Below are 57671 nucleotides of genomic sequence, written 5' to 3' on the forward strand. Positions count from 1 at the left end.
TGGAACAGGCAATAGGTGTGGCGTCCCCGGTTCTTGGCATTGTAAAGCGCGATGTCGGCATTGGAGATCAGCTGATCCTCGTCGTCCTGTCCGCTTACCAGGGCAATGCCGATGCTCGCCCCCGGCTTCAGCACCAGGCCGTTGCCGCAATCCAAAGGCTCGGACAGGGTCTGCACCAGCCGAAGAGCCATGTCCTCGGCCTGGTTGGCGAACTGGATGCCGTTCTGGATGATCGCGAATTCGTCGCCGCCGAGCCGCGACACCGTATCGCCCGGGCGGCTGGCCTGACGCAAACGCTCGGCCGTCACCCGGATGACCGTGTCGCCGACCGGATGGCCATGCAGGTCGTTGATGTCCTTGAAGCGGTCGAGGTCGATCAACAAAAGCGCCGCGAACCGGCCATGCTGCCGGCAGCGGTCGATGGCCTGTTTCAGTTCGGCATTGAACACCGCGCGGTTGGGCAGGTCGGTCAGCGGATCGTGCTGCGCCAGATGCAGGATCTGCGCTTCCGCCTTTTTCCGTTCCCTGAGATCGACAAGTGCCGATACCCGGGTCGGAATGCCCCGGTAGGAAATGACGCGGGTGCGGATTTCGACCGGCACACGCTCGCCCGAACGGCTGATCAGCGTAACCTCGCGCGGTTCCTTTTCCGCCTTGATCAAGTGTTCCTCGAGCGTGCCGGCCAGTTCATTGTCGACAAATTCATAAAGGCCACGCATTTCAAGCTCTTCGATGCCGTAGCCGATCAGATCCTCAAAGGTCCGGTTGCCATCAAGGATACGGCCGTCGACAGAGATCACGATGGCGTCGAACGTGGCATTTGCGAGCGCGGACAGGCGCTCGGCCTCCTCGCGGGTGCGCTTGGCGTCTGCAGCCCTGTTGTGGGCCAGCTCCTCGCTCTGCACCGTGTCCATCAGGGCGTTGAACAGCCGTGTCAGGCGTTCCGAGTCATCGCCCTTCGACACATTGAGACGCATGGACAGATCCGCCTTGCCGGCGATCAGACGGTCGAGTGCGTCCTCGACATGACCAATGCCGAGCCGTGTGCCGTGCTCGGCCTCGTTGAGGCCAAGATCCTCGCTGGCCGCGTCGAGGCGCAGAGGCTGGATCCGGTTCAGCACGGCCAGAAGAACCCAGCCGCCTCCGAAACACCAGACGAAGCAGGCCAGGACACCGGAAAGCTGAACCAGGACCTGCGGCAGGCGCGCACCAAGCGGAAGGTTTTCGACCGGCGCCAGCAGCGCCAGGCCGAGCGTGCCGACAACGCCGGCAAAACCGTGCACGCTGATGGCTCCAACCGGATCGTCGATCTTCAGTATCCGTTCCAGAAAGACGGCCCCGCCGATCGCCGCCGCACCGCCGAGACCACCAACCGCCAGCGCGCCCATGGGCGTGAGCACATGACATCCCGCCGTCACCGCGACCAGGCCGCCCAACAGGCCGGAAATCGAATTTTCCGGCAAGATCACCTTGTCCTTGTAGCGACCGAACACATAACCGACACCCGTGCCCGAGGCCGCGGCCAGAACGGTGTTCGCCAGGATCATCGGCACGTCCCATGACGCCGACAAGGTGGAACCGCCGTTGAAGCCAAGCCAGCCGACAAACAGGATCAACGCGCCGGAGGTCGCAAGGACCGAACTGTGCCCCTGAATGCGAAAAGCGCTGCCATCCGAACCAAACCGGCCCGAACGCGCACCGAGGATGGTGCAGGCAGCAAGCGCGATCCAGGCCCCGGTGCTGTGCACCACCGTTGATCCGGCGAAATCCACGAAACCCGCATCCGCCAGAAACGCCGTTGCCTCGCCAAACAGCGCCTCGCCCCAGGCCCAATGGGCAACAACCGGGTAGATCAGACCGGCGGTCAGGATGGAGCACCAGATATAGGCGGTCAGGCGCATGCGCTCAGCCACCGCGCCAGAGATGATGGTGGCGGCCGTGCCGCAGAACATCACCTGGAAAGCAAAAACGGTCAGTCCCCAGGCATCGAGTTCGGCCAGGCCGAACAGGCGCCAGTCAAAGCCGGCGAACCAGTTACCTCCCGCGCCGAAGGCAAGGGAAAATCCGAAGGTCGCGAAGATCAGGACGGAGACCGCGAGATCGAGCAGGTTTTTCTGGGCGACATTGATGGAGTTCTTCGACCGAACCAGACCGGCCTCCAGCAACATGAAGCCGACCTGCATCAGCAACACGAGACCGGCCGCAAGCAGGACCCAGACCATGTCGAGGCTCTTTTGCAGTTGCGCCACATCGGCGGCATGAACCGGTTCTGCCGAAATCAATCCAGCAACACACAGAACGGTTGCTGCACCAAGCGTCCGCTTGATCATGGATCTGCCTCATCTTTCGAAAACAGAGCCATGATTTCGCTGAACTTCTTAATTCTTACTTGCTAAATATGCCAGTGCTTTTACTAAAGACAGGCTGCACAATTCTTCGGCACGCACCTCGAAAACCTACCAATTGGTACTGTAAATTCAAGGCGTTGAATTTGCAGCTTTAATTTCAACACCCAAATTTATTTAACTCACTCCGTGCCACGGTTACCCTGGCGGAGGCTGCTCACAATTCGTGCATTGTTTACCGGCCTGAACGGCTCGAATTGGCCCGCTAATGCGCCTTCTGCAGGCGGAAACCGCTCAAAACGACAATTGCTTAGCCGGAAACACGCTGCAGCTGGGTACAGCCTGCGATCCTGATCGTTTCTGTGTCCCGCGAGAGCCCGGCTTCCGCGGCGCGTTGACCTGCCTTGCCCTGCAATCTTGTCAGCAACCAGTCGAGATCCCCCTCTTCCACCCGCGCCAGATCCGCGAACCGCTCCGGGCCGACAGGCCTGATACCTGCTTCCTCCTGTTCAGCGATCACGAACCGGAAGGCGTAGCCGGGCGTCAGCCCCATGCGCAGATCGGACATGACAACCTCGTCCCCCACAAGGTCCGCCCGATAGTAGCCACGGCTGAACCAGTCGAGTTTCTGAAACGCTGGCGTCTCCTCCAGACAGGCGATAAGTTCAGGATTACGTGGATGGGTGTAGATCTCGGCTGGTCCTTCCCCGTCCAGAAGCGACAGATAGAGATTGTCATAGCTGTCTTCGCGCAGGCCGATCACCTTCCAGAACAGGATGTTGAACGGCGTCGCGATGGCGTAGATCCGATCCGGCGCGCCGCCGTTTTCCTGAAAGAGTTCCAGCGCGTGCGTCTCCACATGGCGCTGAATGAGCGCGCTCAACCCGAGATACCCGGTCGAGACAATCAGCGCTGCGGCAAGCCCGTTTCGAAGGCGGGTCGTCCAGGTTTTCCTGCACAGCGCCCAGATCACCACCGCCAGCAGCGGCAACGTATAGAGCGGATCGATGATGAAGACGGACCCAACCCCAACCGGATCGGGGTACAGCGGCCAGAGAATCCTGGTGCCGTAAACCGTCATCGCGTCGATTGCAGCGTGGGTGGACAGGCACAGAAACACGGCCGCCCAGACCCGCCAACGGTGCTCTCGAAGCCCCTTGAACAACCGCACAAGCCCTTCACCCAGAATTGGGGTCGCGAGTGCGTGCACCAGCACCGAATGGGTCCAGCCGCGATGGTAGACGAAACTGTCGACCGGATCGTCGAACGGAATGAAGACATCCAGATCCGGCATGGTGCCGAGCGCGCCGCCGATCAGGGCGGCCTTGCGGGGACCGATCTTGTTGCCAAGGAGCGCGGTGGAGACGGCGGCGCCGAGAACGAATTGCGTGAGGGAATCCATCAAAGACCCTTGGGCAGGAGAAATTGTTTGCCGGGTATGTGAAACAAGAACCCCTGCTTGGCAATTCTTGAAACTGAAAAAGGCGGACCTAAGGCCCGCCTTTTCTTGCAGAGAAAGTTGCGTTTTGCCGATCAGTCGACTTCGCGGACAGCTCCCTTGGACGCGCTGGTGGTCATCTTGGCATAGGCTCTGAGTGCCTTGGAGACCTTGCGCTTGCGCTGCTCGAGCGGCTTCCAGGCTGCTTCGCCCTTGGCCTCCATGGCCGCGCGGCGCGTTGCCAGTTCCTCGTCCGACAGATCGACTTTCAGCACCCGGTTCGGAATGTCGATCACGATGATATCGCCTTCCTCCACCAGGCCGACGGCGCCGCCCTCGGCGGCTTCCGGCGAGATATGGCCGATGGAAAGGCCCGAGGAACCGCCGGAGAAACGGCCGTCGGTGACCAGTGCACAGGCCTTGCCGAGACCCTTCGATTTCAGATAGCTGGTCGGATAGAGCATTTCCTGCATGCCCGGACCGCCGCGCGGACCTTCATAGCGGATCAGCACGACGTCGCCTTCCTTGACCTTTCCGGTCAGGATCGCGGAGACCGCGCTGTCCTGGCTCTCGAAGATCCGGGCCGGGCCGGAGAATGTCAGGATGCTTTCATCAACCCCGGCGGTTTTGACCACGCAGCCGTCCTCGGCGATGTTGCCGTAAAGAACCGCGAGGCCACCGTCCTTGCTGTAGGCGTGGTCCAGTTCGCGGATGACGCCGGACTTGCGGTCGAGATCGAGATCGTCCCAGCGGCGTTCCTGGCTGAAGGCGACCTGGGTCGGAACCCCGCCCGGAGCCGCCATGAAGAACTTGTGCACGCTTTCGGAATTGGTCTGGCGGATGTCCCAGCGTGCCAGCGCTTCCTTCATGGTGGCGGAATGCACGGTCGGCACATCCGAATGCAGCAGGCCGGCCCGGTCGAGTTCACCGAGAATGCCCATGATGCCGCCGGCGCGGTGCACGTCTTCCATGTGGATGTTTTCAACCGCCGGCGCGACCTTGCACAGAACCGGAACGCTCTTGGAGAGACGGTCGATGTCATCGATTGTGAAGCCGATCTCACCTTCGTGGGAGGCCGCCAGAAGGTGCAGGATCGTGTTGGTCGAGCCGCCCATGGATATGTCCAGGCTCATGGCGTTCTCGAACGCCTTGAAGCTGGCGATGTTGCGCGGCAGGACGCTCTCGTCATCCTGCTCATAGTAGCGCTTGGCGAGGTCGACGATAAGGTGACCGGCCTCGACGAACAGGCGTTCGCGGTCCGCATGGGTTGCCAGGGTCGAGCCGTTGCCCGGCAGCGACAGGCCGAGCGCTTCCGTCAGGCAGTTCATGGAATTGGCCGTGAACATGCCCGAGCACGAGCCGCAGGTCGGACACGCATTCTGCTCCAAGGCAAGCACGTCTGCGTCGGACATGCGGTCGTCGGCAGCGGCAACCATGGCGTCGACAAGATCGACGGCCTTTTCGACGCCGTTTTCCAAAACCACCTTGCCGGCTTCCATCGGACCGCCGGAGACGAAGACTACGGGAATGTTCAGCCGCATGGCCGCGTTCAGCATGCCCGGGGTGATCTTGTCGCAGTTGGAAATGCAGACGATCGCATCGGCGCAGTGACCATTGACCATGTATTCGACCGCGTCGGAAATGACCTCGCGCGAGGGCAGCGAATAGAGCATGCCGTCATGCCCCATGGCGATGCCGTCGTCGACCGCGATGGTGTTGAATTCCTTGGCGACGCCACCGGCCTTTTCCACTTCGCGGGCGACCAGCTGGCCAAGGTCTTTCAGGTGCACATGGCCGGGTACGAACTGGGTGAAGGAGTTGGCAATCGCGATGATCGGCTTGCCGAAATCATTGTCCTTCATGCCGGTCGCGCGCCACAGGCCACGCGCGCCTGCCATGTTGCGTCCATGGGTCGACGTTCTGGAACGATACGGGGGCATTGTTTCTCTCCCTCTGCGGGCCGATTGCGCGTGTCCCAGCCTGACAGCATCGGCTGAAACCCGGAATCTAGGGCCCAAATCTGTCTCTGACACAGGGTTTGACAGGTTTTCCGACGGAGTGAAAGGGCGGATTGGCAAAAAAGTGTACGCTCCGGTACGGTTATCCGCGCCGCACGGATCCGGGCGTCCGGCCCGTGAGCTTTTTGAAGGCCCGGGAGAAGGCAGCTTCCGATTCATACCCCGCCCGCGCGGCGATCTCGGCCAGGGACAGTTCTCCCTGCCGCAGGTCGGCGCGTGCCAGCTGCATCCGCCAATGGCTGACATATTCCATGGTGCCCTCGCCCGTCAGGCTCTTGAAACGGGCAGCAAAGGCGGAGCGCGACATGCCCGCGGCGGAAGCGAGACCGGCGACGGTCCATCCGGTTTCAGGAGATTGGTGAAAAGCTTGCAGGGCGCGGCCGATCTTGGGATCGCGCAAGGCAGCCAGCCAGCCGGTTGCCAGATTATCGGCATTTTCGAGCCAGCCACGAATGGCCTGCACCACAAGGATGTCGGTCAGGCGGGTCAGGACCGTCTCGCCGCCCGGCCTCGGATTGCGCGCTTCCTCGGCCAGATAGGTGAGCGTGGTCTTGACCCAAGCCCCGGCCCGGGGTTCGTAACTGTCCAGAAAGATTGCCCTTGGCAACAGGCTGACCAGCCGGTCCGCCGCCGCGTGGTCCACTTTCAGAACCCCGCAGGTCATACGGGTGACCGCGCCGCCACCGCCGTGCACCATGGTCTCGAATTGCGGGCTGTGACGGGTTGCTGGAATGTTAAACAGCGGTGTCAGCGAACTGCCCGGCTTGTCTCTTATGTCAACGGGACGGCCGTGCGGCAGCAGCACAAGCTGCCCCGCCGACAACGGCAGGTCTTTACCGTCTTCGAATTCGACAAGGCAAGCTCCCTCGGTGACGGCAATCAGAACAAGTTGCCTGTCGAGGTCCGGAACCGCGATGCCCCAGGGAGCCGACAGTTCCGGCACGCAATAGAATGTGCCGGTGAGTTGCAGAAGATGCAGCACATCGCCAAGGGGATCCCTCCTCGCGGCAAGATCCTCAGCTGATGCGGTAGAAGGCAGCGGCGCGTGTGACAAGAAAGATTACCCGGAGAGCCCGTTTGGACGATCTGCAATAAAACTAGCACATCCAGGCATGGATCATCCAGACCCGTTCGATCATCTTGGGGTCAGTGCCCCGCAAATCTGGAGTTCCCCCATGCGCACCCTTCCCAGGAAAGTCGCCTTGGGCCTGACGGCCCTCACCTCTTTTGTCATTGGCAGCCTGCTTGTTTTCGCCCCCGGCGTCCTTTTCGGCCTGAACGGGATCGTCCTCGATCCGTCGGCCGCAATGATGAGCGAGATCCGTTCCCCCGGGGTGCTGATCCTGCACGTCGGGGTCGTCGCCACTGCGGGACTAATGAACCAGGGTTTCGATCGTCCGGCCCTGCTGGTTTCAGCAGGGTTGCTGCTGGCCTATGGCGTTGGACGCCTGATCAGCTTGCCGCTTGACGGAATGCCGCCCATGTCGCTGCAAGTGGCGGCGGCCGTGGAGCTCAGTCTCGGGGCTTGGTGCGCAATGCTTGCGCTGCCTCGGAGCGAACGGCAAGCAGCGTCGGCATAAAAAGAAAGCCGGTGCGGGCAAAGCCACGCACCGGCTGTCCTTCAGACTGCCCCAGAAGGGGGTGGATGTCGGGCAGCCTGAAACTCCTGTCTGTTATTCGGCGGCGACAGAGGCTTCCGCCAAAGTCGGATAGTCCGTGTAGCCCTTCTCGGTGCCGCCATAGAGCGTGTCGGTATCGAGCGCGTTCAGCGGGGCATCCCTTTCAAGGCGTTGGACCAGATCCGGATTGGAAATGAACGGTCGGCCGAAGGCGACGAGATCGATGTCTCGGTTCTCGACTGCTTCGATTGCGGATGTGCGGTCGTAGCCGTTGTTGCCCATGCGGGCCCCGTCGAAGAGCGCGTAAAGTGCCGCCAGATCGCCGCCTTCCGGGATGTCGCGCGGGCCGCCGGTCTGGCCTTCGACCAGATGCAGATAGGCAAGGCCATAACCGTTGATCAGCTTGATCGCGTGCGAGAAGGTCGCCTGCGGGTTGCTGTCGGCAATGTCGTTGGCATTGGAGAACGGGCTCAGGCGGATGCCGACCCGGTCGCCGCCCCAGACACCGGTCACCGCGTCGAGCACTTCCTTCAGGATTCGAGCCCGGTTTTCGATGGACCCGCCATAGGCATCGTCGCGTTTGTTGGAGCCGTCACGCAGGAACTGGTCGATCAGGTAGCCGTTGGCGGCATGAATTTCGACGCCATCGAATCCTGCTTTCTTCGCATTCTCGGCGGCCTTGCGATAATCCTCGACAATGCCCGGGATCTCGCTGATGTCGAGCGCACGCGGCTGCGGCGTGTCGACAAATTGCGTGCCGTCGAAGGTTTTCGACTTGGCGGCGATGGCGGACGGAGCCACAGGGTCAGCGCCTCCCGGCTGCAGCACCGGGTGGGAGATCCGACCCACATGCCAGAGCTGGATGACGATCTTGCCGCCCTTGGCGTGAACGGCATCGGTGACCTTTTTCCAACCGGCGACCTGGGCCTGCGAATAGATGCCCGGTGTCCAGGCATAGCCCTTGCCCTGGGGCGAGACCTGAGAGGCTTCGGTGATGATGAGCCCTGCCCCCGCGCGCTGCTCATAGTATTTCGCGGTCAGCTCGTGCGGAGCGTCGTCCTCGGCTCGTGCCCGGTTCCGGGTCAACGGAGCCATCACGATGCGGTTCGCCAGTTCGATGGCTCCGGCCTTGGCAGGGGTAAACAGTTTTGCATCCGACATGGTCAGCTTCCTTGTGATGGTTATGTTCCGGTTTCGTTATTTTTGGACTAATCAGTCCATAATTAGCCGCATGCCCTTTCTGGCTGGGCATTGTCTTTGCCGATCCGCGTTTCCTAGTCCGGAAGCACGGAACGGGCCTGTTGGAGGGTTCTGGCGATCCGCTCCGGCGCGATGCCGGCCTTGCGAAGCGCCAGGGTTCCGATGGCGAGCGAATAATAGGCACTCGCCTTGTCGCGGGCCGTATCCGGATGTGCCGGATCAATGGCCTTGGCGAAGATCTCCTCGATATGATCGATGTGACGGCGGCCGAGTTCGGCCACCTTCTCGTCATGAGGGGCAAGTTCGGTGATGCAGTTGATCAGCAGACACCCCCTGTTGCCGCCTTCCGGATTGGCCAGGGCCTGCAGGATTGCGTCGACCGCCTCGTCGCCCGCCTCGTCGGCGACCTCCTTGAGGGTCTGGATCCCTTTCCGGGAATAGTGCTCCACCGCCCGCAGAAACAGGGTCTGCTTGCAGCCGAACGCGGCGTAGAAACTCGAGCGGCTGAGGCCCATCGCCTTGGTCAGATCGTCCAGGGAGGTGGCTTCGAACCCCTTCTCCCAGAACACCCGCATGGCCGCATCGAGCGCCGCCGCTTCATCGAAACTGCGCGGGCGTCCCGGTCCGGCCTGGCGCTTGTCGGCGCTGGCAATATGGCTGTCTGCTTGGCTCATGATCCTGATATGGACCACACAGTCCAGAATGCAAGAGGTCTGGAAACGGTTTTTGGACTGAGCGTTTCAAAAACTTGATCGACGGGCGAACGCCGCTTAGACCTCACATCCGGCACGAACCGGAATAGGCATCGCCAACATCATCGAAGATCCGGGCGACCGCTTCCATCTCATACAGGCGGCTGGTACGGCGAACGCCTTCGACGAGGTAGAAATCCTGGATCGGAAACTGATTGGAATTGAAACGGAAGTCCCCGCGCACGCTTTCAAAAGGCGCCGCGCTGATCGCCGACAGCATGGCTTCCTGGTCCTTGATGCCGCCGGTCAGCTCCAGGGCAAAATGGATCAGCTTGGCGGCATCGTAGCCTTGCGCCGCATAGATCGACGGTGCGTATTTGTAGGTCCGTCCGAATTCACGCACGAAACGCTTGTTCGCCGGGTTGTCCAGATTTGGCGCCCATTGGGACGCCGAAAACAGGCCTTCGGCCATCTCGCCCGTAAAGGGCAGCGTCAGCGCGTTCACCGTATTGGCGGACAGGAACGGAATGATACCCTTCAGACCGGACGTGTGGAACTGCTTGACGAATTCAACGCCCATGCCGCCCGGCATGAAGACATAGATGGCGTCCGGTTCGAGTTCACCGACCTGCTTGAACTCCTCGGCGAAATCGGTCTGGCCGAGCTTCGGGAACAGTTCACGGGCGATCTGGCCCTTGAAGTGGCGCCGGAAAGCGGCCACGGCATCACGCGCCGCCTCATAGTCGGGCGCAATCGTCACCACCTGCTGGTAGCCTTTCAGGCTGGCGTATCGTCCCATGGTCTCGTGGACCTGGTCGTCCTGAAACGCTGTGGAGAAGAAATACCGGCTGCATTTGCGCCCGGCGATCGGCGCGGGTCCGGAATGGGTTCCAATAAACAGCGTTTTCGAGCGCACGATCGGATCATGCACGGCAAACATGATCTTAGAGAAATTCACACCGACAATGATGTCGACGCCGTTCTGTTCGATCAGTTTGGTGGCCTGTTCCAGCGCGTAGTCCGGGTCGAGCTTGTCATCGACCTCGATCACATTTGTCGGCAGACCGCCGAGCGCGCCATTGGATTGCTGCACCGCCAGCATGAAGCCGTCGCGCATGTGTTTGCCGTAGATCGCGGCCGGGCCGGACAAGGTCCCCATCAGTCCGATTTTCAGATCCTGCACCTCCTGGGCGGCGGCTACCTGGACGGCCAGGGCAAGCCCCGCAGCCAATCCGGCAAGTGGTCTGGCCGTGCGCGTGAAGAGATGTGAAAACCAGCGTTTCATGATCATGTGCCTGTCTGCTTCGTGGTCCAGTTGCCTGCTGGACGGTGCGGCGCGGGCCGATCCCGCACTCCGGCGGGCAGCTTTGCGGCAGTTTGGCAAAGACAAGTTAGGCTTTTGCAAACAGACCGGCGTTCCAGGCAGGAAAACACAGCCTCGTCACAATTACCGAAAAATTCCTCAGAGCCGCCGCAATCCGGCCTGTCTGACGACGCATTAACAAATGTTAATAGCCCTTGGGCACTGTCCCTTGTTCCGTACCGGCGAGCTCCCTTTCAATGGGTAAGCCGCACTCTCCAGGAGGGCCACATGTATTTTGTACCCGCGCCAGCCGCTGCTTGCGATGACTTTGCAGGCACCACTCCTGACAATGCACCAAAACAAAAATCAAGAACCGAACTGAAACTCGTTCCGAACGCGTCGCCCGAGCAGATCGGGCCACCAAACGATCCGGAACTTGACGCCGGAATCCTGGCAGCCAGGATCCTGCAAATGCACGCCGCCTCCGATCCGCTCGGACAACCGGGGTGCCGGCCGCCGAAACTCGTCGACGCGCAGGAAGATCCGGCCCTCGAACTTCCGGGAATTCTCAAACGCCAGGACCGGCCAGGCGCTGCCCCCCGACTTGCGCCGCAGCCGGTTCCACAACCCGCTCAGTGGGCGGGCTGCTCGGGAAAAGCGCGCACCGCGCCTGGGTTTCAAGCCCTTTTGGCCAGCACCGTGCTGATCGCCGCGCTGACGGCCGGTGGCCTCTATTTCGCCTCGGGTCATTTCCTTGATGGCCAGCAGACACGCACGGTCGCAACTCAGAGCATCGCGGCAGTGCCAACGATTGAAAGCCTGATTGCGGAGGACGCCGCAGCGCAGGAACCGTATTCCGATGCGGCTAATCCTAATCCCAGCCCACAACAGATCGCCCAGGCCAAAGCCCGCATTCGAAGCGCCTTCCACGCCGCCAGCGCCGCCGCTCACACCTCGGACGATTTCTCCCGCCCGCTGAGCAATCGGAATGTGCCGGCCACCGAAGACAGCGCGAAGGACCAGGGACGTCTGGTCGCGACCACGTCCATCACCGAAGCGACGCCGTCGCCGCAAGCAACCGGGGGCCCACCGTCAGAGGCAGGCAATGTCTCCGAAACCACTATCGCCGCTGTCCGTGCGGCTCCTGTGGACAAGGACACACCGATCACTGCCGATCCCAAGACTTCCTCTTCAGAAGGTCCCTCGGTGGCCATCGCAACGGCCGCTGCCGGAACCGGCGCTCCTGCAGAGGCGGCAACTGTTGCCGAAGCGAATGCCGGCGGCTATCCCAATACCGGCACAGTTACGGCCTCGGTGAATTTCCGGCAGTCGCAAGACAAGGACGCCACCGTCCTCGGTGTGATCCCGGCGGGAACACAAGTTCAATATGACAATTGCGGCCTCTGGTGGTGCGGCATTGTTCATCAGGGACAAGCGGGTTTTGTCGGCCAGAAATTTCTGGAACGGTCACAGTAGAGCCTTGTTAAGAGCCATAGGATAGGCTGATGACAGTGTGCGTCTCCCGTCGCAACCGCCGCGGGAGACGCTTCCGGCTTCGGCCTTGCCGACAGGAGACGGACCATGGCTCACCCTTCCCTCAAGTGCCCCCTTCTGGCCTTCGGGCTCCTCCTTTCCACCGGAGTACCGCCTGTTCTGGCGGACGGCACGGACTGCGTCGTCTACGCCACGGATTATGCCAACGCTCATATGGGCAGCGGCGACGCGGTGGGAGACGCGGTCTCGGGCGGCATGGCCGGCGCGGTTGTCGGAGGTGAATGGCAAGGCGCGTCCGGAGCCTATCGCGGCGCACGGGCCGGCGCTGCCCTTGGCGTTCTGAACAATCTCGGTTCCATGCCCGGCGGCTGGCAGGCGCTTTATGACACCGCCTATCAGATGTGCGAGCAACAGGCCTCGGGTGTGAACGCCCCCTATTACACCGCGCCAACCCTCGGCACGTCCGATCCGGATTGCCGCTCTTCGGCGAGCGTCAATGCTCCGCTCAAACGCTCACCGAACGGCGCCATCATCGCCGGATCGGGTCTCAGCGGCTGCCAGTAAGCCACAGCCTCACCTGCCGACATCGTGGAAGACGCGGGAATGCGTCCCAAGGGCGGTTGACCTTGCGTGCGAAGCACAGTCAACTATGGCCGATTTTTGAACGCTCCGGCCCGCCATCGCGCCCAGACCGACAGGATTATTGCATGACCCGCCGTCTCCGCTCTTTCCCCACCTTCGCAAAAGCAGCCCTGACCGGCCTCCTGATTTCGACAGCGCCTACCACGGCGCAGCAATGCGGCGGCGACTTCAGGCAGTTCCTCGCTGGGGTCAAGCAGGAAGCGGTTTCCAAGGGGTTGTCGCCGCAGGCCGCCGACCGGACGCTCGCCGGCGCCCAGATCGACCGCAAGGTGCTGTCGCGCGACAGGGCCCAGGGCGTCTTCAAGATGACCTTTCTGGACTTTTCCAAACGTGTGATTTCCGGTTATCGGATGAAGAACGGCGCCGCCAACATGAAGAAATACGCCGGCGTGTTTCAGCGCGAGGAAGCGCAATATGGCGTTCCAGCGCCGGTGATCACCGCTTTTTGGGCGCTGGAGACCGATTTCGGCGCAGTCCAGGGTGATTTCAACACCGTCAATGCGCTGGCGACACTGGCCCATGACTGCCGCCGCCCGGAACTGTTCCGCCCGCAGCTGATCGCGGCCATCGAGATGGTTCAGCATGGCGACCTTGATCCGGGCTCCACGACCGGCGCCTGGGCCGGTGAAATCGGCATGGTTCAGATGCTGCCGGAAGACATCATCAAGTTCGGCAAGGACGGCAATGGCGACGGCCACGTGAAACTGAAGGAAAGCGCGGAAGACGCGATCATGACCGCCGGCGCGTTCATCGAGCATCTTGGCTGGCGCCGCGGCGAACCCTGGCTGCAGGAAGTGGCCGTGCCGCAAAACCTCAACTGGATTGAAACAGGCCTCGGCAAGACCAAGACCGGCGGGCAATGGGCCGCTCTCGGCGTTCAGCCGCGCTGGGGCCAGATTTCCTCCAACCTGCCCGCGTCGCTGCTTCTGCCGCAGGGCCGCAAGGGACCGGCTTTCCTCGCGTATTCCAACTACAACATCTATCTGGAATGGAACCAGTCCTTCGTCTACACGACGACGGCGGCCTATTTCGCCACCCGCCTTGCCGGTGCCCCGGTCTACACCCAGGGCAATCCGGATCCGGGCCTGAACGACGCCCAGATGAAGCAGCTGCAGACCAAGCTTTCGCAGATGGGCTACGACGTCGGCAAGATCGACGGCATTCTGGGCTCCGGCACCCGCGATGCCGTGCAGCAAGTGCAGCAGAAGCTTGGCATGCCTGCCGATGCGTGGCCGACGCCCGAGCTTCTGAACAGGCTTTAGGGCCCGCTCAGGACGTTGGCCTTCCGCCGGTCGTCTTGCGGCAAGACCGGCCGTCTCCTCCTGGCGGCGAAGCTGACCGCGCTGATTGCGGGGCCTACCACCTTTATGCCCGCCCGTAGCAGTCGCACTGGAACACAGTATGTCCGGCAACTCGGTTGCACACGAGGGCACTACCGTATGCCTTTTCCAGGTCCGGTCTCACACGCCATGGCAACCGTTTGCGGAAAAGGCCGGTCGACCCGTTGCAGTCAGGCAGGCAGCGCGCCGGCCCGCTTCATCCCGCTATTGCACCTTGGCCTTGTCCGAGCCTGGCGCGGGTTCCTCGACGACCGCCTTGCCGTCATCGCCCAGCAGGAAAACCGCCAGGATCCTGGCCGGCCCGTCGCCCGTGTTTTCACCGCGATGGGTCACATCCATGGCTTCGAGAAGGCCGTCGCCTTGCCGGTAGACCTTCTTGCCGATCTCCTCATAGGTGACCGTGATTTCCCCTTCCAGCATATAGGCAAAGAGAGGGGCATGATGCTGATGCCAGCCGGTCACCTCACCGGGCGCCATGGTGATTTCAATGGCCCGGACGGACGGGTTTTGCTGCGGAAAGGAAACCTTTTCACCGGCAACGGTCAGGTCGCCAGTGAAGACGTCCCGCACCGTTTCATAAGGCGTTTTGGCCGCCGCGGCCTCGTCCTCAGCTGCCTTTGAGCCTGGTTTGGCATGGGGCTGCGACGGCGCAGGCTTGCCGTCCGGCGTGATCGACTTGTCCGCCGACAGAACAGGGGCCGCCAGGAGCGTGCCGCTGAGTACGATGATGCCTGCGAGAATTGGCAGCTTCATTTCTTCGTCCCTGGTGATTGCAGTTAGTGAATGTCCGGCTCGCCGTATGCGGCGCACCTAACATCCGATTGCGCCGACATTGTGCCCGAGCTTTTACGCCACAACAACATTCTCTCTTTTAGTTGAACAGCTTATCCAAGCAGCGAGCGCAGTTTCGGCGATATCTCGACCTCGATCACCGAAGTGCCCTCATGCGCCAGGGCTTCCTTGAGCGCCGCAGTCAGGTCATCGGCCGTCTTGACCTTTGTCGATCTGGCTCCGTAGCCGCGGCCCAGCGCCTCGATATCCAGCCCCGGCAGGTCGAGACCTGGCACATTCGGGGTTTCCTCCAGGATCGCGAATTCCTTCAGGATCGCATACTCGCTGTTGCGCATGGCCACGAAGATGACATGTGCTTTCTCTTGAACGCCAGTATAGATGCTTTGGACCGAGTACTGAAAGGATCCGTCGCCAATGACCGCGATCACGGGCCGGTTGCGGCCGCTTTCCCCCTCGGCCAGTGCCAAGCCGACCGCCGCGGGCATGTCCCATCCAAGGCCGCCAGAGGCAAAGGTGTAGAACATGTCGGGCTTGTCGATCGGGATCTGCCGCTCCAGTTCGATGACATTCGAAGGAGACTCCTCGACCAGAACGAACTCTTCGGGAGCAGCTTCCCGGATCAGCTTGTAGACGGCATCCGGCGTCAGCGGAAGTTCAGCGAGGTCCGGCACCGGAGCGGCCTCTTTCGAATAGGGATTGGGCGTTTTCGCCCGCTTTAGCAGCAGTGGCTGAATGGCTTCAAGAAACAGCTTGCTGTCCGAGATCAGGCTGTCGCCGACCGGCGCTTTCGAGGCCATGTCCGGATCGTCGGTGACATGAAGCAAGGCCGTCCCGGCCGGAAGATAGTCACCGGCCACATAGGGATAATACCGGAACACCGGTGCACCGACAGTGACAACAAGATCATGGCCCTCCAGCCGCTCGCAAATGGGCCCTATGGCGGAGGGCAACGCCCCGGCATGCAGGGGGTGGCTCTCGGGAAACGGCGTCCGCTCGGCAAAGGGGGCCGTCAGCACGGGCGCGGACAGGGTTTCGGCAAACGCAATGCCTTCCTGCCAGGCCTGGGAACGGGCAATGTCCGACCCATAGACCAGAACGGGGTTCCTTGCTCCGTTGATGCGATCCGCAAAGTCACGGATCCGCGCGGGGTCCGCAGCTGAGCGCTGCGCAACGGATCTTACCTGCGCCGGCCCCTCCATTTCCTTGTCCCAGTCGTCAAGCGGCAGGGACAGGAACACCGGTCCGCTCGGCTGCTGGACGGCCGCTGCATAGGCGCGCATGAAGGCCGCCGGCACATCTTCCGCACGTGCCGGCTCATAGCTCCATTTCACCCAGGGCTGGGGCATCAGCGTCGCGTTGATGTTTGTCAGCAGCGGCTCGAGCAGCAACATGGCCCGGGTCTGCTGACCGGCCGTCAGGATGAGCGGTGTCTTGTTCTGATAGGCCGTCAGGATGCAGCCCATCGCATTGCCGAGACCGGCTCCGGTGTGCACGTTGACGATTACCGGTTTTCTGAGGCCCTGCGACAACCCGTCCGCGATGCCGACCACGCTGGCTTCCTGCAGCGACAGCACATATCTGAAATCCTTGGGGAAGTCCTTGAGAAAGGTTTCTTCGGTGGATCCTGGATTGCCCACAATCGTCGTCAGGCCCAGTTCACGCAACAAGTCAAACGTAACGTCTTTCACTGTCGGCATTTCCACTCTCCTGAAAACAGGCCGTTCAACAACGAAGTCAAGTCAGTTTCCCGAATGGACCCGATGAGCGGCTATTGAAAATTGTTATTGAACTCCTGCGTCGTCCTCTCTTCCAGCTTGCGTACCCGGCCGCGTCAGAAGTCGACCGATGCCCCGGGTTTCAATGCCGACACTTTGCCGCTGTCCGGGCCCATTGCGCCGACAAACGTGTCGGAGGTCTGGTCGATAATCGGAAAGGAGCCATAGTGACACGGCACGATCGTATCGAAATCGAAGAATTTCCGGCAGGCCAAAGCCGCAACCTTGCCGCCCATGGTGAACCGGTCGCCGATCGGCACAATCCCGATCCGGGGGCGGTAGATTTCGTTGATCAAGGCCATGTCGGAGAAAATGTCGGTGTCGCCCATATGATAGAGCACTTTCTGGCCCGGCACCTCGATGATCACTCCGTGCGGATTGCCGAGATAGATCGCCTCGCCGTCGCTCTGCTTTGACGATGAATGCACCGCCGCCGTCAACGCGACCTTGAACGGCCCGGCATTGACCATGCCACCGGTGTTCATCGGGCTGATATTGTCGACACCCTGCCGTGTCGCCCACATGCAGATCTCGAAATTCGAGGTCAACTGCGCCCCGGTCTTTTTCAGAATTTCGATGGAGTCGCCAATGTGATCATCATGACCGTGGGTAAGAATGACATGGGTTACCCCTTCTGCGACCTGCTCCACGTCAAGCTCTTCCGGAAAAGACGGGTTCCCGGTGAGAAAGGGGTCGATCAGGATCGAGGCGCCATCGATGTCGATCTTGAAGGCGGAATGTCCGTACCAGGTCAGTTTCATCAATGTCTCCCGAATTTCAAAAGCTTGCCAGGAAACTTAGCAGCCTGCGAGGCCGAGCAACAAGAGGATATCATGCCCGGTGAAAGTGATGGTTATCTGGACTTCGCCCTGACGAACATCACCACGCGATCTCCAAGGACATTGCAATCATTGCCGATGTTAACACACGCTCGATTTTGCTACGGTTGTACAAAATGCAAACCACGGCAATAAGGCGAGACCGTTTCTTGCGAGATGACCGTGGACCAGAGGGCGCGCCTATCGAACCAGCAAGGTGACGCTTCTGTATGTGCTTGGGCTGGGCATGGGGCATTGAGATGAAGATCCGTACTTATCTGGTCTTCAGTTTTCTGGTTGCGGCACTGCTTCCGACGCTCATTTTCAGCGTCTGGTCCTACCGGGACGCGGTCAGCCGTGAATTCGCCGAAGTCAAGGACCGGCACCTTCTGCTGGCCCACAAGGCCGGATTGTCGCTCGACCGCTACCAGCGCGACCTCGTCACAACCTTCAAGGCCGTCAGCAGACAATTGTCCAACGGCGGCGATCCGCAGGAATTTGTCGAACTTCTGGGCCGCCTGAACCTGTGCAGCGTTCTGCTGACCGACAAATATTCGGGCCGGGTCACCGCAAGCCTCAGCATGCCAAATGCGGGCGTCATCAGTGGCATAGACGTAAGAATCCACGACGCTCTAAAGGAGATTGCCCAGGCGGACAGCCCCACCTTCTCCAAGGTCACCGCACTATCTGACGACCGGAATGTCCTTTTTCTGGTCCAGGAGCTGGAACAGCATTACGCCATCGGCTTGATCGATCCGGACTTTTTCATCGAACTCGGCAAGAGCATCGTCTTCGGCGAAAAAGGCCACGCGGCAATTGTCGACCAGACCGGCACCGTCATCGCGCATCCACGCCCCGACTGGGTCAAAGAGCGCAAGAACCTTTCGCAGATTTCCGCCGTCGCCCGCATGATGAAGGGCGAAACCGGCATCGAGACTTTCTATTCTCCGGCGGTCGAGAAAGACATGATTGCCGGCTTCACCACCGTGAACGGACCCGGCTGGGGTGTGATGGTGCCGCAGCCCGTGTCGGAAATCTACGACAAGGTCAGTCAGAACCAGTCTTCCCTTTTGGCAATCGTCGCTGCAGCATTGCTTGCTACGGTTCTGGTCGGGCTGGCCCTTGCCAGATCGCTCTCCCGGCCTCTGGAGCGTCTGGCCCTGGCAATGCACACCAGCGCCCGAAACCGGAAACTGGCTCCGGTCGACCCTGTGGACGGGCCGGTCCGTTTCACCGAAATCACGGATTTCTGCGACAGCTACAACCGCATGGTCGCGCGCATGACCAAGGCTGGAGAGCAAATCGAGAAACTGGCCTTCAGCGATCATGTCACCGGATTGCCGAACCGGGATCATTTGCAGGCCGTTGCCGAACGGATACTGAAAGAGGCGACAGAGACCGGCCAGGGCGGCGTTCTCCTGCTGATAGACCTCGACAATTTCAAGGAGGTCAACGACCTCCACGGACACCATGTGGGCGATCTGCATCTCAAGGCTTGCGCCCGTACGCTTGCAAGCATGGCGGAAGGTCTCGATCTGAGTGCGGAGGACAACACGGGCGCAGCCTTAGCGCCGCCGCTGGTCGCGCGGATCGGCGGCGACGAATTCATAGTGATGATCCAGGGCCTTCGGTCAAACGGCAAGATCCGCACATTCCTGGAAGACCTGCTTCTGGCCCTCTCCGTTCCAAGCACAGACCTCAGCGTATCTCCGAGCGCCAGCATCGGCTGCGCACGCTTTCCCGAAGATGGCCGGGAGCTTGAGGAGCTCATGAAACGCGCCGACATCGCCATGTATCATGCCAAACACGCCGGCAAGAACCGGATGCAAATCTATTCGCCGGCCATCGGCACGCAATCAGCCGCCGAAACGCGGCGCGACCTTATTGCAGCCATCGACAACAACCAGCTCCATCTGGAATACCAGCCGAAGATCTGCACGCGCCGGCGCAAGGTCATCAGCGTCGAGGCGCTGGCGCGCTGGGACCATCCCGAGCTCGGATGCCTGCTGCCGGAACACTGGATTCCGCTCTTGAACGGCTCTCACGCGATGAACCGTCTGGGCGAATGGGTGATCGCCCAGGCGATGGAGGATCACGGGACGCTCGCACGAGAGGGCCATGACCTATGGGTCTCCGTGAATATCGGCTCCAACCATTTCGTCTCGCCGGGCTTCATCGACGCGATCGAGACGATCCGGTCCAACTTGCGGTTTGACTGCCGGCAACTCGAATTGGAAGTCACTGAGGATGCCCTGTTCGCGTCGGAACAGCGGGCGCTGACAACCTTCACCCGTCTGCATGAACTCGGCTACCGGGTCTCTATCGACGATTTTGGCACCGGCTATTCGAACATCACCCGCCTCGCCGGATTGCCGGTCGATTTCCTGAAGATCGATCAATCACTGATCACCGGAGCCAGCGCGGATCCGCGCATCCGGACCATCCTGGCTTCAACCATCGATATGGCGGAAAAACTGGGTTGCTTCACGGTCGCGGAAGGCATTGAAACCCGGAACCAGGCCGAGTTCGCGACTCTTCTTGGGGCCAATTGCCTGCAGGGACGGTATTTCACACAAGGCCTGCCGCTTGCGGATCTGATGTCCTGGCTTGAGCTCCAGAAAGGCCCGGCCGGTCATGTCTATCTGCGGCCGGAATCGGCAGCCATTTGAGGCGGGCACCTTTACATCAAACACTGTTCCTGCTGGATCATCCGCATCCGGCCTGATAAAGCCACGCCATGGCAAACGATCCCGCACTCCCGCTCGAAGACTTCATGGCCGCCGTTCCTGCCGGCACACGGCTGATCGGCCTCGATCTCGGCACCAAGACCATAGGCCTGGCGCTGTCGGATCTCGGCCGCGGCATCGCCTCCCCGATGGAAACGATCAAGCGCAAGAAATTCACGCTGGACGCGGAAAAGCTCCTGGAGATCTGCGCCAAACAACAGGTTGGCGGCATGGTGCTCGGCCTGCCGCTCAACATGGACGGCAGCGAGGGGCCCAGGGTCCAGGCCACCCGCGCCTTTGTACGCAACCTGGCCCAAAAAACGGATATCCCGATCACCTATTGGGACGAGCGCCTGTCCACAGCCGCCGTGACCCGGACGCTGCTGGAAGCCGATTCCAGCCGGGCGAAACGCGCCGAAGCCGTCGACAAGATGGCCGCCGCCTTTATCCTGCAGGGCTTTCTGGACCGACTCGGGTTTATGGGCTTAGATAGCCGCCGTCTATTCTAAGGCAGGAGTGTCTCGCCCAACACACGCGGATTTTTGCTTTCAACGCATCGCTTTTCTAACATGCATGCTTAAAAGAAAAATGTAGAACTCACCTTGCCAACGTTTGGCGATAAAAGTTGCGTAAAAAATCAACGAAATAGTTAAATTTCGGAATCGTATTTTTCAGATCCAAGAGTAGAAATCGAGACTTAGGAAAATCATTCGATGCCAGGCTTCATCAGGCTGAAAAAAACACTTCTCGTTTTGGTATCATTACTCTGCTTCTCCTCGCCCGCGATTGGAGCAGCAATTAAGAACGTTTCAATAAGACCAATGAGCGCCTCTAGTCACATTGAGGAAGAGCAAGTTCAAAGCTTTATGAAATCAGTTGTCCAAGTTTATTTACTCTACGGAGAATATTCGACTGAACTTGACGGGTTTCCAAACTTACTTTTTCTCTCCGGATCGGGATTTTTGTTAGACGGAGCCATAAACTTGGAGAAAGTTCAAGAATTCCTCCCCGGAATGACCCAGGAAGATGCAGATTTTTTTAGAGGCGATTCTGATAGTTGCTTGGTAGTAAGCCTTCCTTTGAAGGAATTTGATGTTGTACTGGGTGTGAATGACACTTCAAACTCTTCTCAAGACATGAACTTTCGTTGCGTACTGGATGCTGTATCTTTCTTTTTGGATGCGGACAGCCATCAGAGTATCGACGGTGACAGCGTTCGAGCTTATTTTCGAAACCTGATCGACGCATTGAAAGCACGCTACTCAGAAAAAAAATAGCGGTGGCTGCAAGCCACCCAAAAATTGGATAGGGGCAATGATAAGTTGGTAGCAGAGGCACGGCCCCACCCTTCGCCTCCCATCAATCGCGAAAGCCCGATCCATGCTGACGACCCTGTCCGCCCTCGTGCCGGTGATCCTCGTGATCGCCTCCGGTTATCTGATCGCCCGCACCGGGCTGATCACGGGCGAACAATGGCGCGGTGTCGAGCGGCTGGCCTATTACGCGCTGTTTCCGGCGGTCCTGTTCCGGACGATCTCCCAGGCGGATTTCAACAGCTTCCCGACGCTCAATATGGGCGGCAGTCTACTCGCCTCGATTTTCACAATGGCGCTCGTGCTGCTGCTGGCCAGAACCGCGATCGAGCGGATCTGGGGCATCGGGCCGGATCGGTTCACGTCGATCTTCCAGGGCACCCTGCGCTGGAACGCCATGATCGCGCTGGCAATTGCCGACAATGTCGCCGGCGACCTCGGCCTCGCGATGCTCGCGGTCGCCATGGTGTTCATGATCCCGGTTCTGAACGTCGCCAGCATCCTGGTGCTGTCGCGTTATGCCAGCGGCACCTCGCCGAGTGGCGCCAAGATCGCCCGCGATCTCTACACAAATCCGTTCATTCTCTCGATCGGTGCGGGTGTGCTCATGAATGTCAGCGGTCTCGCCATGCCCTCCCTGATCGACGATACGCTCGGCATATTCGCGCGCGCTGCCTTGCCGATCGGCATCATCTGTGTCGGTGCCGGGCTGGACCTCGGCTCCCTGCGCCGTCCAGGCCCTGCGCTCACCATGGGCACCTTTTTGCGCCCCGTCTTCATGCCGCTGCTGGCGTTTGTCTTTGCCAGCCTGTTCGGTGTCACCGGCCCTGCGCTTGCGGTCGTGGTCATCGCGAGCGCCGTTCCCTGCGCCAGCAACTCCTATCTGCTGGCACGGCAGATGGGTGGCGACGCCAAGCTGATGGCGGAAATCATCACGCTACAGACCCTGGCAGCGACGGTGACGATCCCCCTGGCTCTGCTTCTGTTCACCTGACACACGCGTCCTTGGCAGGAGCGCAGCTGTCAGGCGCATTGCACACCGGATCCAAAGAGTCCCGGCCCTGCCTGGGCTCACGTGTCGAACTGGCAGAAACTGTCAGCAAATTCAGCACATTATCGAATTGTCAGTTGTTCCGGCAACCGCTTCGGCGAAACAATGCCTGTGTTTTCAGTCACCGATTTCAGACACAGGAACAAACATGAAAAAGACACTGCTCGCCCTCGCGCTGACCCTCAGTTTCGCAGGTCCGGCCTTTGCCGGCGACTGCAGCATCGAAAGCGTTCAGCAAAAGGCGCTCGACGTTGCCACCGAATTGCAGAGCTTTGCGCAGAAGGACCCGGCGCGGTTCCAGGAAATCACCCAGGAAATGCAGACGGAAGCCGCCAAGTTGCAAACCACCGGCAACGTCCAGGAGCTCTGCGACTATTACGACAAGGTCCTGGACGAAATCCGGGCCTGATCCATCCAGAAGAGACATCACGGATCTCTCAGCGGCGGCGTCCTTCGAGGCGCCGCTTGGTTTTGTCCAAGCGTTCAAATATTTAGCCGATGTGTGGACAGCGGGCATGATGGCATTTCCGCGCTTGTGCAGTCTCCAAAAGCCCCTTATAGGGATGGTCTCGATGACCGCGACAGACACCCATCGAGACAGCCCCTATCCCCATCGTCATTTGCTGGGCATAGAGGGCCTTCACCCCCACGAAATTCTGGGCCTTTTGGACCGTGCCGAGGAAGCCGTCGAGGTTTCCCGCCAGATCCACAAGCGCAAGCATGTCCTTGCCGGACGCACCCAGATCAACCTGTTTTTCGAGAACTCCACCCGGACGCAGAGCTCGTTCGAGCTGGCCGGAAAACGGCTGGGGGCGGATGTGATGAACATGGCGGTGTCCCAGTCTTCTGTCAAAAAGGGCGAGACCCTGATCGACACGGCCGCGACCCTGAACGCGATGCATCCCGATCTGCTGGTGGTCCGCCACCACGCTGCCGGCGCCGTGCACTTGCTTGCGCGCAAGGTCAGCTGCTCGGTGGTCAATGCCGGTGACGGTCCACACGAGCACCCGACCCAGGCGCTGCTCGACGCGCTGACGATCCGGCGCCACAAGGGCAAGATCGCCCGGCTCACCGTGGCGATCTGCGGCGACATTGCCCATTCCCGCGTCGCCCGCTCGAACATCATCCTCCTGAACGCGCTCGGCGCCAGGGTGCGGGTGATTGCCCCGTCCACGCTGCTGCCCTCCGGCATTGGCCAGATGGGCGCCGAGGTGTTCACGAGCATGAAGGAAGGCCTTGCGGGGGCCGACATCGTCATGATGCTGCGCCTGCAGCGCGAGCGCATGAATGGGGCCTTCGTACCATCCGTGCGCGAATATTACCGCTATTACGGGCTCGACGCGGAAAAGCTTGCCTACGCCAATGAAGACGCGCTGGTGATGCATCCGGGCCCCATGAACCGGGGTGTCGAGATCGACGCCTCGATTGCCGACGGCGCCCAGAGCCTGATCCGCGAACAGGTGGAAATGGGCGTTGCCGTGCGCATGGCCGTGCTTGAGGCGCTCGCCGCCAACCTGCCGAACAACTGACGACCAGAGGACAGACAAAAGTGGCACTCGACACACCCAAACCTCTGGTTCTTTCCAACGCCAGGGTGATCGATCCGGCACGCGGTCTCGACGTGCCCGGCTCTGTCATCATTGCCGACGGCACCATCCTGGCCGCCGGTCCGGAAGCGGCCAATCAGGGCGCACCCTACGGCGCCGAGATTGTCGACTGCAAAGGCGCGATTGCCTGCCCCGGCCTGATCGATTTCTGCGTCTCCGTCGGCGAACCGGGCGCGGAACACCGCGAAACGCTTGCCAGCGCCTCCAACGCGGCGGCAGCCGGCGGTGTCACCACCATCTGCACCATGCCGGACACCGACCCGGTGATCGACGACCCGGCACTGGTCGACTTCATCCTGCGCCGGGCCCGCGACACCGCCAGCATCAATGTCCTGCCGCTCGCAGCTCTGACAAAGGGCCTGCGGGGCGAGGAAATGACCGAGATCGGCCTTCTGAAGGAAGCCGGTGCCGTTGCCTTCACCAATGGCCACAAGTCGGTCAAGAACGCCCAGGTGATGCGGCGCATGATGACCTATGCACGGGATTTCGGCGCGCTGGTGATCCATCACACGGAAGATCCGGATCTGGCAGGCGGGGTCATGAATGCCGGGCTTAATGCCAGCTGGAAAGGCCTTTCCGGCGTGCCGCGCGAAGCGGAAATCATCATGCTGGAGCGCGATCTGCGCCTGGTTGCCATGTCCAAGGGCAAATACCACGCGAACCTGATCTCGACCGCCGACAGCGCCGATGTCATCCGCGCCGGCAAGAAAAAGGGCCTCGACATCACCGCCGGGGTCTCGATCAACCACCTCACCCACAACGAAAACGACATCGGCGCCTACCGAACCTTCTTCAAGATGTCGCCGCCGCTTCGGGACGAGGACGACCGGCAGGCGATGATCGCCGCCGTCGCCGACGGCACCATCGACATCCTGTGCTCCAACCACGATCCGCAGGACGTGGAAACCAAGCGCCATCCCTGGGCCGAGGCCGAGGACGGCGCGATCGGTCTGGAGACCCTTCTTGCCGCGGCACTCCGGCTCTATCATTCCGAGCAGGTCGATCTGGTCACGCTCCTGGCAACCATGACCTGCCGCCCGGCGGACCGCCTTGGTCTTGAAACCGGCCGCCTTGCCAAGGGCGCCCCGGCGGACGTCACCGTGTTCGATCCGGAGCGGCCGTGGGTCCTGGAGAAAAGCGCGATCCGCTCCCGCTCCAAGAACTCGCCCTTCGAGGATGCCAGGTTCTCCGGCCGGGTGCTCAGAACCGTGGTCTCCGGCAGGACGGTCTATTCCTACAGCTGAAGAACGAAGCAGGCGCAATCGGGACCGCATTTTTGCGGTCCATCCGCCTTGCCGCCACAATTCTCGTCAAGCTTTCGCCGACCTGATCCAGCGGATGACCTTGATGCGCCTGCCACTTCTCTTTTCGACAATGCTGCTGCTGTCGGCCGGATCGGCCTCCGCGGCCGACCTTTATCTGAAATATAAGCTCTATGCGCTGAGCCTGCCCATCGGCTCGGGCGTCCTGAATGTGAATGTGAACGACGGCAGCTATTCCTTGAGCGCCGACGGGCAGACGGCGGCCTTCGGCCGGCTGGTCTCCGACGGCAAGGGCAAGGTCAAGGCAGCGGGAAACGTCCGGGATCTAACGCTGAGCCCCGCCAGTTATGCGCTCGATCTGAAAAGCACGGACGAGACCGGGACGGTCGCCATGACAATGCGCGCGGGCAAGGTGGACACCGTTGCGGTCAATCCGCCCCAGGACCGGATGAAGGAACGGATCAAGGTCACGGCTGCCCATCTGAAGAATGTTCTCGACCCCTTGAGCGCTGCACTGTTACCGGCGCCCAAAAGCCTCTCGCAGGAAAGCTGCAACAGAAGTCTGCGGATCTATGACGGCAAGGAACGATACGACGTTCACCTCTCCTACAAATCGCGCCGCGCCGCCAAGACCTCGGACGGACGGTTCAAGGGCGAGGTGCTGGTCTGTGGCGTGCGTTATGAACCCGTCGCCGGCCACCGGCCCAAACGCAAATCGATCCAGGAACTCGCGAGCAACACCTCGATGGAGGTCTGGCTGGCGCCTGTAGGCAACAAACCCTACCTCGTGCCGCTTCGGGCGAGCATCACATTGCCCTTCGGTTCGCTGGTGGTGCAGGCGGAAAAATACAAATTGTCCAAGTGACCAGTGCGCCTCTCGCCCTGGCAGACTGACCCGACGACACGCAGGAATACGAACGACCGGACTTGATCCCGGCGGCCATGTCGCTACATTGCCCTCACAGTTTTTACCGATGTCACCGGAGTGTCTCAGGGTGCCCGATCCGATCAGCTGGGAATTGGCCTGGCCCTATTTTCTCGCCGCCCTCACCTTCGGCTATCTGCTCGGCTCGATCCCGTTCGGGCTGATTTTCACCCGCATGGCGGGCCTTGGCGACATCCGCAAGATCGGCTCCGGCAATATCGGCACCACAAATGTGCTGCGCACCGGCAGGAAGTCCCTGGCTCTGGCAACGCTCCTGGGCGACGGCCTGAAAGGCACGGTCGCCGTTTTGATCGTCAGCCATCTCTATGGCCAGGAAATGGCGCTGATCACAGGTCTGGGCGCCTTTCTCGGTCATCTCTTTCCTGTTTGGCTGAAATTCAAGGGCGGCAAGGGTGTGGCCACCTATCTCGGCATCCTGCTCGGGATCTTCTGGCCGATGTTCCTGCTGGCGGCCGGCATCTGGATCGCCATGGCCGCCGTGTTCCGCTATTCCTCGCTCTCCGCGCTGACCATGGCCTTGCTGACACCCATTCTGCTGTGGCTGGTGTTTCACCAGGTCCAGATGGCCGAAATGTTCGCACTTCTCTCCGCTCTGGCCTGGGCCAAGCACCATGAGAATATCGGCCGGCTCCTGCGTGGCCAGGAGAGCAAGATCGGCTCCAAGTCCAAGCCCCAACCCGACGCGGCCGCGCCCGGCAGCGGAGGCGCGTGAGCGGCCCTGGCAACGATAAAACCAAGCGCCTCTCCGAGGCAGACCGACTTGCCTGGCTGCGTTTAATACGCTCCGAAAACATCGGCCCGGTTACCTTCGCCGAGCTCCTCAGCCATTGCGGCACTGCCCAGAAGGCGCTTGAGCGTCTGCCGGACCTGTCCCGGCGCGGCGGCGGGAAAACCTACCGGCTCTGTTCCCGGGAGGCCGCCGAGGAGGAACTGGCCGCCCATCAGCGCATCGGTGCCAGGCTGGTTGCGCTTGGCGAAGAGGACTTTCCGCCCCATCTCCGGCACATTGACGGACCGCCGCCCCTGTTGTCGGTGCTGGGTGGAGACGTGATCGCGCGAGACCGGATGCTCGGCATCGTCGGCGCGCGCAACGCCTCCCTGTCGGGCCGCAAGCTCGCGGGCCGATTTGCCAAGGAGCTGGGCGCTGAAGGTTTTGCCATTGCCTCGGGTCTCGCCCGGGGTATCGACGCCGCCGCCCATGAAGCGGCGGTCCCGACCGGCACCGTCGCGGTCTTCGCGGGCGGGATAGACATTCTTTATCCACCGGAACATGACCGGCTGCTCGGCGCGCTGCTCCAGGCCGGCGGCGCGGCGATCAGCGAAATGCCTTTTGGCTGGAAACCGCGCGGCCGCGATTTCCCCAGGCGCAACCGTCTGATCTCGGGCCTGTCTCTCGGTGTGGTCGTGATTGAGGCCGCAAAGGCGTCGGGCTCCCTGCACACTGCCCGCTACGCCCTGGAGCAGAACCGGGAGATCTTTGCCGTCCCAGGTTCGCCGCTGGATCCAAGGTCGGAAGGGGCGAATGGCCTGATCCGTCAGGGCGCCACACTTGTCACGTCGGCCGCCGACATTCTGGAAGGCCTGTCCGGCCCGCTCGAACCCAGACTGTCCTTTACCGAAACGCACCGTCAACCGCCCTCGCCAACCGGACCGATCGAGCCGCCGGAACCTGACGACAAGCTTCGGACCAGGGTCCTGAATGCGCTCGGGCCGACCCCGGTCGACCTGGACGAGCTGATCCGTTTTGCCGATGGCGATGCCCGCTCCGTCCACATCCTGCTTCTGGAACTGGAACTCGCCGGACGCCTCGAACGGCATCGCGGCAACAAAATCTCGGCTCTGATGTGAAGGACCGATTTATCTTGAATCTCAGTGGATAACCCGTATCTGGAGCGAACCGCTTGACCCCAGTGCCTCAAAGGTCCATTTGACAGGCGGCGCTTGATCCTTGATCGTCTGCGCCATCAGATCAATTGAAAGATCACCTTCTCCACCGGGCGGGGCTCCGTTTCCGGCAAAAATAATTTGGGTAAGAATGAACGTCGTCATTGTGGAATCGCCGGCGAAAGCCAAGACGATCAACAAATATCTCGGCTCCGACTACACGGTCCTGGCCTCCTATGGTCACGTGCGGGATCTGCCGCCGAAGGACGGTTCGGTGCAGCCGGACGACAACTTCGCCATGAGCTGGCAAGTGGATTCGAAGTCCCAGAAGCGCCTGACCGAGATCGCCAATGCGGTGAAAGACGCCGACCGTCTCATTCTCGCGACTGACCCCGACCGCGAAGGGGAAGCGATTTCATGGCACGTGCTTGAAGTTCTGCAGAAAAAGCGGGTTCTGAAGGACAAGCATGTTGAGCGCGTGGTGTTCAACGCCATCACCAAGAAGGCGATTCTGGAGGCGATGGCCAATCCGCGCCAGCTGGATACGCCGCTGGTCGATGCCTATCTCGCCCGCCGGGCCCTCGATTATCTCGTTGGCTTCACCCTGTCGCCGGTTCTCTGGCGCAAACTGCCCGGTGCCCGCTCCGCCGGCCGTGTGCAGTCGGTCGCGCTCCGGCTGATCTGCGACCGGGAAATGGAAATCGAGACCTTCAACCCGCAGGAATACTGGTCGATCTTCGCCAACATGAAGACCCCGGCCGGCGACATGTTCCAGGCCGGCCTGACCGGGTTCGACGGCAGGAAGATCGGCCGTCTCGACATCACAAACGAAGCCGACGCCACCACCATCAAGACCATGCTGGAAAGCGCCAGCTTCAAGGTCGACAGCGTCGCCTCCAAGCCGGCCAGACGCAATCCCGCCGCCCCCTTCACCACCTCGACGCTGCAGCAGGAAGCGTCCCGCAAACTCGGCTTTGCCGCCTCGCGCACCATGCAGGTCGCCCAGAGACTTTACGAAGGCATTTCCATCGGCGGCGAGACCTCCGGTCTCATCACCTATATGCGTACCGACGGCGTCCAGATCGCCGACGAGGCCATCACCGCCGCGCGGTCCGTGATTGCCAAGGACTTCGGCGACAAATACGTGCCTGAGAAGCCGCGTGCCTATTCCTCCAAGGCAAAAAACGCCCAGGAGGCCCACGAAGCCATCCGTCCGACCGATCTGTCCCGGCGGCCGAAGGACGTCGCGCCGTTCCTCGATCCGGATCAGGCCAAGCTCTATGAGCTGATCTGGAAACGGACCATGGCCTCCCAAATGGAATCTGCGGTGCTGGAACGCACCACCATCGAGATCCTGGCAGATGGCTCCGGCAAGCGCGCCAATCTGCGCGCGACCGGTTCCGTCGTCCGCTTCGACGGCTTCCTGGCGCTCTACCAGGAAAGCCGCGACGACGACGAGGACGAGAATTCCAAGCGCCTGCCCGCGGTTGACGAAGGCGCCGCGCTGACGGCGGCCTCGGTCGACGGCACAACCGACGCCATTGAATCCTCAAAGCATTTCACAACGCCGCCGCCGCGCTATACGGAAGCCAGCCTGGTGAAGAAGATGGAAGAGCTCGGCATCGGCCGGCCGTCCACCTATGCTTCGACGCTGCAGACCCTGCGCGACCGCGACTATGTCGAACTCGACAAGAAGCAGCTGGTGCCGATGGACAAGGGCCGCATCGTCACGGCCTTCCTGGAAAGCTTCTTCCAGCGCTATGTGGAATTCGATTTCACCGCGAGCCTGGAAGAACAGCTCGACAAGATTTCCGCGGGCGAGCTGTCCTGGCTCGACGTCCTGCGTGATTTCTGGACCGGTTTTTCCGGTGCAGTCGACGAAATCAAGGACCTGCGCGTCGCCGAGGTCATCGACGCCCTCAACGAGCTGCTCGGCCCGCATATTTTCCCGGAAAAGGAAGACGGCTCCGATCCGCGCAAATGCCCGACCTGCGACAGCGGCCAGCTGTCCCTGAAGGTCAGCCGCTGGGGGGCCTTTATCGGCTGTTCCAACTATCCCGAATGCGGCTATACCCGCCAGCTCGGCAAGCCGAGCGGCGAGAATGGCGAGGCCGACGAGGGCCCGAAGGTGTTCGGCACCGACCCGGAGACCGGCCTGGAAGTGTCGCTGCGCACCGGCCGTTTCGGGCCTTACGTGCAGCTCGGCAACGAGGCCAAGCCGAAGCGCTCGTCCCTGCCCAAGGGCTGGTCCGCCGCTGACATGGACCTCGACAAGGCCTTGCAACTCCTGTCCCTGCCGCGTGAGGTCGGACCGCATCCCGAAGACGGCAAGATGATCACGGCCGGCATCGGCCGCTACGGCCCGTTCGTGCTGCATGAAGGCACCTATGCCAATCTCTCGACACCGGACGAGGTGTTCTCCGTCGGCATCAACCGTGCTGTCGATGCGCTCGCCGAAAAACGCGCCAAGGGCGGCGGACGGCGCGGCGCGGCGGCGACACCGCTGAAGGAACTTGGCGAACACCCGCAGGAAGGCGGACCGGTTAATGTCTATGACGGCCGCTACGGGCCTTATGTCAAACACGGCAAGATCAACGCGACCCTGCCCAAGGACAGCGACCCGCAGACGGTGACGCTGCAACAGGCGCTGGAGCTGATTGCCGCCAAGGCCTCCAAGGGCGGCACCAAGAAAAAGGCCGCGGCGAAGAAGCCGGCCGCGAAAAAGACAACGGCCAAGAAAGCGGCCAATGGCGAAGACAAGCCGGCCGCCAAAAAAACGGCAGCCAAGAAGACGACCGCCAAGAAGACCGCCAAGGCCGAGGTCGACGCGTCGTCCGACGAGGTGCCCTGGGATGACGCCTCTTGAGCGCAAAACGGATTAGCACGCGCAAACACACCAAGCGAAAACACGCCAAGGTTCCAGGTGAAATGCCCTCGCGCGAGGACATTCTCGCCTTTGTCGCGGACAACCCGGGCAAGGCCGGCAAGCGCGAGATCGCGCGCCACTTTGGCATCATTGGCGGCGCCCGCATCCATCTGAAGAAGATGCTGAAAGATCTGGCCGATGACGGCCTGGTGGAGAAGCGCAACAAGCGCATGATCCGCCCGGGCGATCTGCCACCGGTCTTTGTCGCCAACCTCTCCGCCCGCGACCGCGACGGCGAGCTTCTGGGCACGCCCGTCGACTGGGACGACGAAGCCGGCGATCCACCGAAGATCCTGGTGCTGGCGGGCAAGACAAAGGCCACCCAGCCGGGTGTCGGCGACCGGGCGCTCGTTCGCCTGACCGAAGCCGAAACCGGTCCCGAGGCGAGCCATGCGGCCAGGGTCATCCGGGTTCTGGAGAAGAAACAGGGCGCGATCCTGGGCATTCTCAGAAAGCGCGACGGCAGCCGCCCGCCCTATCTGGAACCGATCGACCGCAAGCAACGCGAACTGGATGTCGACCCACAGGACCTCAAGGACGCCGACGACGGTGATCTGGTCAGCGTGCAGGTGTCGCGTTCCGGCCGCTACGGCCATCCGCGCGCCTCGATTGTCGAACGCTTCGGCTCGATGAAGTCGGAAAAGGCGATCTCCGAAATCGCCCTGCAGTCGCACGGCATTCCGCATGTCTTTCCGGCCGCGGTCGAAGCCCAGGCGGAAGGCGCCAAGCCGGTCGAAAAACTCGGGCAGCGAGAGGACTGGCGCCAGATCCCGTTGATCACCATCGATCCGCCCGATGCCAAGGACCATGATGACGCCGTTTATGCGGAACAGGACAAGGATCCGCAGAATGAAGGCGGTCACATCGTCTATGTCGCGATCGCCGATGTCGCCTATTACGTGACGCCCGGCTCGCCGATGGACAAGGAAGCGAACCTGCGCGGCAATTCGGTCTATTTCCCGGACCGTGTCATTCCGATGCTTCCCGAACGGATTTCCAACCAGCTCTGTTCCCTCAGGGAAAAGGAAGACAAGCCGTCGCTGGCCGTTCGGATGATCTTCGACAAGACCGGCCGCAAGACAGGGCATACGTTCCACCGGGTGCTGATGCGCTCGGCCGCCAAACTCTCCTATATCCAGGCACAGAAGGCGATTGACGGTGTCACGGACGAGAAGACGGAAACGATCGTCGACGGCATCCTGAAGCCGCTCTGGGCCGCCTATGAGGTGCTTAAGAAGGGCCGCGATGCCCGCGAGCCGCTGGATCTCGATCTTCCCGAACGCAAGATCAAGCTCAAGGAAGACGGCACCGTCGATCATGTCTACGTGCCGGACCGGCTCGACGCGCACAAGCTGATCGAAGAGTTCATGATCCAGGCGAATGTCGCCGCGGCCGAGACGCTGGAGAAGAAGAAATCTCCCCTGCTCTACCGGATCCATGACGCCTCGACCCCGGAGAAGCTGGAAAGCCTCAAGGACTTCCTGTCGACGCTCAACATGAAGCTGCCATCCACGGGCGGTCTCCGGCCATCGGTGTTCAACAGCATTCTGGCCAAGGTCAAGGACACGCCGCAAGCACATCTGGTTAATGAAGTCGTGCTGCGCAGTCAGGCCCAGGCCGAATACGCGCCGCAGAACATCGGCCATTTCGGTCTCAATCTGCGCCGCTATGCCCATTTCACCTCGCCGATCCGCCGTTATGCCGACCTGATCGTGCATCGCGGACTGATCTCGGCCCTCGGGCTTGGCAAGGACGGCCTGCCGGAGGGCATAGAGAGCAAGCTGGAAGCCATCGGGGCGGAGATTTCCAGCGCCGAACGACGGGCCATGCTGGCCGAACGCGACACGATCGACCGGCTGATCGCGCTCTGGATGAGCGATCAGGTTGGCGCGACCTTCCAGGGCCGCATCGCCGGTGTGATCAAGTCCGGCCTGTTCGTGCGTCTTGAGGAGACCGGCGCCGACGGCTTCGTGCCCGCCTCCACCATCGGCCTCGACTTTTATCGCTATGACGAAGCGTCGCATGCGCTGATAGGTGACAAAACCGGCGAGACCTACCAACTTGGCGATCAAGTTGAGGTCAGGCTCGTTGACGCCGCGCCCTTTGCCGGATCGCTGACCTTCGAGATGGTCAGTCACGGACGGATCGCCGGCAGGCGCATACGCAAGGCAGCCCCCAAGGCGCGGCGCGGGCCACCCAAGGGCAAACGCGACACGACCTCTCCAAAGAAGAAGGTTCGAAGGAGGTCATCGTGACGGTTCGTTACGACGTGCACGAGAAACTGGCGGCGCCCGAAGCGCCGCCTGAAAAACCGCGCCGGAAAGTCCTGCCCGCCATGCTGCGCGGTGCCCAGAACCGCTGCATGAATTGCGGCCAAGGCCGGATCTTCGACGGGTTTCTGTCCGTCCGTCATGCTTGTGAAGCGTGCGGCGAGGAATTTCGTCATCACCGCGCAGACGACGCACCGCCCTATTTCACTATCACCATTGTCGGCCACATCGTCATTCCGGCGATGCTGATTGTCGAGGTGATGTGGCGCCCGGCCCTGTGGATCCACATGTCGCTGTGGGTGCCCCTCACTCTCTTTCTCTCCCTCGGCCTGATGCGGCCGATCAAGGGGGCCCTCATCGGACTGCAATGGGCGCTCTACATGCACGGCTTCGACCCGGATGCGGAAGAGGACCAGCCGCTGCCTGTACCGGTGCCGTCTGAAAGGATTTCATGACCGGTTCCTTCGAGAAACAACTGGCCAAGGACGAGAAGGCCGGCGACTTTCCCTATATCCGGCCCAAGGACGCGGCAACGCTGCTGATCCTGGACCGGAAGCCCTCTGGAGACGTTTGCCTGCTGATGGGCCGCCGGCACATGCGGCACACCTTCATGCCCGGCAAATTTGTCTTTCCGGGCGGCCGGGTCGATCCAGCCGATTCCCGCATCGCCGACGTTTTGCCCTATCACCCGGACGTTGAGGCCAAGCTGTTCAAGGACCTGAAAAACGCCCGCACGGCCGCCCGCGTGCGCGCCCTGGCACTGGCCGCCATCCGGGAAACCTACGAGGAAGCCGGCGTTTTCATCGGACGGAAAACCGATGATGCCAAGCTCCGCCTTGGCACCGGCTTCGAAGCCTTCGCCGACCGTGGCATTCAGCCTGACCTGGGCGGCCTCCGGGTGATTGCCAGGGCGATCACACCACCGCAGCGGCCGCGCCGCTTCGACACGCGTTTCCTGGCCGTCTGGGCCGATGCCATTGCCGACCAGCTGCCCGAAGGCCACGGTCCATCCGGAGAATTGGAAGACTGCGCCTGGCTGACCTTCAAGGAGGCCAGGAACAAGGAACTGCCGATGATCACCACCAAGATCCTCGGCGATCTGGAAGCGCGCTTGGAGGCCGATCCGGAGCTGTCGCCGGCAACGCCCGTTCCCTATTACTTCTTCCGCAAGGGTGGCTTTGTAAGAGAACAGATTTGACAATTCATTCGATTGTGAATGACTGCCGTCATATGGATCAAAATTAACCGCAGAACCAAAGCAAGCGCTTGACTTTCACGCCATGATGAGTAGGTTGCGCGCTGATTTCAGACATTGGGGCAGATTCCTCGCCAGCCCATCTGGCCACAAGAACTCTTTGCCCGACAACAAAGAACAGGAACCACGGCCATGGCCAAGGCGACAACAATCAAGATCAAGCTGCTCTCCACGGCGGATACCGGTTTCTTCTATGTCACCAAGAAGAACTCCCGCACGATGACCGAGAAAATGGTCAAAAAGAAATACGACCCGATTGCGAAAAAGCACGTCGAGTTCAAGGAAGCCAAGATCAAGTAATCTCGGTTTTTCGAAGCTGCATCAAAAACCCGCCGGAAACGGCGGGTTTTTTGTTGGGCGCAAGACACGCATTTGGTTGTCCGGCACATCATTGCTCCACGCACGGCAAAGGCCGCTCAGGCCCAGGCAAAGGGCTGAAGACAGGACGGATTCTTGGCGGAAAGATTAGTGGTCGGCGGGAACACGGCATTCGAGGAGGCCACTCATCGGCCGGTTCCCTGCCGACCTGCCCCACGGACCCAGGAGATGCGGCGGACCTGAGCACTCCGAGGGGAAACTGCTTTGCCAACTAACGTTAGGTCATTAATGACCTCGTCAATGAGGCGATCAGGAAAACTCCTAATCTCGGATCACACTACCCGATTGTAACCCGAATGCAATATTTTCTGCAAAATATACACAGAAACAACGCAGTTTTAGTAAATCTGTAACCTTAATATGAAGACCGCGTCAGTTGCGGGGCAAGTGATTCCACGCATATCGCAGGGCCGTGAGGCCGGTCTTACCGTGAAATCTTGGCAAAAAACTTGGCGGTGACGTCGACAGGACGGCCTTTAAGTCAGGCTTCGCCGAGATAGGCGCGCACCGTTTCCAGAAACTTGGCCACGGAGATCGGCTTGGAAATATAGGCCTCGCAACCACCCTGGCGGATCCGCTCCTCGTCGCCTTTCATGGCAAAGGCGGTCACGGCAATCACAGGAATGGAGGCTATGTCCTCGTCTTCCTTGATCCATTTTGTGACTTCGAGCCCGGAGACTTCCGGCAATTGAATGTCCATCAGGATCAAGTCGGGATGGTGCTCACGCGCCAAGCGCAACGCCTCGATGCCGGTGCGGGTCTGCAAGGTGTTGTAGCCGTGGGCTTCGAGCAGATCATGAAACAACTTCATGTTCAGCTCGTTGTCTTCTACGATCAACACCGATTTTGCCATAAGTCCGGCCCTTCACCCGGCTGACCGCCGGTCCCAATTATTGTCTCGCGGGCAATTCTTGTCCGCGGTAGAACCCTTCCCCGGTCCGCATTAGATGTCTTCTAACCCGGAATCGTTTCAGAAAGGCAAAAAAACACAATGAAAAATATACAGGGGAAATCATTGTCCGTTGAAGATGCACAAGGAATTGCCACGGACGCCCTGGTCCAGTTGAGCAAAGACCCCGACCAGATCGGTCGTTTCCTCGCTTTTTCCGGAATCGGGCCGGAAATGATTCGGGAAGCAGCGGGAGAACCTGGTTTTTTGGCCGGAGTGCTTGAATTCTACATGATGGACGAAGCGCTTCTGCTTGCCTTTTGTGAAAATGCCGGTCTCCGGCCGACCATGATGGCAGCGGCCCGCTTCGCTCTTGCCGGCAACAAGGAAGACTATGCCTGAACCGACCCCCGTCCTGCCGGAAGTTCTGGCTCAGATCCGCGCCCTGCCCGCGTCGAGCCGTCCGCTGATCATCTGCGATGTCGATGAGGTGGTGCTGCATCTGATCGCGCATCTGGAGGACTACCTGCATGCCCGGGAGTTGCAGTTTCTGCAGCATCAATACCGGTTGACCGGCAATATTGGCCGGCAGGGCGACAGCCAGCCGCTGGCGGCTGAAGATGTTCGCCGCCTGCTCCTGAGCTTCTTCGACGATGTCAGTCACCGGCAGGACATGGTGCCCGGCGCTGCTGCGGCCCTGAACGATCTTGCAGAGACCTGGGACATCGTTCTTCTGACCAACCTGCCCGGCGGACACAACAAGCCGGCAAGAGAGAAGTTGCTCGGAGGCATGGGCATCGGTTTTCCAGTGCTGACCAATTCCGGCCCGAAAGGTGGCGCTGTCGCCGCGCTCGCCGCAGGACGCCCGGCGCCGGTCGTCTTCATCGATGACAGTCCAACCAACCACAGTTCGGTCAACGCGTCCCTGCCCGCCGCACTGCAGATCCAGTTCATCGCCGATCCCAGGTTCCGCGCGACCATGAAAGCCGCAGATCACATCGACCTCCTGACCGGAGATTGGCAGGAGACGGCCGTCTTTATTGGCGATAATCTGCCGTGACGCGCCTTGCGCGCTGCCAATCCATCGAAGCTGAACCGTGACCCAGTCCTTATCGCCGATACGCGCCCTCTGCCGGGATTGCGGTACCCGCCCGCCGCAGGGAAGCGCCCGCTGTCCACGCTGCGGCAGTCCGCGGCTGGTTTCACACCCGGAGCTGGATCTGCTGTCGATCGCGCATATCGACTGTGATGCCTTTTATGCCTCCATCGAAAAGCGGGACAATCCGGACCTGCAGGACGTGCCCCTCATTGTCGGAGGCGGTCAGCGCGGCGTCGTGTCGACTTGCTGCTACATTGCAAGGATCTACGGCGTGCGCTCCGCCATGCCGATGTTCAAGGCCCTGGAAGCCTGTCCGCAGGCTGTGGTGATCAAGCCGAACATGGAAAAATACGCCAAGGTCGGCAAGGAAATCCGCGAACGCATGCGGGCGCTGACGCCCCTGGTTGAACCGCTCTCCATCGACGAGGCCTTTCTCGACCTGACCGGAACCGAGCGGCTGCACAAGGCGACACCGGCCGAGACCCTTGCCGGTTTTGTCCGCGATCTGGAAACGGATATCGGCATCTCCGCGTCCGTGGGGCTTGCCCCGAACAAGTTCCTGGCCAAACTCGCCTCGGACCTTGAAAAACCGCGCGGGTTCTCCGTGATCGGCGCGGCGGAGGCCAAGGCGGTTCTGGCTGCCATGCCCGTCGGCCGGATCTGGGGCGTCGGCAAGGTGTTTCAGAAGAAGCTGGAGAAGGACGGCATCCGCCTGATCGGACAGCTGCAGGAAATGGAAGCCGCGGATCTGGCACGCCGCTATGGCTCGATCGGGCTGCGTCTGGCCAGATTGTCTCATGGCGACGACAGCCGGGAGGTCACCCCATCGCGCGGGGCCAAGAGCGTGTCCTCCGAAACGACCTTCCGGACGGACATCTCCAGCTTCGAGACCCTGCGGCCAATCCTCAGAAACCTGTCGGAAAAAGTCTCCGCCCGGCTGAAAAAATCCGAGCTTTCTGGGCGCGGCATCACCTTGAAACTGAAAACGGCCGAATTCCGGACCATCACGCGGGCCAGACACCTGCAGGATCCGACACAGCTCGCAGACAAGATTTTTGCGGCGGGCGAGGACCTGCTTCAGGCCGAGGCCGACGGACGCCGTTTCCGGCTGATCGGCATCGGTGTCAGCGACCTGGAGCCGGCAGATCGGGCCGATCCGCAGGATCTCATCGATCCGTCGGCGGAACGCCGCAAAAATGCCGAACGCGCCGTCGACAAGCTGCGCGACAAATTCGGCAAATCCGCTGTGGAACTCGGCCTTATCCACGCCGCCCGGGACAGCCGGCGGCGCGATGACGGATAGCCCCCCGCTCAGTCTTGCTCGCAAGCACCTTCTTCGTAAAGTTCGAGCGAAGCCATCTTGCCGTGGATGATGAAATCCCCGTAGTCCAGCTTCAGGTCACTGCTGATACCGTTCTGGTAGAGACGGAAGGCAAGCTGATAGACCGGCAACAATTCACCCGACGCATTCTCCGCGCTCGGATCGAAATAAGCGACCGTCACCGGCCAGTAGTTCAGCCCGGATAGCGACGCCCCGGGCTTGCCCGCATCCGCATCACCGGTTCCCATGGCGCCGATTACCGTGGTGGTGGCATAGACCTTCTCGCCTGTTTCCGCACCGTCATAGATGTCCGCCGCCACAAAATGCACGTCCTTGGCGGCCGCCTTCAGGATGGACAGAAGATGCTCGGTCGGGAACAGCACATCGCTGCCAATTTGAAGCGACTTTTCGGACGGCTGTTTCAGCTCGACGGTCTTGGCGTCACTGCCCACACGCGCGGTTCCGCGCGTTTCCTCCACAAGCTTCTGATCGACAAAGGTCTTGGACAGAAACTGATAGCTTTCAGCATGGGGTTCCTCAAAGGACGTGGTTTGCAGGTCGGTGATCTGGGAGCCGCCATTGGTGTCCTGGAACTCTGTGACAAAGCGGAAATTAACGCTGTAGCCGTCGCAGGCATTTCCGGAAAAATCATAGACCATCCGACCGTTCAGGCCCGCAATGCCAGCCTGTTCCTCGGTATCGCCCAGCTTCATGTCGTAAACGGCCCGATGGGGAACCAGCTTCTGCCCCACGGAGGCCCCAGCGCCCGCAGCAAGAGCGGCGGGTCCCGATGCGACACCCAGCGCTGCGGCAAACAGGCCGGCAAAGGTGGACAGGAGCACCGGTTTCGGAACGATTTGCATCAAAAATCCTTTTCTTCGTCCAGACGGGTCATGACACCCGTTTGCACACATTATGCGGCAAACCATGCGTTGCGCCACCGTGAAGTGATCGCAAATTCTCCGATCGGGATCCATTTCCGCTCGGGCCGCCCGGCCCCGGCACGCACCCTGCCGCCTTCGAGGCCCCGGCCGGACTGCGAATTGGGTGTTTTTGGCCTTGTCACCTTTGCCGAATTGCGCCAAGACACGCCGACAGACCTCGAACCTGGAGACGGCCGATGAGCAGCCCGATTGAAGCCCGTTTGAATGATCTGGGGATTTCCCTGCCCGAGGCCGCCGCACCGGCTGCCAACTACGTGCCATATGTGAAAACGGGCAACCAGCTGTTCATTTCCGGCCAGCTACCGATGGAAGCCGGAAAGATCCAGGTCAGCGGCAAGCTGGGTGACGGTCTCTCCGTAGACGACGGCAAGCGGGCGGCGAAGCTCTGTGCGATCAACCTGCTGGCGCAGGCGAAAGCCGCCACGGGCGACCTCAACAAGGTGACCCGGCTGGTGAAGATCGTCGGTTTTGTGAATTCGACACCGGATTTCACCGATCAGCCCCAGGTGATCAACGGCGCGTCCGACTTTTTGGTCGAGGCCATGGGCGAGATCGGCCGCCACGCCCGGTCCGCCGTCAGCGCCGCCTCGCTGCCGTTCGGTGCCGCTGTCGAAATCGAAGCCATCTTCGAGATCCAAGCCTGATTTATCTGGAGCTCCCGACGAGGGAGCTCCGCCTCCAAGCCAGAAATTGCCCTGCCATGACCCCGGACCTCGAAGCCATATTCGCGCGCCCGATTGCACATCGCGGCTTTCACAACGCCGATGACGGCATCATTGAAAACACCCCAACGGCCATCCGGAACGCGATGGATCGCAACTTTGCGATTGAAGTGGATGTCCAGGAAACGGCCGATGGCGAGGCGCTGGTCTTTCACGACTACACGCTGGATAGGCTGGTGGATGGCGGCGGCCGTGTGATCGAGCAGAACTCCGCCGATCTGGTGCTCCTTTCCATGAAAACCGGCACGGACAGGCTGTGGCTGCTCCGGGACCTGTTCGACCTGGTCGACGGCAAGGTGCCGCTGGTGATCGAGATCAAGTCGCTGATGCGCCGGGACGCCCAGGGCGATTTTGTCCGCCATGTCTGCGACCAGATCGCCGCCTACAAGGGCCCGGCCTGCCTGAAGAGCTTCGATCCGGACATGCTGTCCCATGCGCGGGCACACAGGCCCGATGTCCTGCGCGGCATCGTAGCCGACGGCGCCGCGCCGGGCCCGGATTATGCCCGCTGCGGCCGCGTTGACCGGTTCATTCTGCGCCATATTCTGCACGCGCCGCGGACGCGGCCGCATTTCATTTCCTACGGGGTCAAGGATCTGCCCAAGGCCGGGCCCAGCCTGTTGCGCCGTCTGTTTCATGTTCCACTGATGTGCTGGACCGTACGCACAAGGGAACAGCGCGAGCGGGCCCGCCTCTTTGCCGACCAGATGGTGTTTGAAGGGTTCGACCCGGACCAGGCGCCGGACTGACGGCCATCAATTTGCAGGCCAGAAAGCGATCTCCTCTTGCACCGCAATATGGCCGCGCTACATTTGTCGTCATGGTTTCGACTTTCAGCGTCTTCTAAAGCATGACCTCTTCCCAGTCCGAGGACAGTGGCACTCCGGCCAACGCGAGTGGCCAGGATCCCGTCACGCTGCGTATTCTGTCTTCCCTGAAAGACGTCGACGCGGCAGCCTGGGACCGGGTCGCCAATCCTGGCTGGTCCCTGTCAGGGCGCGGACATCTGTCACGGGACACGACCTGCATCACGGCTCACGATCTGGCTGGTGCGCTTGGCGCCGATCTTGATCCTCTGCCTGAAGAAACAGACTTCAACCCCTTCTTGTCGCACGCTTTTCTTGAAGCGCTCGAGGCCTCCGGCTGCGCCACGGCGGACACGGGCTGGCTGCCGCGGCACATGCTTCTTCAGGAAAGCTCCGGAACGGTCATGGGCGCCGTTCCCGCCTATCTCAAAAGCCATTCCCAGGGCGAATATGTGTTCGATCACGGCTGGGCGGACGCTTTCCACCGCGCGGGCGGCGACTATTACCCGAAACTGCAGATTTCCGTGCCGTTCACACCGGCGACGGGCCGCCGTTTTCTGACCGGTCCCGGGGTGAACCGCGACGCGGGTCTGCAGGCCCTGGCCGCGGGCCTGGTCCAGGTCTGCCAGCGGTCGGGCGCCTCGTCCGTTCACGCGACCTTCCTGACCAGGCCGGAATGGGACAGTCTCGGTGAGCTCGGCTACCTGCAGCGCACCGATCAGCAGTTTCACTGGGAAAATCCCGGCTACGACAGTTTCGACGGTTTTCTGGCGGACCTCGCCTCGCGCAAGCGCAAAGCAATCAAGAAAGAACGGCGCGAGGCCTTGAGCGCGGACTGCATCGAGGTCGAATGGGTCACCGGCGCCGATCTGACGGAAGCTCATTGGGACGCGTTCTACACGTTCTACATGGACACTGGCTCGCGCAAATGGGGCCGGCCCTATCTGAACCGCAAGTTCTTTTCGCTGATCAACGAACGCCTGGCCGAGCGCACGCTGCTGGTGCTGGCCAAGCGGCACGGCCGATACATCGCCGGCGCGCTCAATTTCATCGGATCGGAAACCCTGTTCGGCCGCCATTGGGGCTGCACGGAGCATCACCCGTTCCTGCATTTCGAGCTCTGCTATTACCAGGCCATCGACTTTGCAATCGATCGCGGCTTGAAACGGGTGGAGGCCGGCGCGCAAGGGGCTCACAAGCTTGCCCGTGGCTATCTGCCGACCACCACCTATTCCGCACACTGGATCGCCCATGAAGGGCTGCATGAGGCGGTTGCCGATTTTCTGGAACATGAACGGAAAGCGGTGGAACGGGAAAACGAGGCGCTGGCCGAACACGCGCCCTTCCGGAAAAGCGACTGATCCGCTTCCAATTGCTCGCCGAAGCGTCGATCAAGTCAGATCGAGCCGCATCTCATATTGCCGCAACAACTCTTCCGCCCCCGCCCGGTCCAGAAAGGCGTTCACGCCGGTGGCGGCGGCATCCACATTGACGAATGTCAGGGATTGCTGATCCGCCGCGTGCCAGAGCGCCCGCAAGATCGCGCTGCCGATGCCCTGGCGGCGGACCTTTTCCGCTACAGCCATCTGGGCGACCGCGCCGTCCGGATAAACCGCGCCCCATCCCAGAAGCTCCGCGTTCTCCTTGACCCCGAGCAGTTGAAAATCAGGGGTCAAGGCGCGCAGCGCAGTCCGGCTGTTCTGAGGCGTGGGGGCTGCATCGAAAAAGCCAGTGTCGCTCTCGGGCAAATCGCTCAGGTCAAGGGGTCTCACCGGATGAACCTGTTTCGCGGCCGACGGTTCCGTTTCCAATTTCAACACACGCAAGGATCGGTGACGGCAGAAGCCGAAAGACTCATAGCTGCTGATGGCGGCGCTGTTGCTCGTGATCACTTCCAACTGAAGCCCTGACGTCCCGTGTTGGCTTTGCGCGTCGACGACCGCATTCAGCAGGCGCCGGGACAATCCATTGCGGCGATGCTCAGGACGCGTCCCCACTGACAGGGTGTAGGCCCGGTTGCCGTTGTGGGGATCCGGCAGGCCGGAGAACCAGAAGGCGGCGATGTCATCGCCCTCAAGCGCGACGAAGGATTGCGCGGCCACAAATCCCCGTTGCCACTGGAAGTGTTCGAACTGCTCCAGGGTCAGGCTCAGCGGGACGACGTAATCCGAAAATGCGGCGTTCATCGCCGCGCAAAGCTGCCGCGGTCCTAAGGAACAGCAATTTGTGATGATATAGCCCATCATGACAACCTCAAAGAAATTTTCACCCCTAGCAATAATATCAAGGCGTAAAAATTGACAGTAAATGACAAAAACTTTTCCTAAACCAAAACACAGGAACGTTTTTGCGATTGAATCGATTTAACCATTTTCTTTCTCTTTACTTGAAACGAGTAACCTTTTCGTCATTTCCCGGAGTTACCTAACGGAGCATAACAAGCAGATCAGCCTCCCATCTTTCAGGAAGGAACTCCCATGAAACATATCCTTGCGCTCGCCGCCCTGTCCGCAGTCGTGCTGGCCGCACCGGCGCAGGCCGCCGATATCAACCTGACCACCGAAGAATACAAGCCCTTCAACTACAAGGACGGCGACAAGATCGTCGGCTTCGGCGCGGATCAGGTGTTCGAGATCATGAATCGCGCCGGACTGTCCTATGATGTGGAAATGGCGCAATGGTCTCGCGCCATCGGTCTTGCGGAAAAAGAAGCCAATTACTGCGTCTTCACGGCGTCCCACACCGAAGAGCGCGATCCGAAATTCGTCTGGATCGAGCCGCTCAATGTCGACCGCACGCTTCTGATCAAAAAAGCCGGTTCAGACGTCAACCCGGGCAGCATCGACGACGCCAAGGCCTTCACCATCGGCACGCAGTCGCAGGACTACACCGAATCGCTGCTGCAGCAGCAGGACTTCCCGAAAATCGACGCCGCCAAGAACATGGAAACCACCTTGAAAAAGCTGGAGGCCGGACGCATCGACATGATGGCCGTGTCCGAGGCGTTCTATAACAGCCTCAAGAAAGACGGCACGGATGTCGACCTGGCCGTTGTCCTATCGGAAACGGTCCTGTCCATGGCCTGCAATCCGGGAACGGATGCCGGCAATGTCAAGAAGATGCAGGACGCGCTGAAGGCGATGATCGACGACGGCACCCAGGCCAAGATCCTGGCGAAATACGAATAATCTGCGAGCGATTGAAATGACGACAGCCGCCCTCGGGGCGGCTGTTTGCTTTTCGGACAGGAAACCGGTTCAGTCCTGGTCGAAACTTTCGGCCACATCATACATGACCGGTTCGAAGCTCTTGCACAGCGCGCCAATGCGCCGGTTGCGTTCGCGCATTTCCGGCGTCCGAAGCATCGCCAGAAAGTCTTCGCGCCGGCGCCATTGGGAATAGTTGGCGATGCGGGTCTGGGCATCGTTCACATGCAGGCCCGCTCCGATAAAGCCCGGCTGGTGGCGGATAAAGTTCTCGTAGGCATCCTTCAACTCGTCCAGCAGGTCAAAGCAGGTGCCCGGCGTCATTTCGAACGTGGTGATGACCGTCTGACAATCGCGATCGCTTGAAATTTCAGGCATGGCTCTCCTCCTTCGCCTTGGAAAGGAAGGCTGGCACGTTTTTGGAAAGCCGACAATATCGGGAGGACTACTTGGGCGCAGCCCAGCCGCGGTCACGGACGGCTCTTATGCTTTTTCAAGCGCAACGCCTTCAACCGCCATGTCGACAACCGCCTGCCGCGCAAGCGTCAGCAGTTTCTCGAAATGCGCCGTTCTGGAACTGCCCCGCCGCCAGACCAGGGACATCAGTCGGCGCATCGGCAGGCCGTCGATCTTTTTAAGGAGCAGATCCGGTTCCTTACCGAATTCCGAGGCGATATAGGCAGCCGGAAACAGGGCAAGCCCCATGCCGATCGACGCCATCTGGCGCAGGGCATCGAGGCTGGTGCCTTCATAGTCCTGACGGAAATCAGCGCCGGCGGCACGTGCCAGTGCCTGGACATCGTCATAGAGACGGAAGCCCTGGCTGAGCGCCAGCAGCTTTTCGCCTTTCAGCATCTTCACCGGAATGACATCCAGACCGGCTAGCGGATGGGACTTCGGCACCGCCAGGGAGACGCTTTCATGGCACAGAATGCGCGTGGACCAATTGTCTGACGGCGGGACGTCCGGCGTGAGAATGCAATCCAGCACGCCCGAGGACAGCCCCTCCTCCAGAAGATTGGGCCGGTCCTCGCGGATATAGAGTTCGAGATCCGGGTAGGCGCTTTTCAAACCCGGCAGAAGATAGGGCATGAAATAGGGCCCGAATGTGGGCGAAACACCGAGACGGATCAGGCCGCCCAGATTGGCCTGGCCGACTTGCGCCGCTGTCACGATTTCGTCGAGATTTTCAAGCGTCTGGCGCGCCAGCGGCAGCAGCCGTTCGCCGGAAGCGGTCAGACTGACACTGCCCGTGCGCCTTTCCAGCAAGGTGCAGCCGATCTGGTCTTCCAGAAGCTTGAACTGCGCGGACAAGGTCGGCTGGGACACATGGCAGGCGGAAGCAGCCCGGCCGAAATGCAGCGTCTCGGCCAGGGCGACAAAATACTCCAGTTGCCGCGGGGACGGCCGGAAGCGCATCGCTCTCTCCCATTTAATAGATTTTCCCTATCAATCTAATACAAACAATATATTTCTCCTATTTCTTTTCAGCCCCCATATCCAGTGTGTCAGCAACCCGCCCAATCGAAGAGGAGGCCGGCGATGTATAACCGTCTGAAGTCCCTGCGCAGTCAGCACACCACGTTGGACAGCCTGATCCGCCGGGAAGAATTGCACCCCTATCCGGACACGCAGCACATTCGTTCGCTGAAGAAATTCAAGCTGCGGCTTCGGGACGAAATCAACCGCATCGAAACCGGCCTCAACGCCAGCCGCCTGGCGTATTGACACCAGCCACCCTTTTGACACGGAGCTTTAAATGCCGATGTTCTGGCCCTTTTTCCCGGTACTGCCGGCAGTACCGGCGCAGCACAGAAGACGCACGCGCTTGCAGGATCTGGATGCCCGCATGAGCTCGTTCCTGTCGGAAAAGCAGCGATCGGGCAGCGCCTGCCCGGAAGTGCTCGACAACGTCAAGGCCTCCAAGTCCAAAGTCCAGCGCGAGATGGCTTCCGCGCACCGCGTCTGAGCCTTCAATCGAAAGATTGCAGACGAGCCAGACCTGTGCCCTCTGCCCCATCCCGGACATCCGCCGTCCGGACCACGAAGGCCGTCCCAGCTGGACCGCCCGCCCGCAACAGGCCTCGCGGGCGGGCTTTTTTGAGACCCGATTTTCAGCTGCCTCTGTCCCACCGGTGTCACCAGGAGAGTTTGATCGGTCAGCATCCCCTTGGCATTCGTCCTCTGGACAGGCTACGAGCTTCAGTCCCTTCCCTTTACTTCGTCATTGCCGGACTTGAATCCGACAATCCATGCCGTGACCCGTCCACACGAAGAGAATTTTTCTACTATCGAGGCAACGGCATGGATCCCCCGATCCCGACGAGGGCAGGCCCATGGTCAAGGCATGGGATGACGAAAGGGATGGGCTAAGGCTTAAAAAAGGCGGCATTGGCCGCCTCTTTGCGCTTCGTGTCTGAACCAGTCTACTCGGCGGGAACCGGCGATGGCCCGCTATCCGGTTCCGCCTTTGTCTTCTTCGGCGGCCGCACCCGGAAGAACAGGGCGTAGAGCACCGGCGCGGCGATCAGGGTCAGCACTGTGGCAAAGGCCAGGCCGCCCATGATCGTTACCGCCATGCCGCGGAAGAAGGCGTCCGACAATAGCGGTGCCATGCCGAGGATGGTGGTGATCGCCGCCAGCATGACTGGGCGCATACGGGACACACTCGCCTCGACGATCGCCTCGTATTTGTCCCTGCCCTCGCCGATCAGGAGATCGATTTCTTCCAAGAGCACGATGGCGTTCTTGATCAGCATGCCCGACAGGGAAAGAAAGCCGAGCAGCGACATGAAGCCGAAGGGCGTGTCGGTTGCCAGAAGCGCAATCGCGACCCCGTTGATCGACATCGGCACCATCAGCCAGATGATCAAGGGCTGGCGCACCGACCCGAACAGCAAGATCGAGATGATCAGCATCACCAGGAAGCCGAGCGGCAGCTGGGCACCAAGCGAGGCCTGGGCGTCCTTGGTGCTTTCATATTCGCCGCCCCATTCCAGGGCATAGCCGGCCGGCAGCTCGATGGCCTCGATCTGGGGACGGACGCGGGCGAGCGCAGCGGTCGCGGTTTCCCCGGCCGTGGTTTCTGCCTTGACTGTCAGGGTGCGCAGCCGGTCGCGCCGATGGATCAGCGTGTCCTGAGGCTCCATCCTGAATTCTTCCACAACCTGGTCGACCGGCACATAGCGGCGCTGGTTGCTGCTCCAGATGAGCGAATCCGACACGCTTTCATTGACCGACAAACCATTCTGGTTGGCCTTGCGGGCAACGATCGGGATGCCCTCGTCGATGTCCCGGAAGGAACCGACGCGAATGCCCTCGGTGGCAAACTGCAGGGCAACGGAGAGTTCCTCGCGGGTCACGCCGGAAATCCTGGCGCGGTCCTCATCGAAGATCGGCCTCACGACGAGCTCCCGCTGACGCCAGTTGGTGTTGACGTCGGCGAGCTTGTTCTCCGGCAACGCAAAGATGGCCTGCGCCTCGTTGCCGAGCCGCTTCAGCACATCCGCATCGGCACCGGAAAAACGTGCCTCGATCTTGGCGCCGCCACCCGGCCCGAAGACCAGCCGCTTGGTGATCACCTGGGCGGAGGGAAACCGGTCGGCGAATTGCCGGCGCAGGTCCAAAGCCAGCATGTCGATGACATCGCGGCTCGTGGTGCGGATGATCATGTGACCATAGGCCGGATTGGCGTCTTCGGGCGCATAGGTCAGCATGAACCGGGTCGCACCGCCACCGGCAAAACTGGTCACGGTGTCAACGCGCTCGTCGGCGAGCACGATCGCTTCCATTTCCCTGATGTCCGCTTCGGTGGCGCGCAGGTCCGTGCCCTGAGGCGACCAGTAATGGACGTAGAAGATCGGTGTGTTGCTGTCCGGAAAGAAAGCCTGTTTGACATTGCCGAAGGCCATGACGCAGGCAACCGTGATGCCGATCAGCGCCACCACGGTCAGCAGCCTGACATGCAGCGACCCGACCAGGAAAGCCCGGTAGATCCGGTAAAGGATCCCCTTATAAGGGTCGTGGTCGTCCAGATTGCCCGTTGCCGTCTTGAAGAAGTACTTGCCGAAAAGCGGCGTCACGGTGACCGCAAAGACCCAGGACAGCAGCAGGGAAATGCCGATCACCGCGAACAGCGAGAACAGGAATTCGCCGGTCGCGTCGGGCGACAAGCCAATGCCGGAAAAGGCCATGATACCGATCACGGTCGCCCCGAGCAGCGGCCACATGGTCTGCTTGACCACCCGGCTTGCCGCCTCGATCGCCTTCATGCCGCGCTGCATGTTGATCATCATGCCCTCGGCGACGACGATGGCGTTGTCGACCAGCATGCCCATGGCGATGATCAGCGCACCGAGCGAAATCCTTTCCATCTCGATGGCGAAGATGCGCATGAACAGAACCGTCGCCATCACCGTCAGCAGCAGCACGGTGCCGACCACAAGGGCGGCCCGCCAGCCCATGAACAGGGCCAGAACGCCGATGACGATGACGACAGAGGCCGCCAGGTTCAGGATAAAGCCGTTCACGCTTTCATCGACCACGACATTCTGCTCGTAGATCGGATGGATCTGCATGCCGACCGGCAGCTGCGCCTCGACTTCGGCCAGCTTGTCGATCACGAGCGCGCCGACCTCGACAATGTTGGTGCCGTCCACCTGGGACACGCCAATGGTCACCGCCTCATGGCCGTCATGGCGGATCAGGCGGTTCGGCTTTTCCGGTTCGCCCAGTTCCACCGTGGCAATGTCGGAGAGGCGGATCATCGCCGTTGAACCCGGCCGGCCGATGACCAGGTCCTGAATGCCCCGGTAGTCGTCAAAGGCTGAGGCCGTCATCAGACGGATGCGCTTTTCGCCCGAAACAGCCGAGCCGTTGGTCTGGATGCGGTTTTCCGCGTCAAGGACACCGATGATGTCGGTGAAGGAAATGCCGAGCCCAGCCATCTTGTCCTGATCGACATTCAGATAGATGACATCCTGCGGCTCACCGGCCACCTCGACCTTGCCGACGCCGGGGACCGTCAAAAGCTCGCGCCGGATCCGCTTGACCGTGGTGCGGATGTCCCGGTTGGTGTAACCGTCGGCGGTGAAGGCGTAAAAGAGACCGTAGACATCGCCGAAATCGTCATAGACCAGCGGCGTGCCCGCCCCTGCCGGCAGATTGCGGGTTTCGTCATTGACCTTGCGGCGCAGTTCATCCCAGACCTGCGGCAGCTCGCTGCCGTCATAGGTCGGTTTGATCTCCACGCTGATGCGCGACAGGCCGGGCTCGGACACGGACGTGATCAGATCCAGTTGCGGCATCTGCTGGATGGCGGTTTCCAGGTTCTCGGTGACCTCGTTTTCCACTTCCGCCGCCGTTGCGCCCGGATAGGAGGTGATCACCTGCGCCTGCTTGATGGTGAAGGCCGGATCTTCCAGCCGGCCCACGGTGGTCAGGCCCCAGAGCCCGCCCAGAAGCGCCATCAGGACGATCATCCAGGTGTTGACCGGTTTTTGAATGGAATAGCGTGCAATATCCACGGCGTCGGTTCCTTGTCTCTGCCTTGCCTAGGGTCTGTGGACAATTAGGTTTGGGTCTTGGCGCTTGTCGGATTTCGGTCTTCGAGAAGGAGGAAAGTTCTTGTGGTGTTGCCCACCACAAGAACTTTCCGACGCACGCGAAACCGAAATCCACTGCGTCCCGAACGGATTTGGTGCAAATGGCTCATTTCGGCGTCGCAAAGGCTTGAAAGGGCCAGCCCTTCCTGCGCCTTTGCTCCTTGAACTCGAGCCATTTGCATCCAAACCAAGACCAAATCCTAATTGTCCACAGACCCTAGGATCAGTGCAGCGGGCGCACGGTCTGGCCTTCGCTCAGATAGGCGACCCCGGCCGAGACGATCTCGTCGCCGGCTTCAAGGCCCGCGCGCACGGGAATGTAGTCCCCCATGACGGTGCCGATCTCGACCGGCTTCCTGGAAACGGCGCCGGTGTCCTCGGCATAGGACCAGACATAGGCCTTGCCGTCACCGTCGACGGCAACGGCGCCGGTCGGCACCAGAAACTGTTCGCCAAGTTCCAGGCCCTCGGGCAGCAATTTCACGATCACCGATGCGGTCATGCCCGGAAACAATTGTTCCGCTCCTTTCCGCGGCATGGCCAGCGTAATGCGATAGGTCTGCGTGATCTCATCCACCTGGCTGGAATGTTCGCGGTAGGTGAGCGGAAACAGCTTTTCGCCATAGGCGGGAAACTTCGCCTCTATCGAGGCGACCTCGGAGGCGGTCACCCGGCCGAACAGAGCTTCGGCAACGTTGATGTCCACCTGCACCTCCGAGACATCATGCATGCGCACGACCGGCGTGCCGACGCTGACGGTGGTGAAATTGTCGATCAGCCGGTTGGAGACGATGCCGTCGAATGGCGCCTTGAGAGAGGTGTATTCCAGGTTCTGCCTGGCTTCCTTCACGTTTTCCTGCGCAAGATCGTATTTGTTCTTCTGCTCGTCATAGGCGGACTGCGAAATCACGGAGCGGTCACGCAGGGTCTCAAGCCGATCCAGTTCCCGCTTGCTCTGCTCCACATTGATCGTGGCCTCACGCAGCGCCCGGTCGTAGTCGGTCGTGTCCAATGACGCGATCAGATCGCCTTCCTTGACCTGCTGGCTTTCCAGAACCGGCAGCTTGACGAGCTTGCCGGGAACCTGGAAGGACAGATCCACGGTCTGAACAGCGGCGACGCGGCCGGCGAAACGCCGCTCCAAAAGGCCGATCTGATCGGTCACGGTGAAAATCTTTGCCGGCCGGGGCGCGGCATGCAGCTCCGCTTCGGCTTCCGCGACCGGATCGGCCGCCTGGTCCTGGCAGGCGGCCAGCATTCCGGCGGCCAGCAACAGGCCGGCCCAACGGCCGGTCGGGGCTTTAACTCGTGCCAACATGTGGTCTTCCGTCCTAATTTCTGAGTTATGCGAGCCGCTTGCGCAGGTCCTGAAACACCGCTGCGCGCTCTTCTTCGCTGAAAATCGCGACACAATGGGCTTCCGAAAAATGCAGGCCTTCAAGGCTGGCCCAGATGGCCAGGGCCTTGGCCGTCTCGTCGGTCTCCGCCTCAATGGCTGCCTTGAGCCGTGCCTTGACATGCATGAAGGGTTCGCTGAGGTCCGGCCGGTCCGCCTTGGTGGCGAGCATTGCCCTTGCAACATCCCGGTTCTGGCGCAGCCAGCCCTCGGTAACGTCGATCATGGCGCTGAGTGTCGGACATTGCGATGCCAGGTGCCCTTCCCGCGCTGCCGCCACTTCCGCTTCGAACTGGCCAGCCAGGAATTCGACCATGCCGGTGATCAAGGCGTCCTTGGTCGGAAAATTGTAGAGCACACCGCCCTTGGAGAACCCGGCCTCTTCGGCAACCGCGTCGATGGTCAAACTGGGTGCGCCAGACCGGCGGATCAGTTCAAGGGCCGCCCGCAGGATCTCGGACTTCGAATCCTGTGTCTTACGTGCCGTGCGCGTGGTCATTGCTCTTTACCGTCCGGTCAGTACAGTTGGTGCTGTGTATACCGTCCAGCCGGTACAGACAAGATGGCAAGACGAGAAAATCCTCCGAGGCTTTTGCCACGGCGGCCGAACAATTTTCGATCTTTGCATTGGTCCGGGGGTGGTGTCCGGTCAGGCAACCATCGCCGCTTCGTTGGCAGCCTGTTCGGCCGCAGCGGCCTCCGCGGCAAGGCGCGCCCTTTCGCGCGCGTCCTCTTCGGCGCGCGCTGCGAACTCGATGAATTCGTCCGCCGGCATCGGCGCTGCGAAGAAATAGCCCTGTGCTGCGGTCACGCCGAGTTCGAGCAGACGGTCGATCTGCTCTTCCATTTCCACACCTTCGGCGATGATGCCCATGCCGAGATTGTCGGCAAGTTCGACCATGGAATCGACGATCGTCGTGGAATTGTCATCCGACCCGATCGTGTCGATGAACATCTTGTCGATCTTGATGATGTCGACGCCGAGTTTCTGCAGGTAAGCCATGCCGCCATGACCGGTGCCGACGTCGTCGAGCGCAACGCGCACGCCAAGGGCCTGCAGTTCGGCGATGATCTTGCGTGCAAGTTCCATATCCTCCAGCGGATGGCGTTCGGTGACCTCGACCACGATCTGTTGGAAGGAAATCTCGGACTTCTCGAAGATGGACCTGATGTCGGCGATGATCTCGCGGTCGAGGAAATGGCCGGCGAACAGGTTGATCGAGAGCTTCAGATCCGGGTTTTCGCCATAGAGCTCGCCGATCTCCTCCGACGACACGCGCATCATGTGCCGGGTCATGTCGAAGATATGGCCGTTGTTTTCCGCATAGGCCATGAACTGGCCCGGCGAGACGATCATGCCGTTCGGGCGGCGCCAGCGCATCAGGATCTCGCAGCCTCGCAGGCGCCCGCTCTCGATATCCATGACCGGCTGGTAATAGGGGATGAATTCGCCGTTGCGGATGGCGGCGATGAATTCGTCGTCCGCCTCGCGTTCCGGGCGCCAGGACAGCCAGACGCCGATGGCAACGAAGAGAACGGCAATGCCGGCACAGGCGGCTGCGGCCACGACCTTCAGGTCCTTCACCACCTGCCCCGCGGCAGAGACCGGCGCCGTCACCCTGGCGACCAGCGGGTAGAGTTCGGATGTGACTTCCACGTTCAGGATATCGGAGGGATCGCTGGCTTCGGAATTGTAGCCGCCGACCGTGTACCAGAGCAGATTGTCGCCGAGGCGCAATTCGGACCTGCGATAGGAGCGCAAATATTCAGGCCCCGGATCCATGGCGATCACAGCTGGCGTGACTTCGGCGAAGAGGCGTGTCTGGTCTTTGAGGTCCCAGCTGATCACGGCTGCGCGCGCGCCCAGATAGGAGCGGTCGAGCATGCCGATGCCGACCAGCGGGCCATCTTCACGGACCGGAGGCAGGATCACCTTTCCGGCGAGTTCCCGGTCCGGGATGATGCACATGCGCTGACCGGCTGCATCCGCCAGGCCGATCGCATCGATCATGCCATGTTCGACAATCTGCTTCTCGTAGATCACCCGGTCCTGCGCGCTGCAGGTCTGCACATTGTCCCGGTCCAGGCGTTGCAGCAAGGAAACCGTGGTGCTGATGGCCTCTTCCGCGCGCAGGATCGAGGCAGTGCCCATGGCCTCCATTTCGGTCACGGCACGGCGCTCGGCATACTGGTTCAAAATGATGTTGATCGCAAACAGAGGCGTGACCGCCAGTACAAGGGCGATCAGAACCGTTTTCGCAAAACCGAGATAGCGGAAAGACAAGACACAGGCCTGTTCGTGAATAAACTCTTTCTGACCATGGCTGATCTGGGTAAACAAGGACTGAAGATTCGACGTCCTTGCCTGTCGTTTCATCCAGATCAAAGCCGCATGCCGCTCGCCCGTGCTTAGCTGTATTTCAAACACAAAACCGCTTTTTGGGAGGTTTCCATGCAGGCATTGTTCATCGGTCAGGCCTATATCGACGTAACATTCCTGACCGACCGTCTGCCGACAGGCGACGAAAAAACCATTGCGCAGGACTATGCCATCAGCTTCGGCGGCAACGCCGTCACAGCGGCCTTTTGCTGCGCCAAGCTCGGTGGCAAGCCCGAACTGCTGTGTTCACAGGCGGACGACTGGCTCGCGCGCATGTTCCTGGACATGGCCGCTGCCTACGGCATCTCGATCCACGGCCGGAAAGTGCATGAGAGCTCTCTCTCCTTCATCATGCCGAAAGGCGGCAAGCGTGCCATTGTCCGCTGCCGGGACAACGATTTCCTGCACCCCTTCCCGCCATTGACGCTCACCGGAATGAAAGCGCTGCATCTGGATGGCCATATGCCGGATGCCGCGCTGCATTATGCCGCCACCTGCAAAAACCTCGGCATTCTGACGTCGCTCGACGGCGGCGCGGTGCGCGAGAACACAGACGAGCTTTTGGACCACATCGACATCGCTGTCGTGTCGGAGCGGTTTTGCCAGCAGCTTGGCAAATCGACCGGCGAGACGCTGACTTACCTTCGCTCGAAAAACTGCCCCGTAGGCGCCGTCACACTCGGAGAACACGGCATGGTCTGGTACGAGGCCGGCGGCCCGGACAAGGTCATGCCGTCACTCGCGGTTCCCTTGGAGAAGGTGGTTGATTCCAACGGTGCCGGCGATGTCTTTCACGGTGCCTATATCGCCTCCTACCTGCGCTGGCCGGAACGGAGCTGGGACCAGCATTTCCGGTTCGCACGCGGTGCCTCAACCCATGCCATCCAGCATCTGGGCAACGAGGCCAGCCTGCCGACCCTGGAGGATATTGAACGGGCCAACAGCAGCTTTCCGGAAAAGGTCGCCGCCTGACACATACAGTCGGCCCCGCGTCTGTGTTTCCACCGAGCCTGCTGCCGCGTTCTCACAAAATGTGACGCACGACACATCCTGCCCACCATAAGCGGATAAACCTTGCGTCGGCTTTCACCTTGCCACACTCCGGATCATCAAGCAGAGTGTGGCACCTCTATTTCGTGGAGAGTTTCAATGAAGTTTTACCGTTCCAACCGGATTGCAACCGGCCTGACGGCAGCCGTCAGCCTGATCGCCATCCAGGTCTCACCGGCTCTCGCCTTCGACCCGACCGGCAATGAAATCGCCGACGCCTTTCTGAGCCTGCTCGACGCGGAGGAAGGGACTGTTGAAAGCTATGGCAGCGTTGAAGGATCCGGCGGTACGGTCACCATCGGCGACATCGTCGTCACCAAGGACGGGGACGATGACAGCCGCGTAACCATCGCCACGACCACGCTGACAGACGGCGCGATCCAGGAAGGTGGCCGCCTCAAACTCGGCAGCCTCGGCCTGGAAAAGCTCGAACTGACCGCGGACGACGGCGGCATGTCGCTGGCAAGTCTCAACGTTACCGATCTGCTGCTGCCCTCGCCGGCAGAAATGGAGGCGGACACGCCCCCTGTCGGCCCAGGTTACAAGACGCTCGAAGCCACCGCGATCGAGATCCGCAATGAAGACGGCAAAGTCGCGGACATCGCCAAGATTTCCTCGTCGATCGACGGCATGGACGGCGATCTGCCGACCGCGGGTCAGTTTGCAGTAACCGGCGCCACTGTCGACGTCAAACAGCTGGAGGCCAAGGAAACCAAGACCCTGACCGATCTCGGCTACGAGACCCTGACTGTCGACCTCGCCGGTTCGGGCAAATGGGATCCGGAAGCGGCCACGCTTGTCATTCCGGAAATGAAAATCGACGCTAAAGAAGCTGCCAGCCTGTCGGTGTCCCTCTCCCTCGGCGGCGTGACCCGGGACGTGGTCACCCAGCTCAACGCAAAGTCGGACAAGCCGGAAGAAGCCATGGCGCTTCTGCAGAACGTGACCGTCGACAATGCCAAGATCCGCCTGAACGACGCCTCGCTCACCGGCCGCATACTGGATCAGGAAGCCCAGAAGGCCGGGGTCGAGACCCCGCAATACGTGGCTGGCCTCACCGGTAGCCTGCCGCTGATGTTGGGCATGCTGCAGAACAAGGAGCTGGAAAGTCAGGTGTCCGCGGCGGTCACGCAGTATCTGAACACGCCGGGTTCCCTGGAGCTGACGGCCGCGCCGTCCGCACCGGTTCCGCTGTCGCAGATCATGGGCACCGCCATGCTGGCACCCCAGATGATCCCACAGATCCTCTCGGTCGGCATCACCGCCAACCAGTGATCCTGCAAGATACTGGAAGACAGAAAGCCCGGACAAATTTGTCCGGGCTTTTTCATTTCGACAAATATTCGTCTCAACCGGCGCCATCCCGGCCAAGCGAAGCGCGTGCCGGGACAGGAGAGGCACGATTACGTGACGAAGAAGCTATTGTCTTCTCGACAGACCCCGGTTCACCGGTCCCGGATCTTCGCTGCGCTGCGTCCGGGATGACGAAAACGAGGGTATCAGCGGTTCGAAAGCCCCGACACTACGTGCTGGTCTCTTGATACGGAGCCTTGGTTACTCCGCCGCCTCGTTCCGGTTCTGGAACTGCAACTCGCACAGGCGGCGGTAGATGCCGTCATGTTCGAACAGCACGTCGTGAGAACCGCTTTCGATGACGCGGCCCCGGTCCAGAACATGGATCTGGTGGGCATGGCGAACGGTGCTGAGCCGGTGGGCGATCACCAGCGTCGTCCGGCCTGCCATAAGCGTTTCCAGTGCAGACTGGATCTTGGCTTCAGACTCCGCGTCAAGCGCCGAGGTGGCCTCGTCGAGCAGCAGAATCGGCGCGTCGCGCAGCATGGCGCGCGCGATCGCAATGCGCTGGCGCTGACCGCCGGACAGGCGTCCACCGCCCTCGCCCGGCAGCGTTTCGTAGCCCTCGGGCAGTTCCAGAATGAAATCGTGGGCATTGGCTGCACGCGCGGCCGCCTCGATTTCGGCCTGGGACGCGTCCGGCTTGCCGACGGCAATGTTGTCGCGCAGGGAAATATTGAAAAGGTAGGATTCCTGGCCAACATAGGCAATGTTCCGGCGCAGCGATGCCATCGACACCTCATTGATCGGCTGTCCGTCGATCACGATTTTTCCTGACAGCGGATCATAGAAGCGCTCGATCAGCGCAAACACCGTCGATTTGCCAGCGCCGGACGCACCGACCAGCGCGGTGGTCTTGCCGCCTTCGGCGGTCAGCGACAGCCCGTTGAGCGCCGCACCCTCCCCATAGGAGAAATGCACATCCTCAAGTGACACCTGGCCGTTGCCCGCCTTCAGATCGGGCGCGTCCGCAATCTTCACGATGTCCGGCTCTTCGTCGATCAGCTCATACATCAGCCGGACGCCGACAATCGCCTTGCTGAGATTGACGTTCAGGCGCGCCAGGCGCCGCGCCGGATCGTAAGCAAGCAGCAGCGCGGTGATGAACGCGAAAAAGGCGCCAGGATCCTTGCCGAGTTCAACCACCGAATAGCCGCCATAAAAGATCACCAGCGCAATCGCAATTCCGCCGAGCGTCTCCATCAGCGGCGACGTGCGCGCGGTCAGAGAGGCAATCTTGTTGGACTGGCTCTGCACCTCGGCAACCGAAGCCGCCATTCGTTTCTGCATGGCCGGCTCCATGCCGAAGGCCTTGACGATGCGCACGCCCAGAACCGATTCCTGCAAGGTTGCGCCGATCTTGGCGTTCGAGACCACCTGCCGCTTGGCATAGGTCTTGACGCGCTTGACCAGCAGGCTGACGCCAATGACGGCGGGCGGCATGATCACCAGGGCCAGGAGGCTCATCAGCGGATCCTGCACGACCATGACAAAAACCAGACCGATCAGGGTCAGGATGTCCCGGCCGAGGCTGAGAACCAGCATGTCAATGACGTTGCGGGCGCTGCCCGCGCCCGTGTTCACGCGAATGGCGAGTTCCGGCAGGGACATGCGGTCATAATAGGCCTGGTCCTGTTCGGTCAGGCGCTTGAACAGCTTCTTCTGCAGATCCGCGACGATCGCGTTGCCGACCCGGGACAGGACGACCATCTGGCCATAGGTCGAGGCCCCTTTCAGCGTGAAAATGCCGATCACCACACCGGCGATGACGTAAATCATCGCCTTGTCGCGGTTGATGAAGACCTCGT

General features: G+C 61.0%; 51 protein-coding genes (2 of these 51 running past the window's edge). 30 read left to right on the top strand and 21 right to left on the bottom strand.

Features of this window, described 5'->3' with window-relative positions; genetic code table 11:
* From M0H32_RS21625 to M0H32_RS21640, 4 genes are all read right to left on the bottom strand, one after another.
* A protein-coding gene (locus tag M0H32_RS21625; RefSeq protein ID WP_248157555.1) for an EAL domain-containing protein crosses the window boundary here: on the bottom strand, nt 1-2330 show its 5' portion. It extends 859 nt beyond the left edge of the window; 2330 of the gene's 3189 nt are visible here — the first part of the coding sequence; the start codon lies at nt 2328-2330; its stop codon lies beyond the left edge, outside the window.
* Nucleotides 2331-2655: 325 nt separating this feature from the next.
* Nucleotides 2656-3747: a metal-dependent hydrolase gene (locus M0H32_RS21630; RefSeq protein WP_248157557.1), complete on the bottom strand. Its 1092-nt coding sequence runs from the start codon at nt 3745-3747 to the stop codon at nt 2656-2658.
* A 131-nt stretch (nt 3748-3878) separates the two neighbouring features.
* The gene (ilvD, locus tag M0H32_RS21635) at nt 3879-5723 is read right to left on the bottom strand and encodes a dihydroxy-acid dehydratase (protein ID WP_248157559.1); all 1845 of its coding nucleotides are present in this window, start codon (nt 5721-5723) and stop codon (nt 3879-3881) included.
* Nucleotides 5724-5883: 160 nt separating this feature from the next.
* On the bottom strand, nt 5884-6855 hold the full coding sequence (locus M0H32_RS21640) for an AraC family transcriptional regulator (RefSeq protein ID WP_282449478.1): 972 nt from the start codon (nt 6853-6855) through the stop codon (nt 5884-5886).
* A 121-nt stretch (nt 6856-6976) separates the two neighbouring features.
* Between M0H32_RS21640 and M0H32_RS21645 the strand changes: the two genes are divergently transcribed.
* The gene (locus tag M0H32_RS21645; RefSeq protein WP_248157563.1) at nt 6977-7381 is read left to right on the top strand and encodes a DUF4345 domain-containing protein; all 405 of its coding nucleotides are present in this window, start codon (nt 6977-6979) and stop codon (nt 7379-7381) included.
* A 93-nt stretch (nt 7382-7474) separates the two neighbouring features.
* Here the strand turns inward: M0H32_RS21645 and M0H32_RS21650 are convergent, their stop codons facing one another.
* The 3 genes from M0H32_RS21650 to M0H32_RS21660 form a co-directional block, all read right to left on the bottom strand.
* Complete coding sequence (locus M0H32_RS21650) at nt 7475-8581, bottom strand: alkene reductase (RefSeq protein ID WP_248157564.1); 1107 nt, start codon at nt 8579-8581, stop codon at nt 7475-7477.
* A gap of 113 nt (nt 8582-8694) precedes the next feature.
* On the bottom strand, nt 8695-9294 hold the full coding sequence (locus tag M0H32_RS21655; RefSeq protein WP_248157565.1) for a TetR/AcrR family transcriptional regulator: 600 nt from the start codon (nt 9292-9294) through the stop codon (nt 8695-8697).
* A gap of 103 nt (nt 9295-9397) precedes the next feature.
* Nucleotides 9398-10597 carry an ABC transporter substrate-binding protein gene (locus M0H32_RS21660; protein ID WP_248157566.1) on the bottom strand — a complete coding sequence of 400 codons (1200 nt, stop codon included), beginning with the start codon at nt 10595-10597 and terminating at the stop codon, nt 9398-9400.
* Between the two features lie 306 nt (nt 10598-10903).
* Here M0H32_RS21660 and M0H32_RS21665 point away from each other — a divergent pair, with 306 nt between their 5' ends.
* The 3 genes from M0H32_RS21665 to M0H32_RS21675 all read left to right on the top strand — a co-directional run bounded on the left by M0H32_RS21665 (nt 10904) and on the right by M0H32_RS21675 (nt 14013).
* Nucleotides 10904-12091: an SH3 domain-containing protein gene (locus tag M0H32_RS21665; RefSeq protein WP_248157567.1), complete on the top strand. Its 1188-nt coding sequence runs from the start codon at nt 10904-10906 to the stop codon at nt 12089-12091.
* Between the two features lie 105 nt (nt 12092-12196).
* The gene (locus tag M0H32_RS21670; RefSeq protein ID WP_248157568.1) at nt 12197-12673 is read left to right on the top strand and encodes a hypothetical protein; all 477 of its coding nucleotides are present in this window, start codon (nt 12197-12199) and stop codon (nt 12671-12673) included.
* Between the two features lie 143 nt (nt 12674-12816).
* Nucleotides 12817-14013 (top strand): lytic murein transglycosylase, encoded by a 1197-nt coding sequence (locus M0H32_RS21675; RefSeq protein ID WP_248157569.1) that lies wholly within the window; start codon nt 12817-12819, stop codon nt 14011-14013.
* 282 nt (nt 14014-14295) lie between these two features.
* On the opposite strand, the gene M0H32_RS21680 is transcribed toward M0H32_RS21675, so the two are convergent.
* From M0H32_RS21680 to M0H32_RS21690, 3 genes are all read right to left on the bottom strand, one after another.
* Nucleotides 14296-14844 (bottom strand): cupin domain-containing protein, encoded by a 549-nt coding sequence (locus M0H32_RS21680; RefSeq protein ID WP_248157571.1) that lies wholly within the window; start codon nt 14842-14844, stop codon nt 14296-14298.
* A 131-nt stretch (nt 14845-14975) separates the two neighbouring features.
* The gene (gene mdlC / locus M0H32_RS21685; RefSeq protein WP_248157573.1) at nt 14976-16580 is read right to left on the bottom strand and encodes a benzoylformate decarboxylase; all 1605 of its coding nucleotides are present in this window, start codon (nt 16578-16580) and stop codon (nt 14976-14978) included.
* 134 nt (nt 16581-16714) lie between these two features.
* Nucleotides 16715-17419 (bottom strand): metal-dependent hydrolase, encoded by a 705-nt coding sequence (locus tag M0H32_RS21690; RefSeq protein WP_248157575.1) that lies wholly within the window; start codon nt 17417-17419, stop codon nt 16715-16717.
* A gap of 317 nt (nt 17420-17736) precedes the next feature.
* Here M0H32_RS21690 and M0H32_RS21695 point away from each other — a divergent pair, with 317 nt between their 5' ends.
* The 10 genes from M0H32_RS21695 (at nt 17737) to dprA (ending at nt 28229) form a co-directional block, all read left to right on the top strand.
* Nucleotides 17737-20145 (top strand): bifunctional diguanylate cyclase/phosphodiesterase, encoded by a 2409-nt coding sequence (locus M0H32_RS21695; RefSeq protein WP_248157577.1) that lies wholly within the window; start codon nt 17737-17739, stop codon nt 20143-20145.
* A gap of 68 nt (nt 20146-20213) precedes the next feature.
* On the top strand, nt 20214-20711 hold the full coding sequence (gene ruvX, locus M0H32_RS21700) for a Holliday junction resolvase RuvX (protein ID WP_248157579.1): 498 nt from the start codon (nt 20214-20216) through the stop codon (nt 20709-20711).
* Between the two features lie 204 nt (nt 20712-20915).
* The gene (locus M0H32_RS21705) at nt 20916-21479 is read left to right on the top strand and encodes a hypothetical protein (RefSeq protein ID WP_248157581.1); all 564 of its coding nucleotides are present in this window, start codon (nt 20916-20918) and stop codon (nt 21477-21479) included.
* Nucleotides 21480-21582: 103 nt separating this feature from the next.
* Nucleotides 21583-22509: an AEC family transporter gene (locus M0H32_RS21710; protein WP_248157582.1), complete on the top strand. Its 927-nt coding sequence runs from the start codon at nt 21583-21585 to the stop codon at nt 22507-22509.
* Nucleotides 22510-22714: 205 nt separating this feature from the next.
* Nucleotides 22715-22975: a hypothetical protein gene (locus tag M0H32_RS21715; protein ID WP_248157584.1), complete on the top strand. Its 261-nt coding sequence runs from the start codon at nt 22715-22717 to the stop codon at nt 22973-22975.
* Nucleotides 22976-23138: 163 nt separating this feature from the next.
* Nucleotides 23139-24095 carry an aspartate carbamoyltransferase catalytic subunit gene (locus M0H32_RS21720; protein ID WP_425607346.1) on the top strand — a complete coding sequence of 319 codons (957 nt, stop codon included), beginning with the start codon at nt 23139-23141 and terminating at the stop codon, nt 24093-24095.
* A gap of 20 nt (nt 24096-24115) precedes the next feature.
* Complete coding sequence (locus M0H32_RS21725; RefSeq protein ID WP_248157586.1) at nt 24116-25417, top strand: dihydroorotase; 1302 nt, start codon at nt 24116-24118, stop codon at nt 25415-25417.
* Nucleotides 25418-25520: 103 nt separating this feature from the next.
* On the top strand, nt 25521-26300 hold the full coding sequence (locus M0H32_RS21730) for a DUF3108 domain-containing protein (protein ID WP_248157597.1): 780 nt from the start codon (nt 25521-25523) through the stop codon (nt 26298-26300).
* Nucleotides 26301-26430: 130 nt separating this feature from the next.
* Entirely contained in the window at nt 26431-27093 is a 663-nt protein-coding gene (plsY, locus tag M0H32_RS21735) for a glycerol-3-phosphate 1-O-acyltransferase PlsY (RefSeq protein ID WP_248157598.1), read from the top strand.
* Nucleotides 27090-28229: a DNA-processing protein DprA gene (gene dprA / locus M0H32_RS21740; RefSeq protein ID WP_248157599.1), complete on the top strand. Its 1140-nt coding sequence runs from the start codon at nt 27090-27092 to the stop codon at nt 28227-28229. Before plsY ends, dprA begins: the two co-directional genes overlap by 4 nt.
* Nucleotides 28230-28250: 21 nt before the next feature.
* Here dprA and M0H32_RS21745 read toward each other — a convergent pair whose 3' ends face one another.
* Nucleotides 28251-28430 (bottom strand): hypothetical protein, encoded by a 180-nt coding sequence (locus M0H32_RS21745; RefSeq protein ID WP_248157600.1) that lies wholly within the window; start codon nt 28428-28430, stop codon nt 28251-28253.
* Here M0H32_RS21745 and topA point away from each other — a divergent pair.
* The 5 genes from topA to rpmG all read left to right on the top strand — a co-directional run bounded on the left by topA (nt 28417) and on the right by rpmG (nt 35016).
* Nucleotides 28417-31131: a type I DNA topoisomerase gene (gene topA, locus M0H32_RS21750; protein WP_248157601.1), complete on the top strand. Its 2715-nt coding sequence runs from the start codon at nt 28417-28419 to the stop codon at nt 31129-31131. The genes M0H32_RS21745 and topA overlap by 14 nt on opposite strands.
* A gap of 62 nt (nt 31132-31193) precedes the next feature.
* Nucleotides 31194-33446: a ribonuclease R gene (gene rnr, locus M0H32_RS21755; RefSeq protein ID WP_248157647.1), complete on the top strand. Its 2253-nt coding sequence runs from the start codon at nt 31194-31196 to the stop codon at nt 33444-33446.
* Entirely contained in the window at nt 33443-33916 is a 474-nt protein-coding gene (locus M0H32_RS21760) for a DUF983 domain-containing protein (protein ID WP_248157602.1), read from the top strand. Before rnr ends, M0H32_RS21760 begins: the two co-directional genes overlap by 4 nt.
* Nucleotides 33913-34659, top strand: coding sequence for an NUDIX hydrolase (locus M0H32_RS21765; RefSeq protein ID WP_248157604.1), 747 nt, complete (start codon nt 33913-33915; stop codon nt 34657-34659). The genes M0H32_RS21760 and M0H32_RS21765 overlap by 4 nt, the downstream gene beginning before the upstream one ends.
* Nucleotides 34660-34848: 189 nt before the next feature.
* On the top strand, nt 34849-35016 hold the full coding sequence (gene rpmG / locus M0H32_RS21770) for a 50S ribosomal protein L33 (RefSeq protein ID WP_094070346.1): 168 nt from the start codon (nt 34849-34851) through the stop codon (nt 35014-35016).
* 559 nt (nt 35017-35575) lie between these two features.
* On the opposite strand, the gene M0H32_RS21775 is transcribed toward rpmG, so the two are convergent.
* The gene (locus M0H32_RS21775; protein ID WP_248157606.1) at nt 35576-35947 is read right to left on the bottom strand and encodes a response regulator; all 372 of its coding nucleotides are present in this window, start codon (nt 35945-35947) and stop codon (nt 35576-35578) included.
* Nucleotides 35948-36085: 138 nt separating this feature from the next.
* On the opposite strand from M0H32_RS21775, the gene M0H32_RS21780 reads away from it, so the two are divergent.
* From M0H32_RS21780 to M0H32_RS21790, 3 genes are read left to right on the top strand one after another with little or no spacing between them, the layout of a single operon-like run.
* Nucleotides 36086-36385, top strand: coding sequence for a DUF3572 domain-containing protein (locus tag M0H32_RS21780; protein WP_248157607.1), 300 nt, complete (start codon nt 36086-36088; stop codon nt 36383-36385).
* On the top strand, nt 36378-37043 hold the full coding sequence (locus M0H32_RS21785) for a hypothetical protein (protein ID WP_248157608.1): 666 nt from the start codon (nt 36378-36380) through the stop codon (nt 37041-37043). Before M0H32_RS21780 ends, M0H32_RS21785 begins: the two co-directional genes overlap by 8 nt.
* Before the next feature lie 37 nt (nt 37044-37080).
* On the top strand, nt 37081-38385 hold the full coding sequence (locus M0H32_RS21790) for a DNA polymerase IV (protein ID WP_248157609.1): 1305 nt from the start codon (nt 37081-37083) through the stop codon (nt 38383-38385).
* A gap of 8 nt (nt 38386-38393) precedes the next feature.
* On the opposite strand, the gene M0H32_RS21795 is transcribed toward M0H32_RS21790, so the two are convergent.
* Nucleotides 38394-39266 (bottom strand): cell envelope integrity EipB family protein, encoded by an 873-nt coding sequence (locus M0H32_RS21795; RefSeq protein WP_248157610.1) that lies wholly within the window; start codon nt 39264-39266, stop codon nt 38394-38396.
* Nucleotides 39267-39523: 257 nt separating this feature from the next.
* Here M0H32_RS21795 and M0H32_RS21800 point away from each other — a divergent pair, with 257 nt between their 5' ends.
* The 3 genes from M0H32_RS21800 to M0H32_RS21810 all read left to right on the top strand — a co-directional run bounded on the left by M0H32_RS21800 (nt 39524) and on the right by M0H32_RS21810 (nt 42236).
* Nucleotides 39524-39991: a RidA family protein gene (locus tag M0H32_RS21800; protein WP_248157611.1), complete on the top strand. Its 468-nt coding sequence runs from the start codon at nt 39524-39526 to the stop codon at nt 39989-39991.
* 56 nt (nt 39992-40047) lie between these two features.
* A complete protein-coding gene (locus tag M0H32_RS21805; RefSeq protein WP_248157613.1) occupies nt 40048-40818 on the top strand; it encodes a glycerophosphodiester phosphodiesterase family protein in 771 nt (256 codons plus the stop codon).
* A 101-nt stretch (nt 40819-40919) separates the two neighbouring features.
* Nucleotides 40920-42236: a GNAT family N-acetyltransferase gene (locus M0H32_RS21810; protein ID WP_248157615.1), complete on the top strand. Its 1317-nt coding sequence runs from the start codon at nt 40920-40922 to the stop codon at nt 42234-42236.
* A gap of 30 nt (nt 42237-42266) precedes the next feature.
* Here M0H32_RS21810 and M0H32_RS21815 read toward each other — a convergent pair whose 3' ends face one another.
* On the bottom strand, nt 42267-43121 hold the full coding sequence (locus tag M0H32_RS21815; RefSeq protein ID WP_248157617.1) for a GNAT family N-acetyltransferase: 855 nt from the start codon (nt 43119-43121) through the stop codon (nt 42267-42269).
* A gap of 231 nt (nt 43122-43352) precedes the next feature.
* Here M0H32_RS21815 and M0H32_RS21820 point away from each other — a divergent pair, with 231 nt between their 5' ends.
* On the top strand, nt 43353-44063 hold the full coding sequence (locus tag M0H32_RS21820) for a substrate-binding periplasmic protein (protein WP_248157619.1): 711 nt from the start codon (nt 43353-43355) through the stop codon (nt 44061-44063).
* A 69-nt stretch (nt 44064-44132) separates the two neighbouring features.
* Here the strand turns inward: M0H32_RS21820 and M0H32_RS21825 are convergent, their stop codons facing one another.
* Together M0H32_RS21825 and M0H32_RS21830 are read right to left on the bottom strand one after the other, a co-directional pair.
* Complete coding sequence (locus M0H32_RS21825) at nt 44133-44459, bottom strand: antibiotic biosynthesis monooxygenase family protein (RefSeq protein WP_248157621.1); 327 nt, start codon at nt 44457-44459, stop codon at nt 44133-44135.
* 105 nt (nt 44460-44564) lie between these two features.
* Complete coding sequence (locus tag M0H32_RS21830) at nt 44565-45500, bottom strand: LysR substrate-binding domain-containing protein (RefSeq protein ID WP_248157622.1); 936 nt, start codon at nt 45498-45500, stop codon at nt 44565-44567.
* A 123-nt stretch (nt 45501-45623) separates the two neighbouring features.
* Here M0H32_RS21830 and M0H32_RS21835 point away from each other — a divergent pair, with 123 nt between their 5' ends.
* Both M0H32_RS21835 and M0H32_RS21840 read left to right on the top strand, forming a co-directional pair.
* Nucleotides 45624-45809 (top strand): YdcH family protein, encoded by a 186-nt coding sequence (locus tag M0H32_RS21835; RefSeq protein ID WP_248157623.1) that lies wholly within the window; start codon nt 45624-45626, stop codon nt 45807-45809.
* Between the two features lie 31 nt (nt 45810-45840).
* On the top strand, nt 45841-46050 hold the full coding sequence (locus M0H32_RS21840) for a hypothetical protein (protein WP_248157624.1): 210 nt from the start codon (nt 45841-45843) through the stop codon (nt 46048-46050).
* Nucleotides 46051-46507: 457 nt separating this feature from the next.
* On the opposite strand, the gene M0H32_RS21845 is transcribed toward M0H32_RS21840, so the two are convergent.
* The 4 genes from M0H32_RS21845 to M0H32_RS21860 form a co-directional block, all read right to left on the bottom strand.
* Nucleotides 46508-49606, bottom strand: coding sequence for an efflux RND transporter permease subunit (locus tag M0H32_RS21845; RefSeq protein ID WP_248157625.1), 3099 nt, complete (start codon nt 49604-49606; stop codon nt 46508-46510).
* A 301-nt stretch (nt 49607-49907) separates the two neighbouring features.
* Complete coding sequence (locus M0H32_RS21850; protein ID WP_248157626.1) at nt 49908-51002, bottom strand: efflux RND transporter periplasmic adaptor subunit; 1095 nt, start codon at nt 51000-51002, stop codon at nt 49908-49910.
* 25 nt (nt 51003-51027) lie between these two features.
* Nucleotides 51028-51579 (bottom strand): TetR/AcrR family transcriptional regulator, encoded by a 552-nt coding sequence (locus tag M0H32_RS21855; RefSeq protein ID WP_248157627.1) that lies wholly within the window; start codon nt 51577-51579, stop codon nt 51028-51030.
* Nucleotides 51580-51729: 150 nt separating this feature from the next.
* Complete coding sequence (locus M0H32_RS21860; RefSeq protein WP_248157629.1) at nt 51730-53421, bottom strand: EAL domain-containing protein; 1692 nt, start codon at nt 53419-53421, stop codon at nt 51730-51732.
* A 111-nt stretch (nt 53422-53532) separates the two neighbouring features.
* Between M0H32_RS21860 and M0H32_RS21865 the strand changes: the two genes are divergently transcribed.
* Nucleotides 53533-54432 carry a sugar kinase gene (locus tag M0H32_RS21865; protein WP_248157631.1) on the top strand — a complete coding sequence of 300 codons (900 nt, stop codon included), beginning with the start codon at nt 53533-53535 and terminating at the stop codon, nt 54430-54432.
* A 177-nt stretch (nt 54433-54609) separates the two neighbouring features.
* On the top strand, nt 54610-55785 hold the full coding sequence (locus M0H32_RS21870; protein WP_248157633.1) for a hypothetical protein: 1176 nt from the start codon (nt 54610-54612) through the stop codon (nt 55783-55785).
* 279 nt (nt 55786-56064) lie between these two features.
* On the opposite strand, the gene M0H32_RS21875 is transcribed toward M0H32_RS21870, so the two are convergent.
* Nucleotides 56065-57671, bottom strand: partial view of an ABC transporter ATP-binding protein gene (locus M0H32_RS21875; RefSeq protein ID WP_248157635.1) — the 3' portion only. Its footprint extends 181 nt past the window's final position; 1607 of the gene's 1788 nt are visible here — the last part of the coding sequence; its start codon lies off the right edge, out of view; its stop codon occupies nt 56065-56067.

Source organism: Roseibium sediminicola (assembly GCF_023156505.1).
GTDB lineage: Bacteria > Pseudomonadota > Alphaproteobacteria > Rhizobiales > Stappiaceae > Roseibium > Roseibium sediminicola.

Excerpts from the sequence above, each read along its gene's own strand:
- M0H32_RS21630 (WP_248157557.1), bottom strand. The coding sequence starts at position 3,747 with ATGGATTCCCTCACGCAATTCGTTCTCGGCGCCGCCGTCTCCACCGCG.
- ilvD (WP_248157559.1), bottom strand. The coding sequence starts at position 5,723 with ATGCCCCCGTATCGTTCCAGAACGTCGACCCATGGACGCAACATGGCA.
- M0H32_RS21645 (WP_248157563.1), top strand. The coding sequence starts at position 6,977 with ATGCGCACCCTTCCCAGGAAAGTCGCCTTGGGCCTGACGGCCCTCACC.
- M0H32_RS21650 (WP_248157564.1), bottom strand. The coding sequence starts at position 8,581 with ATGTCGGATGCAAAACTGTTTACCCCTGCCAAGGCCGGAGCCATCGAA.
- M0H32_RS21655 (WP_248157565.1), bottom strand. The coding sequence starts at position 9,294 with ATGAGCCAAGCAGACAGCCATATTGCCAGCGCCGACAAGCGCCAGGCC.
- M0H32_RS21660 (WP_248157566.1), bottom strand. The coding sequence starts at position 10,597 with ATGAAACGCTGGTTTTCACATCTCTTCACGCGCACGGCCAGACCACTT.
- M0H32_RS21665 (WP_248157567.1), top strand. The coding sequence starts at position 10,904 with ATGTATTTTGTACCCGCGCCAGCCGCTGCTTGCGATGACTTTGCAGGC.
- M0H32_RS21670 (WP_248157568.1), top strand. The coding sequence starts at position 12,197 with ATGGCTCACCCTTCCCTCAAGTGCCCCCTTCTGGCCTTCGGGCTCCTC.
- M0H32_RS21675 (WP_248157569.1), top strand. The coding sequence starts at position 12,817 with ATGACCCGCCGTCTCCGCTCTTTCCCCACCTTCGCAAAAGCAGCCCTG.
- M0H32_RS21680 (WP_248157571.1), bottom strand. The coding sequence starts at position 14,844 with ATGAAGCTGCCAATTCTCGCAGGCATCATCGTACTCAGCGGCACGCTC.
- mdlC (WP_248157573.1), bottom strand. The coding sequence starts at position 16,580 with ATGCCGACAGTGAAAGACGTTACGTTTGACTTGTTGCGTGAACTGGGC.
- M0H32_RS21690 (WP_248157575.1), bottom strand. The coding sequence starts at position 17,419 with ATGAAACTGACCTGGTACGGACATTCCGCCTTCAAGATCGACATCGAT.
- M0H32_RS21695 (WP_248157577.1), top strand. The coding sequence starts at position 17,737 with ATGAAGATCCGTACTTATCTGGTCTTCAGTTTTCTGGTTGCGGCACTG.
- ruvX (WP_248157579.1), top strand. The coding sequence starts at position 20,214 with ATGGCAAACGATCCCGCACTCCCGCTCGAAGACTTCATGGCCGCCGTT.
- M0H32_RS21705 (WP_248157581.1), top strand. The coding sequence starts at position 20,916 with ATGCCAGGCTTCATCAGGCTGAAAAAAACACTTCTCGTTTTGGTATCA.
- M0H32_RS21710 (WP_248157582.1), top strand. The coding sequence starts at position 21,583 with ATGCTGACGACCCTGTCCGCCCTCGTGCCGGTGATCCTCGTGATCGCC.
- M0H32_RS21715 (WP_248157584.1), top strand. The coding sequence starts at position 22,715 with ATGAAAAAGACACTGCTCGCCCTCGCGCTGACCCTCAGTTTCGCAGGT.
- M0H32_RS21720 (WP_425607346.1), top strand. The coding sequence starts at position 23,139 with ATGACCGCGACAGACACCCATCGAGACAGCCCCTATCCCCATCGTCAT.
- M0H32_RS21730 (WP_248157597.1), top strand. The coding sequence starts at position 25,521 with ATGCGCCTGCCACTTCTCTTTTCGACAATGCTGCTGCTGTCGGCCGGA.
- topA (WP_248157601.1), top strand. The coding sequence starts at position 28,417 with ATGAACGTCGTCATTGTGGAATCGCCGGCGAAAGCCAAGACGATCAAC.
- M0H32_RS21745 (WP_248157600.1), bottom strand. The coding sequence starts at position 28,430 with ATGACGACGTTCATTCTTACCCAAATTATTTTTGCCGGAAACGGAGCC.
- rnr (WP_248157647.1), top strand. The coding sequence starts at position 31,194 with ATGCCCTCGCGCGAGGACATTCTCGCCTTTGTCGCGGACAACCCGGGC.
- M0H32_RS21765 (WP_248157604.1), top strand. The coding sequence starts at position 33,913 with ATGACCGGTTCCTTCGAGAAACAACTGGCCAAGGACGAGAAGGCCGGC.
- rpmG (WP_094070346.1), top strand. The coding sequence starts at position 34,849 with ATGGCCAAGGCGACAACAATCAAGATCAAGCTGCTCTCCACGGCGGAT.
- M0H32_RS21775 (WP_248157606.1), bottom strand. The coding sequence starts at position 35,947 with ATGGCAAAATCGGTGTTGATCGTAGAAGACAACGAGCTGAACATGAAG.
- M0H32_RS21780 (WP_248157607.1), top strand. The coding sequence starts at position 36,086 with ATGAAAAATATACAGGGGAAATCATTGTCCGTTGAAGATGCACAAGGA.
- M0H32_RS21785 (WP_248157608.1), top strand. The coding sequence starts at position 36,378 with ATGCCTGAACCGACCCCCGTCCTGCCGGAAGTTCTGGCTCAGATCCGC.
- M0H32_RS21795 (WP_248157610.1), bottom strand. The coding sequence starts at position 39,266 with ATGCAAATCGTTCCGAAACCGGTGCTCCTGTCCACCTTTGCCGGCCTG.
- M0H32_RS21800 (WP_248157611.1), top strand. The coding sequence starts at position 39,524 with ATGAGCAGCCCGATTGAAGCCCGTTTGAATGATCTGGGGATTTCCCTG.
- M0H32_RS21805 (WP_248157613.1), top strand. The coding sequence starts at position 40,048 with ATGACCCCGGACCTCGAAGCCATATTCGCGCGCCCGATTGCACATCGC.
- M0H32_RS21810 (WP_248157615.1), top strand. The coding sequence starts at position 40,920 with ATGACCTCTTCCCAGTCCGAGGACAGTGGCACTCCGGCCAACGCGAGT.
- M0H32_RS21815 (WP_248157617.1), bottom strand. The coding sequence starts at position 43,121 with ATGATGGGCTATATCATCACAAATTGCTGTTCCTTAGGACCGCGGCAG.
- M0H32_RS21820 (WP_248157619.1), top strand. The coding sequence starts at position 43,353 with ATGAAACATATCCTTGCGCTCGCCGCCCTGTCCGCAGTCGTGCTGGCC.
- M0H32_RS21825 (WP_248157621.1), bottom strand. The coding sequence starts at position 44,459 with ATGCCTGAAATTTCAAGCGATCGCGATTGTCAGACGGTCATCACCACG.
- M0H32_RS21830 (WP_248157622.1), bottom strand. The coding sequence starts at position 45,500 with ATGCGCTTCCGGCCGTCCCCGCGGCAACTGGAGTATTTTGTCGCCCTG.
- M0H32_RS21835 (WP_248157623.1), top strand. The coding sequence starts at position 45,624 with ATGTATAACCGTCTGAAGTCCCTGCGCAGTCAGCACACCACGTTGGAC.
- M0H32_RS21840 (WP_248157624.1), top strand. The coding sequence starts at position 45,841 with ATGCCGATGTTCTGGCCCTTTTTCCCGGTACTGCCGGCAGTACCGGCG.
- M0H32_RS21850 (WP_248157626.1), bottom strand. The coding sequence starts at position 51,002 with ATGTTGGCACGAGTTAAAGCCCCGACCGGCCGTTGGGCCGGCCTGTTG.
- M0H32_RS21855 (WP_248157627.1), bottom strand. The coding sequence starts at position 51,579 with ATGACCACGCGCACGGCACGTAAGACACAGGATTCGAAGTCCGAGATC.
- M0H32_RS21865 (WP_248157631.1), top strand. The coding sequence starts at position 53,533 with ATGCAGGCATTGTTCATCGGTCAGGCCTATATCGACGTAACATTCCTG.
- M0H32_RS21870 (WP_248157633.1), top strand. The coding sequence starts at position 54,610 with ATGAAGTTTTACCGTTCCAACCGGATTGCAACCGGCCTGACGGCAGCC.